Origin of the sequence: Solibacillus palustris (genome assembly GCF_022549215.1) — a bacterium.
Lineage (GTDB): Bacteria > Bacillota > Bacilli > Bacillales_A > Planococcaceae > Solibacillus > Solibacillus daqui.
In genome coordinates this window covers 1-57,671 of the sequence record NZ_JAKZFC010000008.1, presented here as the reverse complement: position 1 = coordinate 57,671, position 57,671 = coordinate 1, and the positions used below count along the sequence as shown (strand labels likewise).

The 57,671-nt window shown below is 37.0% G+C and carries 51 protein-coding genes and 1 riboswitch (1 of these 52 running past the window's edge); of the genes, 11 read left to right on the top strand and 40 right to left on the bottom strand.

Features of this window, described 5'->3' with window-relative positions:
* The 7 genes from LZ480_RS16645 to LZ480_RS16615 form a co-directional block, all read right to left on the bottom strand.
* On the bottom strand, window positions 1–404 hold the 5' end (the start) of the coding sequence (locus LZ480_RS16645; protein ID WP_241370677.1) for a hypothetical protein. It extends 904 nt beyond the left edge of the window; 404 of the gene's 1,308 nt are visible here — the first part of the coding sequence; it begins with the start codon at window positions 402–404; the stop codon falls past the left edge of the window.
* A gap of 18 nt (window positions 405–422) precedes the next feature.
* Window positions 423–1,733: a hypothetical protein gene (locus LZ480_RS16640; protein ID WP_241370676.1), complete on the bottom strand. Its 1,311-nt coding sequence runs from the start codon at window positions 1,731–1,733 to the stop codon at window positions 423–425.
* An 18-nt stretch (window positions 1,734–1,751) separates the two neighbouring features.
* Window positions 1,752–2,543 (bottom strand): ABC transporter ATP-binding protein, encoded by a 792-nt coding sequence (locus tag LZ480_RS16635; RefSeq protein WP_241370675.1) that lies wholly within the window; start codon window positions 2,541–2,543, stop codon window positions 1,752–1,754.
* A complete protein-coding gene (locus LZ480_RS16630; protein WP_241370674.1) occupies window positions 2,536–3,549 on the bottom strand; it encodes a FecCD family ABC transporter permease in 1,014 nt (337 codons plus the stop codon). Before LZ480_RS16630 ends, LZ480_RS16635 begins: the two co-directional genes overlap by 8 nt.
* A gap of 12 nt (window positions 3,550–3,561) precedes the next feature.
* Window positions 3,562–4,677: an ABC transporter substrate-binding protein gene (locus LZ480_RS16625; RefSeq protein WP_241370673.1), complete on the bottom strand. Its 1,116-nt coding sequence runs from the start codon at window positions 4,675–4,677 to the stop codon at window positions 3,562–3,564.
* Between the two features lie 810 nt (window positions 4,678–5,487).
* Window positions 5,488–6,567 (bottom strand): agmatine deiminase family protein, encoded by a 1,080-nt coding sequence (locus tag LZ480_RS16620; RefSeq protein ID WP_241370776.1) that lies wholly within the window; start codon window positions 6,565–6,567, stop codon window positions 5,488–5,490.
* A 95-nt stretch (window positions 6,568–6,662) separates the two neighbouring features.
* Window positions 6,663–7,463, bottom strand: a complete 801-nt coding sequence (locus LZ480_RS16615) for a MerR family transcriptional regulator (RefSeq protein ID WP_241370672.1) — start codon at window positions 7,461–7,463, stop codon at window positions 6,663–6,665.
* A gap of 158 nt (window positions 7,464–7,621) precedes the next feature.
* Window positions 7,622–7,721, top strand: a riboswitch (purine riboswitch).
* A 62-nt stretch (window positions 7,722–7,783) separates the two neighbouring features.
* On the opposite strand from LZ480_RS16615, the gene LZ480_RS16610 reads away from it, so the two are divergent.
* Window positions 7,784–8,980: an MFS transporter gene (locus LZ480_RS16610; protein ID WP_241370671.1), complete on the top strand. Its 1,197-nt coding sequence runs from the start codon at window positions 7,784–7,786 to the stop codon at window positions 8,978–8,980.
* 188 nt (window positions 8,981–9,168) lie between these two features.
* On the opposite strand, the gene LZ480_RS16605 is transcribed toward LZ480_RS16610, so the two are convergent.
* From LZ480_RS16605 to rpsF, 19 genes are all read right to left on the bottom strand, one after another.
* On the bottom strand, window positions 9,169–11,187 hold the full coding sequence (locus LZ480_RS16605) for a GAF domain-containing sensor histidine kinase (protein WP_241370670.1): 2,019 nt from the start codon (window positions 11,185–11,187) through the stop codon (window positions 9,169–9,171).
* 171 nt (window positions 11,188–11,358) lie between these two features.
* Complete coding sequence (locus LZ480_RS16600; RefSeq protein WP_241370669.1) at window positions 11,359–11,565, bottom strand: hypothetical protein; 207 nt, start codon at window positions 11,563–11,565, stop codon at window positions 11,359–11,361.
* Window positions 11,566–11,672: 107 nt separating this feature from the next.
* A complete protein-coding gene (gene rlmH / locus LZ480_RS16595) occupies window positions 11,673–12,152 on the bottom strand; it encodes a 23S rRNA (pseudouridine(1915)-N(3))-methyltransferase RlmH (RefSeq protein ID WP_241370668.1) in 480 nt (159 codons plus the stop codon).
* A gap of 90 nt (window positions 12,153–12,242) precedes the next feature.
* Window positions 12,243–12,407 (bottom strand): CxxH/CxxC protein, encoded by a 165-nt coding sequence (locus LZ480_RS16590; protein WP_241370667.1) that lies wholly within the window; start codon window positions 12,405–12,407, stop codon window positions 12,243–12,245.
* Between the two features lie 166 nt (window positions 12,408–12,573).
* The gene (locus LZ480_RS16585) at window positions 12,574–13,857 is read right to left on the bottom strand and encodes a S1C family serine protease (protein ID WP_241370666.1); all 1,284 of its coding nucleotides are present in this window, start codon (window positions 13,855–13,857) and stop codon (window positions 12,574–12,576) included.
* A gap of 157 nt (window positions 13,858–14,014) precedes the next feature.
* Window positions 14,015–14,803 (bottom strand): MBL fold metallo-hydrolase, encoded by a 789-nt coding sequence (locus LZ480_RS16580; protein WP_241370665.1) that lies wholly within the window; start codon window positions 14,801–14,803, stop codon window positions 14,015–14,017.
* A 15-nt stretch (window positions 14,804–14,818) separates the two neighbouring features.
* Window positions 14,819–15,649, bottom strand: a complete 831-nt coding sequence (locus tag LZ480_RS16575) for a two-component system regulatory protein YycI (protein WP_241370664.1) — start codon at window positions 15,647–15,649, stop codon at window positions 14,819–14,821.
* A complete protein-coding gene (locus LZ480_RS16570) occupies window positions 15,636–16,955 on the bottom strand; it encodes a YycH family regulatory protein (RefSeq protein ID WP_241370663.1) in 1,320 nt (439 codons plus the stop codon). Before LZ480_RS16570 ends, LZ480_RS16575 begins: the two co-directional genes overlap by 14 nt.
* A complete protein-coding gene (gene walK, locus LZ480_RS16565) occupies window positions 16,952–18,787 on the bottom strand; it encodes a cell wall metabolism sensor histidine kinase WalK (protein ID WP_241370662.1) in 1,836 nt (611 codons plus the stop codon). Before walK ends, LZ480_RS16570 begins: the two co-directional genes overlap by 4 nt.
* A gap of 5 nt (window positions 18,788–18,792) precedes the next feature.
* Window positions 18,793–19,503, bottom strand: coding sequence for a response regulator YycF (gene yycF / locus LZ480_RS16560; protein WP_241370661.1), 711 nt, complete (start codon window positions 19,501–19,503; stop codon window positions 18,793–18,795).
* A 237-nt stretch (window positions 19,504–19,740) separates the two neighbouring features.
* Complete coding sequence (locus LZ480_RS16555) at window positions 19,741–21,207, bottom strand: M23 family metallopeptidase (RefSeq protein WP_241370660.1); 1,467 nt, start codon at window positions 21,205–21,207, stop codon at window positions 19,741–19,743.
* A gap of 422 nt (window positions 21,208–21,629) precedes the next feature.
* A complete protein-coding gene (locus LZ480_RS16550; protein WP_241370659.1) occupies window positions 21,630–22,916 on the bottom strand; it encodes an adenylosuccinate synthase in 1,287 nt (428 codons plus the stop codon).
* A 184-nt stretch (window positions 22,917–23,100) separates the two neighbouring features.
* A complete protein-coding gene (gene dnaB, locus LZ480_RS16545; RefSeq protein WP_241370658.1) occupies window positions 23,101–24,453 on the bottom strand; it encodes a replicative DNA helicase in 1,353 nt (450 codons plus the stop codon).
* 12 nt (window positions 24,454–24,465) lie between these two features.
* Entirely contained in the window at window positions 24,466–24,912 is a 447-nt protein-coding gene (gene rplI / locus LZ480_RS16540; protein WP_241370657.1) for a 50S ribosomal protein L9, read from the bottom strand.
* Entirely contained in the window at window positions 24,909–26,882 is a 1,974-nt protein-coding gene (locus LZ480_RS16535; RefSeq protein WP_241370656.1) for a DHH family phosphoesterase, read from the bottom strand. Before LZ480_RS16535 ends, rplI begins: the two co-directional genes overlap by 4 nt.
* 13 nt (window positions 26,883–26,895) lie before the next feature.
* Window positions 26,896–27,843 (bottom strand): YybS family protein, encoded by a 948-nt coding sequence (locus tag LZ480_RS16530; RefSeq protein ID WP_241370655.1) that lies wholly within the window; start codon window positions 27,841–27,843, stop codon window positions 26,896–26,898.
* Between the two features lie 249 nt (window positions 27,844–28,092).
* Window positions 28,093–28,332 carry a 30S ribosomal protein S18 gene (gene rpsR, locus LZ480_RS16525; protein ID WP_188227411.1) on the bottom strand — a complete coding sequence of 80 codons (240 nt, stop codon included), beginning with the start codon at window positions 28,330–28,332 and terminating at the stop codon, window positions 28,093–28,095.
* Between the two features lie 44 nt (window positions 28,333–28,376).
* The gene (ssb, locus tag LZ480_RS16520) at window positions 28,377–28,937 is read right to left on the bottom strand and encodes a single-stranded DNA-binding protein (RefSeq protein WP_241370654.1); all 561 of its coding nucleotides are present in this window, start codon (window positions 28,935–28,937) and stop codon (window positions 28,377–28,379) included.
* A gap of 37 nt (window positions 28,938–28,974) precedes the next feature.
* Window positions 28,975–29,265: a 30S ribosomal protein S6 gene (gene rpsF / locus LZ480_RS16515; RefSeq protein WP_241370653.1), complete on the bottom strand. Its 291-nt coding sequence runs from the start codon at window positions 29,263–29,265 to the stop codon at window positions 28,975–28,977.
* A gap of 176 nt (window positions 29,266–29,441) precedes the next feature.
* Here rpsF and LZ480_RS16510 point away from each other — a divergent pair, with 176 nt between their 5' ends.
* Window positions 29,442–29,981 carry a DUF3267 domain-containing protein gene (locus LZ480_RS16510; RefSeq protein WP_241370652.1) on the top strand — a complete coding sequence of 180 codons (540 nt, stop codon included), beginning with the start codon at window positions 29,442–29,444 and terminating at the stop codon, window positions 29,979–29,981.
* Between the two features lie 412 nt (window positions 29,982–30,393).
* Window positions 30,394–33,186 (top strand): NHL repeat-containing protein, encoded by a 2,793-nt coding sequence (locus tag LZ480_RS16505; RefSeq protein ID WP_241370651.1) that lies wholly within the window; start codon window positions 30,394–30,396, stop codon window positions 33,184–33,186.
* 176 nt (window positions 33,187–33,362) lie between these two features.
* On the opposite strand, the gene ychF is transcribed toward LZ480_RS16505, so the two are convergent.
* From ychF to LZ480_RS16490, 3 genes are all read right to left on the bottom strand, one after another.
* Entirely contained in the window at window positions 33,363–34,463 is a 1,101-nt protein-coding gene (ychF, locus tag LZ480_RS16500; RefSeq protein WP_241370650.1) for a redox-regulated ATPase YchF, read from the bottom strand.
* Window positions 34,464–34,557: 94 nt separating this feature from the next.
* On the bottom strand, window positions 34,558–34,758 hold the full coding sequence (locus LZ480_RS16495; protein WP_241370649.1) for a DUF951 domain-containing protein: 201 nt from the start codon (window positions 34,756–34,758) through the stop codon (window positions 34,558–34,560).
* A gap of 3 nt (window positions 34,759–34,761) precedes the next feature.
* Complete coding sequence (locus LZ480_RS16490) at window positions 34,762–35,652, bottom strand: mechanosensitive ion channel family protein (protein WP_241370648.1); 891 nt, start codon at window positions 35,650–35,652, stop codon at window positions 34,762–34,764.
* A gap of 109 nt (window positions 35,653–35,761) precedes the next feature.
* Between LZ480_RS16490 and yyaC the strand changes: the two genes are divergently transcribed.
* Window positions 35,762–36,385, top strand: a complete 624-nt coding sequence (yyaC, locus tag LZ480_RS16485; protein ID WP_241370647.1) for a spore protease YyaC — start codon at window positions 35,762–35,764, stop codon at window positions 36,383–36,385.
* Here yyaC and LZ480_RS16480 read toward each other — a convergent pair.
* From LZ480_RS16480 to rpmH, 11 genes are all read right to left on the bottom strand, one after another.
* Entirely contained in the window at window positions 36,302–37,009 is a 708-nt protein-coding gene (locus LZ480_RS16480; RefSeq protein ID WP_241370646.1) for a DUF554 domain-containing protein, read from the bottom strand. The two genes, yyaC and LZ480_RS16480, sit on opposite strands and share 84 nt — an antisense overlap.
* Window positions 37,010–37,300: 291 nt before the next feature.
* Window positions 37,301–38,143 carry a ParB/RepB/Spo0J family partition protein gene (locus LZ480_RS16475; RefSeq protein ID WP_241370645.1) on the bottom strand — a complete coding sequence of 281 codons (843 nt, stop codon included), beginning with the start codon at window positions 38,141–38,143 and terminating at the stop codon, window positions 37,301–37,303.
* Window positions 38,136–38,897: a ParA family protein gene (locus LZ480_RS16470; RefSeq protein WP_241370644.1), complete on the bottom strand. Its 762-nt coding sequence runs from the start codon at window positions 38,895–38,897 to the stop codon at window positions 38,136–38,138. The genes LZ480_RS16475 and LZ480_RS16470 overlap by 8 nt, the downstream gene beginning before the upstream one ends.
* A gap of 232 nt (window positions 38,898–39,129) precedes the next feature.
* Window positions 39,130–40,017 carry a nucleoid occlusion protein gene (gene noc, locus LZ480_RS16465; protein ID WP_241370643.1) on the bottom strand — a complete coding sequence of 296 codons (888 nt, stop codon included), beginning with the start codon at window positions 40,015–40,017 and terminating at the stop codon, window positions 39,130–39,132.
* Window positions 40,018–40,197: 180 nt separating this feature from the next.
* Window positions 40,198–40,914, bottom strand: a complete 717-nt coding sequence (gene rsmG, locus LZ480_RS16460; RefSeq protein ID WP_241370642.1) for a 16S rRNA (guanine(527)-N(7))-methyltransferase RsmG — start codon at window positions 40,912–40,914, stop codon at window positions 40,198–40,200.
* A 59-nt stretch (window positions 40,915–40,973) separates the two neighbouring features.
* Entirely contained in the window at window positions 40,974–42,869 is a 1,896-nt protein-coding gene (gene mnmG / locus LZ480_RS16455) for a tRNA uridine-5-carboxymethylaminomethyl(34) synthesis enzyme MnmG (protein WP_241370641.1), read from the bottom strand.
* A 43-nt stretch (window positions 42,870–42,912) separates the two neighbouring features.
* Complete coding sequence (gene mnmE / locus LZ480_RS16450) at window positions 42,913–44,298, bottom strand: tRNA uridine-5-carboxymethylaminomethyl(34) synthesis GTPase MnmE (RefSeq protein ID WP_241370640.1); 1,386 nt, start codon at window positions 44,296–44,298, stop codon at window positions 42,913–42,915.
* 173 nt (window positions 44,299–44,471) lie between these two features.
* Complete coding sequence (gene jag / locus LZ480_RS16445) at window positions 44,472–45,230, bottom strand: RNA-binding cell elongation regulator Jag/EloR (protein ID WP_241370639.1); 759 nt, start codon at window positions 45,228–45,230, stop codon at window positions 44,472–44,474.
* Window positions 45,231–46,007, bottom strand: a complete 777-nt coding sequence (gene yidC / locus LZ480_RS16440) for a membrane protein insertase YidC (protein WP_241370638.1) — start codon at window positions 46,005–46,007, stop codon at window positions 45,231–45,233. It lies immediately after the preceding gene.
* A 203-nt stretch (window positions 46,008–46,210) separates the two neighbouring features.
* Window positions 46,211–46,564: a ribonuclease P protein component gene (rnpA, locus tag LZ480_RS16435; RefSeq protein WP_241370637.1), complete on the bottom strand. Its 354-nt coding sequence runs from the start codon at window positions 46,562–46,564 to the stop codon at window positions 46,211–46,213.
* A 92-nt stretch (window positions 46,565–46,656) separates the two neighbouring features.
* Window positions 46,657–46,791, bottom strand: a complete 135-nt coding sequence (rpmH, locus tag LZ480_RS16430; protein WP_008408389.1) for a 50S ribosomal protein L34 — start codon at window positions 46,789–46,791, stop codon at window positions 46,657–46,659.
* Window positions 46,792–47,393: 602 nt separating this feature from the next.
* Between rpmH and dnaA the strand changes: the two genes are divergently transcribed.
* The 7 genes from dnaA to LZ480_RS16395 all read left to right on the top strand — a co-directional run bounded on the left by dnaA (window position 47,394) and on the right by LZ480_RS16395 (window position 57,409).
* A complete protein-coding gene (gene dnaA / locus LZ480_RS16425) occupies window positions 47,394–48,737 on the top strand; it encodes a chromosomal replication initiator protein DnaA (RefSeq protein WP_241370636.1) in 1,344 nt (447 codons plus the stop codon).
* A gap of 170 nt (window positions 48,738–48,907) precedes the next feature.
* On the top strand, window positions 48,908–50,044 hold the full coding sequence (dnaN, locus tag LZ480_RS16420; RefSeq protein ID WP_241370635.1) for a DNA polymerase III subunit beta: 1,137 nt from the start codon (window positions 48,908–48,910) through the stop codon (window positions 50,042–50,044).
* Between the two features lie 203 nt (window positions 50,045–50,247).
* On the top strand, window positions 50,248–50,484 hold the full coding sequence (gene yaaA, locus LZ480_RS16415; protein WP_305037333.1) for a S4 domain-containing protein YaaA: 237 nt from the start codon (window positions 50,248–50,250) through the stop codon (window positions 50,482–50,484).
* Between the two features lie 3 nt (window positions 50,485–50,487).
* Entirely contained in the window at window positions 50,488–51,603 is a 1,116-nt protein-coding gene (gene recF / locus LZ480_RS16410; protein WP_241370633.1) for a DNA replication/repair protein RecF, read from the top strand.
* Between the two features lie 74 nt (window positions 51,604–51,677).
* The gene (gyrB, locus tag LZ480_RS16405; RefSeq protein WP_241370632.1) at window positions 51,678–53,603 is read left to right on the top strand and encodes a DNA topoisomerase (ATP-hydrolyzing) subunit B; all 1,926 of its coding nucleotides are present in this window, start codon (window positions 51,678–51,680) and stop codon (window positions 53,601–53,603) included.
* A 20-nt stretch (window positions 53,604–53,623) separates the two neighbouring features.
* Complete coding sequence (gene gyrA, locus LZ480_RS16400; protein WP_241370631.1) at window positions 53,624–56,089, top strand: DNA gyrase subunit A; 2,466 nt, start codon at window positions 53,624–53,626, stop codon at window positions 56,087–56,089.
* A 225-nt stretch (window positions 56,090–56,314) separates the two neighbouring features.
* A complete protein-coding gene (locus LZ480_RS16395) occupies window positions 56,315–57,409 on the top strand; it encodes an HD-GYP domain-containing protein (RefSeq protein ID WP_241370630.1) in 1,095 nt (364 codons plus the stop codon).
* Window positions 57,410–57,671: the final 262 nt, after the last annotated feature.

The following is a 57,671-nucleotide window of genomic DNA, read 5'->3' as shown; positions in this document are numbered from 1 at the left end:
CAGTGCCAATGTAAATGCTCAGGTTTCACATATTCAAATAAGGAGTGGTTTTCATGATCGGGAACATATAGTTCTATTTTACGTTCTGGTCTCGTCCACCATAGCCAATCCTTAGTGTTACAATCAACCCACTCTATATCTACAACGTCTAATAGCTGATCAGCTTTATCAAGTGCAAAGATGAGTAGAAATCCGCCATTTCTAACATAATCATTAAGCTGCTTTTTGTGAAGCAGAATGCGGTCACTGTGACTATGACAAGAAATAATGACTGCACCAAATTCTTCTAAATTAAAGTTAGACAGGTCCTCCACATATATGAATTGATCCATATGATGAGCAAAATCCCAATAGCTGATCAGCTGTGCACTTGTTCCGGTTGTAACATAAGCTATTTTTTTCATCTTTGTCTCCTAATAATTTCATTCTTTCACTTGCACCCCAGCAAAAGGTACAACTGCTCTGCGATATTTCATAAGACCTACACAAATATCACGAACAAGGCATTCTTTATGCTCACCGTGATCAGGATATCGCACCATATTATCACCGTTATGCACGAACACCTTTCCACCACTTCCATCTAATGTAGGGTACTGCCATATGTAATCTGCTGAGTTTTTTGCATTTTCAGCCCCTATGGATGTAAGACCTATAGCATTTTCAGGCAATTGCGTAAATCCTCTTGAATACTGCCCTAGTATGCCGCTCCACCCATCAAAGTCATCTGGCATATTCTTAAAAAATTCAAATGGATCATTTTCTATTCTTACCTTGAGATTCGTATAAGGAGTTGGCGGTACCGTTTGGAATGGCTTTAAAAATGGCAGCCAGCATATAGCTACTTCTATATTTAATATGAGTTGTCCACCATTCTTGACATATTCCATCATTCTATCCGAGTATCGCTGCATATAGATATTGTCACCAAGACCAGGGTAATAGATGATATCACAATCCCAAACCTCATCCGGAATAGGACGAACGCCATAGTATTCGATTTGTCCACCTGTGCCTTCAAAGGTTTTCGCTAAATAGGAAGGCTTATTCTCAGAGTCAAACGATGTTGTTTGCAAATAAGCCACTTTAAACGGATTAATCTGATTTCGATCAATACCAAGCTCGTTATGAATCCATGGGTAAAATTCTTGAAGTAGTTTCATTGCTGCTGGCATAAATCGTTGTCCATTATGACTATGAGGGTCTAGCGTTGTGATAAACACTCTACCGCCACCTTCTAAATTGTCAAAATCAACGATAACGGACTCATCAGTATCTTCTATCCCGAGCAATGTAGTACCGTTGTGATTTCCTTTGAATGATCCATGCCAGTGCCAACGTAAATTCTCAGGCTTTACATAATCAAAAAAGGAATGATTAATATTATCTGGAACATATAGCTCTATTTTACCACCTGGCTTAGTCCACCATAACCAATCCTTTATTTTTGAATCGACCCATTCTATATCTACAACATCTAAAAGCTTATCAACATTGTTAAGTGCAAAAATTAAAAGAAAGCCACCATTTCTAACATATTCGTTAAGTTGTTTTTTGTGTGGCAATATGCGGTCACTATGACCATGACAAGAAAGAATGACTGCATCGAATTCTGCTAGATTAAAGTTAGGAAGGTCATCAGCATAAATTAATTGATCCATGTAATGAGCGTAATCCCAATAGCTGATTAACTGCGCACTTGTTCCTGTTGTAACATAAGCGATTTTTTTCATTTTTACACCTTTTCATTGTTAATATTTATGCAAGTCTATTGGCAATATTGTTGAATAGGATTTCTCTGCTTGTTCATACGATAAAATTTCAGAATTAATACCAAAATAATTTCGTAAATTATCGGTATTCACTACTTTTTCAGTTTCATCGAAAATGTACCCTTCTTTACCTAAAAGCAAAGTCGAGTTTGCTATACGAAAGGCATGATGTGGGAAATGGGTATTTATGATAATAGAATATTCCCCTTGCTGATTTAACTCTTCGACAATATTCAATATTTTTAGTTGGTTTCTCAAGTCAAGATGGGATTCTGGTTCATCCATTATGAGTATTTTAGGATTCTTGATAAGGGCTCTTGCAATTAAAACCATTTGTAGCTCACCGCCACTCATCTTATTGCAATTTTGTTCACTTAAATGCTCAATACCAAGCTTTCTTAATTGTTCATAGGCTCTCTCGTAATCCTCTTTTTTAGGAAGCCTGCCCATTCTCACATGAGGAGATAAACCCATAACAGTCATTTCAAGCCCAGTAAATCCAAACGCCGACTTTTTAGATTGTGGCACATAGGCTACAAGTTTCCAATACTCACTTGCAGACATTTGTTTAACAGATTTATCATTAATTAAAATATTTCCTGATTTGTATTCTAAAAATCCTAATAAGCATTTTACAAAGGTTGTCTTTCCAATCCCATTTGCTCCTAAGATGGCTAATGTTTCACCCTTTTTTACGTTAAAGGATAAATCTTTAAATATCTGTCTTTCTGAGTTGGGATATTGAAAGTTAAGATTTTCAACTCTAATCATCCCACACACCTCCTGTTCTTCTAAGAAGATAAATAAAGAATGGTACACCGAGAAGCGAGCTTATAATAGATAATGGAATTTCCGCTGCTGTTAGGGATCTTGCGAGTGTATCTGTAATTAGCATAAATATAGCGCCCATAATCATAGCTGCTGGCACTAAATGCTTATTGTCTGTTCCGACGATCATCCGTGTAAAATGCGGTACAATTAGCCCAACAAAGCTAATAATACCAGCAATAGATACAATTGACGCCACAATGACTGTTGTGAAGAATATGATAATAACACGCATTTTTTTTACATTTACGCCCAACGAAATCGCTTCATCTTCATCTAGTGAAAGAAGATTTAGATGCCATCTGTATTTATAGAGGACAAATAAAGAAATCAAAATACTAGGCATTGTTCTAATAATGGTTTCCTTCGAAGGTCCAGCAAGTGAGCCCATAAGCCAAAAGGTGATAGCAGGAAGTTCATTTTTGGAATCGGCCAAATACTTTAATATGGAGACGCCAGAGTCGAATAATGCGCTAGTAATAATTCCCGAAAGAACGAGCATAAGCACAGTGAGACGCCCACGTCTTTTTGCGATGCTATACGTGAGGTACATCCCTGCAAATGCAAAGAGCACGGCCAAAAACTGCGTACCAAGCGTTGTTCCAATTGTTATTATGCCAAGAGCTGCACCGAAGCTTGCTCCCGATGATACGCCCAAAATATGTTCACTTACGAGCGGATTACCAAAAGTAGCCTGCAAAGCAGCCCCAGCAACAGCAATACCGGCTCCTACAACCACTGCTAACAGTACGCGAGGTATTCTAATTTCGTGTACGACTACTGAAAGCTTCGGGTCTGAAATTGAATCTGGGTTAAAGATTGAATGGAAAACATCTAGCGGGGCGATTGTGTATCTTCCGATACAAATCGCTGCCACCATTAAAATAATTAAGGAAAGAGAGGATAATACGTAAAAGGTCTTAAGCTTCCTCTGTCTTGCTGTTACCATCAAAACCTCTCCTTATTGCATAAAGTTGTCGAAGTATTTGCTGTTTTTGTTTTCTTCAACATTTAGAATTTGATCAATTTCTTCCTCAGTTACATCGATATTGTACAACAGTTTATAATCTTCACGAACCTGTTCGCGCATACTAAAATCCTTGAACTTCTCTGGAGTCGCTAAGAAAGCATAGAAATACCAAGTAATTCCTGGATTATCTAGTTGAGATGCTGTAGGGGCTTTGTACACTCTTTTTTCTTTAACAGCTGTTAGGTTTTTAAGAACAGGATGGTTATAGAAATATTCGGGAGTGATATCTTTTAGGAAATCGCCAATAACGATCATATCAGGATCCCATTCTAGCAGTGTTTCTACATTGATCTCAGCATCTGGTGTATCAAATTTTCCAAGTGTATAGGTAAGGTTATCTACCTTATGTACAGCAGTGTGAGGGAGTTCTGTTCCCCATGTTGTGATTTTATTTTCAGCCACATTGCCTATAAATACATGATTTTGTCGCTCATCTTCTGTTAGGCTTTCAGTTACTTTAAGAACGGCTTGTTTAGATTTCTCTTGGTGTGCAAATACCTCATCTACTCGATCTTGCTTTCCTAGAGCTTCACCGTACAAAGTATATCTTTCAATATCGTCAGCATATGTACCCCAGTTTACAGCTACAACATCAATGCCAGCATTTTCTAGTGGTTTAATTCCTTCTTCTCCAAAATTCCATTGATAAACAACATCAGGGTCCAAATTTAAAATACTTTCAACATTTGGCTTTGACCAATCACCATGCATGATGTCAGAATTCACATCTAGAATTCCCGGATATTTTTTTGCAACGACATCGCCTTTAATATTATTTTCTTGATCTTCTTTTACCATGCCTAAATATGGTTTAGCGGATTGTGTAATGGAAAGCATTTCAGATCCCTCGGCTGGAAACATTACGAAATTTTTGGCATATCCATTCTCAAGAACAACTTCTTTATCTCTACCATCAACGATAGTTACAGGTTCACTGACTTTTGCACTTTCCTTTTCCTTTTGGCTGTTATCTGAGGTTTGGCAGCCAACTAAACCTAATGCCATAATACCTACTGTACTACCCATTAAAAATTTTGATTTAATCATGTTTGTTATTACTCCTAATAGTTTATTGTTCTGCAAAAATAATCCCATACGATCACAACCCTATGGCCGATCCGATAAATCTGATCATAAAAGGGGCCCATAATCTTATTCTGCATTCTTCGGTTACTTCATTTTCTACCCTTTTAAACAAAAAGAATCTTATCACCATTGAGAATGATAGTCAATATCATATATTTTACCAATGAATACCTAGAAGCATCTTTAACTCTATTTTCGCAGCTGGAAATTGGCAAATATGCCCTGATATAGCAAGCTAACTAGCAATCTATTGCATTGATGCCATTGATCACGAACAGTGACATCAAATCGTTCACCGCGTGTTTAGACCGATGTCTATCCACGTCCGAGAATGTCACCGGGTGCCAAATTAGCGAGTACGCGCTTTTCGTCATGTTATTGACGTAGTGTAATACTTTCCATCACGCTCCAAGCTGTTTGGATAATTGATCGAACAATACATCCGTAGCAGGAAGCTTGTAGTTGCCGTTAGGCGTCTGGATGGCCTACTTATTCTCCATCGCTTTTAGCGTATACCCGGTTAGTACTGTATCCACTTTATCTCCACTCGAAGTTACGGAAACGACGAGGGTTTGCTCCTACTGTTAGCGCTACGTTCTTCACGACCGCGCTTGTTGCGCTCGTTCCGTTCACTTGCAACGAGGCTGGGACAAAATAGAAAAAAGTGTTAGATTGACTGATGTCGATCTAACACTTTTTTGCTGTAAGCGTTCGTGAATTTAATTTTTTTAACGGATCTGAAACAACAATGGTATAATTGGTTTGGATTCCCTATTCAACCGGCTGCTGTTGTGTAACACAATGAATCATTCCACCATCTTTATAGAGCTGACGTACATCAATACCAACTACTTTTCGATTTGGATACAATTTTTGAATGATTTCATTAGCTCTTTTATCATTTGAATCATTATAATTTGGCACTAATACAACACTATTTGCAACATAATAGTTCAAATAAGAACCTTTATAACCTAAATTTTGACCATTTTTTAAACGGACATTTTCTTTAGTTAAAGGTAAATATTCATAGTTATATCGTTTATTCTTTGCGTTTTTTACATTTAAAAGTATATCTCGGTCTGATTTCTTCAATCCCCAGTCTATTAAGTCTGCATTCTTTAATGTGATAATAGTTTCATCATCTAAAAAGCGTGCAAATCCATCGATATGAAAATCTGTAATGTCTTCCCCTTTTACCCCATCTAGCCAAATAGGATTTGAAATACCATAAACATCATACAGATAGCCCTCTATTTCTTTTTCAGATAAATGCGAATTTCGATTATCATTTGTGACAGAACTACGTGTTGCCAAGCTTGTCCCACTTCCATCAAATTCAATTGCTCCACCTTCTAAAACGACTTCATTTAAATTGACTAGTTTAAACCCTAAATCTTCGCTTATTCGTTGGGGGATTATATCACTTTTTTTATACGGCTCCTTCTTACCCCAACCATTAAATCCCCAGTCTAAAATAACTAACTCATCTTTTTCATCATAGACAAATATTGGACCATTATCACGAACCCATACGTCGTCAGTTGGATATTGATAAAAATCCACACGCTTCAAGTTTACACCTGCATTTACTAACAACTTTTGAATCGCTTCTTCTTCTTTTTGATTGTATGTTATAATATGGACATTTTCACCCTCTGTAAGAGCTTTTGTCATCTTTACCCAAATGTCTTGAATATTTTCTTTATAGCCTTTTCCATAGGTATAGTTATGTGGCCATTGTAGCCAAGTTCCTTCATGCTTTTCCTCTTCTAATGGCATACTATATTTCCCAACTGGTTCTTGAGAAAGAGCTTGGACTGTTAATCCCCCACCTATTAAACCTGCAATACATAATGAACTAGCGATTCTCTTTTTTAGCTTGCTCACAATAATCCCTCCATTCAATTTTCAACTAAAATATATAGGTTGACATTATGTGAAGGTCAAGGCTTTTTAAGAGCAACCGTAACAAATATTTCTGTTATAAATTCCTCAACATATGAGGTATAGTATCCATCAACTAAATACCTCTCCATAAACTCCCCAATGATTTCATAATCATTTTCTTCTGCATAGCGAAAAAGCTGAATATATGCCCGGCTTATTGTATTATACGTACCATAATGGATCGTACTTATATATATAGCATCAGAAAATGGTAACAACTCAAAATCTGTATGTTCTCCCCTATTTTCAATTGGTTGAAACACGCCTACATCAAGTTCACCTTCATTTATTTGTGACATATCATGAAAAACAACAAAAAATTTCCCACCCAAAGTAAATGGCTGCTTATACATTTTCTCTACTGTATCTTCTAAAAATCGTTCCAAATGAAATTCCTTTATAACAGCTCTTTTAAAGATCGTATCGAATCCTTTTCTGTTTCCGATAAGAACATCATAGTTATTCTTCACTAATTTTGATGGAATATTTTCTTCTTGTAACTCATCAATTAGCTGTTGGTATTCTTCCACTACCCCATTTAACTGATCTAATTTTTCCTTATAAATTCCAGGAGAATGGTAAAGTCCTTTTTCAAAAATGGTTTGTATCTCCGCTATAGAAAAATGGTATTTCCGTAGTCTCTTAATTTTTTCAATCGTATCAATATCTTCCTCTGTGTACTGACGATATCCATTTTCCTCATTAACCGAGGGATTTAATAACCCTTCTTTCTCATAGTGTCGCAGCATTCTAGTAGACACTTTTGTAATTTTTGCGATTTCACCAATTAAATACATTTATATTCCCCCATCCGCCTAGCGTAGTGCCTGTCATCCCTCTCTTGTTTCATAAACATTGGAAGTACAACTTGTTTTTTTGCCAATTGGTAATATTAAAACTAAAATTAAACACTTGATAATTCAAATGAAAGCTAGTAAACTATTCAACGTGCTCGCTTATTACACATAAATATTACTGTATAACCTCAAGAATACGGCTTGAGGGTCTCTACCAGGAACCTTAAAATCCTGATTACAGAAAATGAACTATTCATTTTTTGTAATCAGGATTTTTTTTATTTTCTAATTTTTTCATCAGAGAGGATGTATAGCAGATTATGAATTTCAAAGTTTTTATACTAGCATTATCAACTGTTGCCGTTGGTTTGGTAGAATTGATCGTTGGCGGTATACTTCCAATTATCGCAACAGATATGAATATCTCATTAAGCTCTGCTGGACAGCTGATTACAGTCTTCGCACTTATTTTTGCGATTTCCGGTCCAGTGTTATTAGTTTTAACGAGCAAAATTGAACGAAAAAAGTTATACCTTATTTCCTTGTTTATTTTTTTCATCAGTAATATCATAACTTATTTCAGTCCAGATTTTACCTTTATGATGATTGCCCGGGTTTTAAGTGCTATGAGTACAGCACTTATCGTGGTGCTATCCTTAACAATAGCAGCAAAAGTTGTTTCACCAGACCATCGAGCAAAGGCTCTAGGACTCATTTACATGGGAATTAGTTCATCACTTGTCCTTGGTGTGCCACTAGGTATTCTCATTTCCGAAAATTTTGGTTGGCGGGTAATTTTTCTTGGAATTGCAATTCTATCAGTAGGCTCCTTTATCCTGATTTCCATCTTTTTGGAGCGAATTCCTGGAGAAGTGACAATTCCACTTTCACAACAATTAAAGGCCGTTGCCAGCTTAAAAATCGGGAGTGCACATCTTGCTACCATGTTTATGCTGGCAGGACATTATACGATCTATGCGTATTTCACTCCATTTTTGGAAACGGAACTTCATCTGAATTCTTATTGGATTAGCCTTTGTTATCTTTTATTTGGTATTGCAGCGGTAAGTGGGGGTGCATTTGGGGGAACACTTTCAGATACGATTGGCGCTCCTAAAAGTATCCTTATTGTCATAATCTCATTTGCTATTGTGCTGTTCCTGCTGCCATTCACTACCTTCTCACTCATTGTATTTATACCGGTAATGATGATTTGGGGAGCATTAAGCTGGAGTCTATCTCCACCACAACAAAGCTATCTAATTCAAACAGATTCTGCTACATCGGATATTCAGCAAAGCTTTAACAATTCAGCATTACAAATCGGTATTTCCATGGGATCTGGATTTGGGGGTATTGTTTTAAATCAAACAAATACTATCTCACATGCAGCTTGGTATGGGGGGTGCCTTGTTCTCATTGCCTTAGCATGTGCAGTCTTTTCTTTAACAAGAAAAACGAATGTAAGAGGAGAATATAAAACGACAGCTTCGGATGTTCAACATTCAAATATATGATTTTAAATAGCATCATTCGATTATTATCGAATGATGCTATTTCTATTTTAGAATCCTTATGGGGCGCGAGATATGTGAATAGTATTGAGATTTCCCATGTGTTTTCTCCAATATTGTGTTTTTAATTCGGTCTTTTCAAACACTGCACTTACTTATGATACGGTTCACCACAACTAATCTAAATGCGGTTATTGTTCATTATTTTCATAATTAAATTTAACTAAAAAGATAGTGCCTTCCGATCCTGTTTGAATTTCTATTTTTGCATTATGACGGGCAGCAATGGCATAACATACGCCTAGCCCCAATCCCGTTCCATTATCTTTGGTTGTGTAAAATGGAGTACCCAGTTTCTCTAATACTTCAGGCCTGATACCTTTTCCTTGATCCCGCACTGCAAGTACCACACAATTTTGACCTTCCTTGTAGGTGCTAATGGTTAGAACTTTCCCTGTGCTCATCGCTTCTAAGCCATTACGGTATAGGTTTATTAATAATTGCCGTATCTCATTACGATTTAAAAGTAATTCCGGAATGTCATTTGTATCGATTTGAATATATTTATTTTGATTATACGCATCAATCTTTATTAAAGGAATAATATCGTGGATAATTGAATTTAAATCTAACATCTGCAAATCCGATTTCCTTGTATTACCCGTTGAGAGAAATTCAGTAATAATAGAATTGGCACGGTCAAGTTCTTCAATCATTAAATTAAAGTACATATTATCTTTCTCATAGGTGTTCTCTTCTTTTAATAACTGCAAAAATCCTCGTACTGTTGTCATTGGATTTCTAATCTCATGGCTGATACCTGCTGCCATTTGCCCTATTAAATCTATGTTGGATAACCTTTTCAATTCCTTCTCATATTGCTTTTTTTCCGTTATGTTTTTAAAAATACAACAAATACCATTATCATACGGGTATGCAATAACTTCGTGCCAATATTCATCAGAGGTAGAAAGAAATTCGAAATGAACTGTAGTTCGCTCTGACATTGCACGATGAAATTCCTTATACATAACTGTGTCAACGCTACTCGGGAAAACCCCCCATATATTCTTGCCTAATACATCTTTTGCCGTTTTTCTTTGTGGAAAATATTGATGCTTATTTACGTACGTAAATTCCCATTTATTATTCAAAGTAAAGAATCCATCCGTAATACTTTCAATCACACTTGTAACTTTTTCATTAGCAGCAGCTAGTTCTCTCGTTCGCTCTTCCACCATGCTTTCAAGTTGATCCATATATAACAAGTTTGAAAACGTAGGAGCTGTGGCATCAACGATAGATTTTGCCAGTTGAATTTGGGAATTATCGTAATTGTGAGCTTTTTCCTCTTTGCCAACGACGATTACTCCTAATACTTCTCCCATTGAAACCAATGGAATCATCAGTAGACCCTTACTATCTATATTTTTTGTATGAATAACCTCTTGGATCTTGGCTTCATAGCTTTTCTCCATCCAATCCGCTTCTGTCCAATCACAGTCCTTGCTTAACTTCGTTGTTTTAATCGTTGTTTTGTCTAGCGGGTCTAAAAGGTGGACAGCCATGTTTTTACTCTCTAAAATCTGTCCTAAGTAAAAAAAACATTTATCAAAACTCTCCTGTATCGAGGAACACATTGATAAATCACGGGTAACATTTAGTAACAGTTGCTTCTCGGCAATAAGGTTTTCCTTTTGTGTTAAATTATTTGCGTTTTGAATTGCGACCGCAGCCATATTTACATAAGCTTCAACACTTTGAATTTCTGAATCTGTTAAGTTCATTGGAGCTCCATAATCAAATAAAAAAACCAGACCAAATAACTCTTGCCCAAATGAGATAGGCAGGACTAATAAGGACTTAATTTTGAACGCATCAACTGATCTCGTATCCAGCCGATGATCCTTTGAGGTATCAGGGATATAGATGGTTTTTTTGGTTTCAATAACTTCTTTTGCCAATAAGTCTATTTCAGGATCAATTACCTGGGTATCGAGTGTTACGCCATTTATGGTCTCTGGTTTTCCTGCAAATCCTCTAAATGTTCCATCTTCCTGGGGTAAATAGATTCCAACAGCATTGCATTGAACAATCTCCTCTGATATCGCCATTGTTACACGCTGCAATACTTCACGTAGCTCTAATTTTGTATTTATTATTTTTGTTATATTCGCGAGCCTAGAATATCTCGCCTGATCACTTAACATTCACATAGCCTCCAATTATAGGCATAATAAAATAAACATGATAATATCAGTGAAAATCAAGACCAACCTGCCATTTTCGATTTTCTCCTGTATTCTTTTCTTACCCTTGTTTTACATAGAATACCTCACTTACTTATGATACGGTTCACCACGATGCGGCTAAGTGCGGTTTTAATCTATCTTTAATAATTCTGGTATTTCCAGATCTTCTTCTTCAAAAGAGTCAACAATTTTTTTATAAACCACAGCATCTCTCATAAATAAATTTCTTATTGCATCTTTTAATTTGTACGGATAGTTACTACCTAAAAAAGCATTATCTATCGCCTGTATTAATTGTTTATTAAATTCATTAGTACATTTTATATAAAAAGTCACTAAATTGATATCTATCCTTACTACCAATATAAATTAAATTTAATCATAAAAAAAGATAGCCATATTTTTATTAATTGGCTACCTTTTATAAATTTTATAAACCGCACTTACTTATGGTACGGTTCTCCCTTAATAATCCGAAAACTACGGTAAATCTGCTCCACCAACACAAGCTTCATCAGCTGGTGAGGTAGCGTCATTTTCCCGAAACATAACTTTTCATCCGCACGTTTAAAGACCTCATCATGCAGACCAAGTGAGCCGCCTATGATAAATGCCACCTTGCTCTTCCCATACGTCATGAGCGCATCTAAATCAGTCGCCATTTCTTCACTTGTTTTCATTTTTCCATCAAGTGCTAGGGCAATGACGTATGTGCCCTCACTAATTTTAGCTAAAATGCGCTCGCCTTCTTTTTTCTTTACAAGTTCCATTTCCGCATCACTTAATTGCTCAGGTGCTTTTTCGTCTGGCACTTCGACTAAATCGATTTTCGCATAGCCCCCTAAGCGCTTTACGTATTCATCGATACCCATTTTTAAATACTTTTCTTTTAATTTACCGACAGAAATGATAGTAATATTCACAACTTATCCACCTTTACATTCCATTTACAAACAAATTATCCACAAAAGTTATACACATATCCACAAGCTATATCCATATGTTGTGTAAAGTTATTTACTTGATACAATATATGTTGCTTGCTGTTCACAGTAAGAGCAAGTTGTTGATAACTTTTTATCTTCTGATAAAAATTCCATCACAGGGTATTCTCCCGTTTCTGCAACATGCATATCTAAAGCATGGTCTATATGGGTTTCACAGCTATATTTTGTCATTTTAAAAGCCTTCTTTCTTTTCTGAAATTTCCACAAACTTATTCACAATTTTAAGAATGTTATCCACAACCCATTGTAACAAACAAAAAACGGGTAGAAAAGAAAAGCATTTTTCCCTCTCTACCCGTTGTGATTAAATTGTTAATTGTATTCAGTTATCCACAAATTATAATTGTGCATTTTCTACTAATTCTAATTGCGCTTCTACTAATTTCCCTTGACGGTACACTTTCATTTGTAAGGTGTCCCCAATTTGTTTTTCATTGTATAAATGTTTACGTAACTGAATTGCATTTTCGATTTTTTTGCCATCCATCTCAACAATGACATCATATTGTTGTAAACCAGCTTTTTCAGCCGCCGATTCGCGTACTACTTGAGAAATTACCACACCACCCGTTACTTCTTGCGGTATTTTTAATGTTTGCTGTTGATAGAATGCAGGCACTTCTGCTAAATCAATTAATGAAATACCCATTGTTGGACGCTTTACTTCGCCGCTTCTCTCTAATTGCTCAATGATTGGAATCGCTGAGTTAATCGGAATCGCAAAGCCTAACCCCTCTACTGAAGATTGGGCAATTTTCATTGAGTTAATACCTATTAAATCCCCTGCAATATTAATTAACGCACCACCTGAGTTCCCCGAGTTAATAGCAGCATCTGTTTGTAACACATCTGTTGACCAATCTTCTACACCATCTTCGTTAAAATCAACTGGTACAGAACGGTCTTTACCAGAAATAACACCTGTTGTCACTGACCCATAGAAATCTAATCCAAGTGGATTACCAATTGCTATAACGGTTTCCCCTTGCTTTAATACATCTGAATTACCAAATTGGGCAACCGTTTCAATACCTTTACTTGAAATCGAAATAACCGCTAAGTCTGTCCACATATCACTTCCAACTAATTGTGCTTCTACTTTTGAGCCATCATCTAATGTTACTTCAATTTGTTTTGCACCATCTACTACATGATAATTCGTAACAATAAATGCTCGATTGCCTTCGATTTTATAAATTACACCTGATCCACTTCCTACCTCTTGCGTTACTGAAGTGTTTTGGCTCCAGAAATTCGGTGCTACATCTTGAATATTTGTAATACCGACAACTGCGCTCGATACTTTTTCTACCGCGCTTGTTACATCAGTTGTTACTTCCGTTGCTGTTTGTCCAATCGATGTACCCGTTGAATTATTCACATTCGAAATTTGGCTAGAACCTGGTAGCTGATTTGCTAATGACGGTAACAGTAGCCAAAGTAATAGCACGCCAACAATAACACCACTTAGGCCAGAAACAAAATAGCCCCACTTACTGCCACCTTTTTTATTTTTCTTATTTTGACGTTGTTGACGTTCCTCTTCCTCACGTTTTAACCGTGCTTCAAGTTCCGCAACACGATCTACTTGTTTTTGTTCGTCCTCTGGAAAATAACTCATTACACTCATCCTCTCTTATTGTTTCTTTTCTTACTGTTAGAATACACAGGAAACATTAAAATTAGATGAAAATTATCTAAAACATGCTTAAAAATTAAAAAAAAATGCAAAAGGAGTGTTCAGAATCATTTCTTGAACACTCCCTTCTTTACCCTAATTAAATTGTCACAAGTCTTGTTGGGCTATTGGCATCGGTATCATGCAAATTCAAGTATTCACCGGTAATAATCCCGCATGACTCTAGTGTTTGCGTGACACTCATGCGCGCCAATTCCTTCATATTATTATCTTTACTTAAATGCGCTAAGTAAATTTGTGTTGGTTTTTCCGCAACAACATCGGCCATTGCAACTGCTGCATCTTCATTTGAAACATGCCCAACATCCGATAAAATGCGTCGCTTTATGCTCCATGGATACTTCCCCATTTGTAACATACTCACATCATGATTACTTTCAAATACATAGGCATCTGCTGCTGCTATATAACCTTTCATTCGGTCGCTCACATAACCTGTATCTGTGATAACGACCAATTTACGCCCATCCTGCTGGAATGTATAAAACATGGGGTCTGCTGCATCATGCGACACTGCAAAAGATTGAATATCTAAGCCACCGTATGTTTTAACGGTCTCCATATCAAAATGATAGCGCAGATCGGATGGGATATTACCCACTAAACCGTCCATCGCCCCCCATGTTTTCGCATTCGCAAAAATAGGGACATTATATTTACGTGCCACGACACCTAGCCCTTTAATATGATCACTATGCTCATGCGTCACTAAAATTCCCGATAAATTTTTCATGTCACGGTCAATTTCAGCAAACAACTGCTCCATCTTTTTGCCACTCAAACCAACATCCACTAAAAATGAATGCTCGTCATTTTCTACATATATTGCGTTGCCAGAACTGCCACTAGCTAAAACGCTAAATCGCATTATTAAAACTCCCCACTACTCCAAATCCTCTTCAGGCTCAACAATTTCAGATAAGTCATTTTGAATTTCTACAATCTTGCCATCCACCGCATTTACAAAATGAATTTCCTCTGATTTATCAGCTAAGCGCACACGTACTTCCCAAGTTGGGGCAAATACTTGTGTCTGTGTTAATTGCACAATTGTTGAATAGCCAAGATTTAATTTTACAATTTGAGAATCCGGTTTCAATAAATTTTTACCATATAAAATTTGTAACACTTGAATCGGTGTTAGTAAATTTTGCTGTTTTTCTAGTTTTTCATGTTTTTCTAGCATCGTTTGCTCATACGCTACAACACGTTCATCATCATTCCAATAAATTTTCACGTAACCACGAACATTATAGTAAAGTGTTAAATCATTTACCTTTTGGAAAAAAGTTGCAACTTTATTTTCATTATCAACATTCCACAATACGTAGGAATCCCCTTCATAAACATGACTATGAAGGAATTCTGTAAATTTATCGTGCGCCCCACCTTCCTGTAGCTTCACAGGTTTTTCCATCGTCACGTTAAGTTTATTACCATTTTCGATTTCTGTACGCTGATTTGCAAAATACGGCACTTCAGAAGGTGAAAAGTTTTTGATTTGACCGGAATAATAAGCCGCGCTTTCATTATTATTTGGTAAGGCATTATACGTAATATTATCCTCTTTCAAAAGCGATTCAAATTTTGTCGTCTCACCAAGTACTTCTATTTCTTGCCCTTCATTGTAGCGCTGTAAATATTGCGTGTATAAAAAGATATTTAATATTAAAAATACCCAAATAAAAATTGTCTTCGTTCTATTCCAATCCATTCATTACACCTCCTATTTGTTCAGGTGTAATGCGTGTCCAAACGTTGTCAGATATGATAAACCAGCTTGGATCTAGAATATACGAGTCCGGATTTTGCATTAAATAATAGCCAACAACAATCTCATCCACTTCATCAAATGGATAGTCCTTTGAGTTACGCAAATATTCCACAACCGCTTCACCTGAAGGCAAACTTTGCACCGCGCGCTCATTCGGAATATCTCTTTCAATTGAATAATACGGACGACGATAACGGAATAATCGATTTTCTCCCCAAGTCGTTATAATCCGCGTCGTTGTCATATTGCTATACACTGGATAGCCATGTAAAAATAGCTGGTATTCCATGATGTGCTTTCCAATATTCATCGAAGACAAACGGAAATCAGATGTAAAGCCCCCATGGTCATTCACAAATTCAAAGCTATCTAATAACAATTTTGAGGATGGGATGGGTGCTATGCTTTCTGCAGGTGGGTATACATAATTTAAAATACGATTTTGCGTATCGACCGTCATTAATGATGTACCATCTGTATACCTTACTGATTGCTCGTTTTCTACATTAAGTTGCACAATAGAAGGATCGGGAAAGACAATATTTTTAAAGCTTTCTGGTAAAAATCCATCAATTAAATACGTATATTTTGTAGCCTCAAATGTCCCCTGTGGCACATATAAAGAATGCAGTGAATCACGCTCAACCTCTACATAGCTTGTATAATTTTTCGAAGGCTGGATTACCTGTGTTAAAAAACGTTGACCACTAGCCAAATTGACATAGCCTTGCAGCAATAAACGCTTTTCCGTATTTAAAAATAATAGCTGAAGCTGATCTTGTTCTTCCGCATTCGACCAATCGATAATCAAGCGGTTAAAGCTCATATCCAACTGGTCCTTTTCAACAAACGGTAATACATTCGAAAAAGATTGCATTGGAATTTCTTCATTGAAAAATAAAGTTGCTCGATTATTTTTGTTTATTATTTCATTCATTTTAGGATCTGAAATATTATTATATAATTTTACATCTTGGACTTGCCAAGTAATGAAATTTCTATATAGCTCATTTAATACACCATTTGAAACGGTCCCAGTAAATGCATCATTTTCGCGAAATAATACGCGATACGGCTTGAGCACATCCTGCCATTGCTTTTGGTCTCCGATAAGTACCTCTTCTACTTGTGTTTCTTCAATGAGCTCATAATCTGGCTGGTAATTCCAAATGATGAGTGTTAGGGCAACACTTAAGAACACGAGGAACACTAATAAAAATGATTTTATTTGCTCAACATATTTCATTCCCAATCCCCCGCCTCATCAAGTTCATACGGTAATGTGAAGAAGATTGTTGTTCCTTGCCCTTCCTCACTTTCTGCCCAAATTTTCCCTCCATGTGTTTCGATCATCTCCCGTGCAATTGCAAGACCTAAACCAGTGCCACCCATTGACCGTGCACGTGCACGGTCTACACGATAGAAGCGGTCAAAAATACGACTGACATTTTCTTTCGGAATCCCCATACCATCATCGGAAATCATAACGCGCAGCATATTGTCATGAACCGTAAAGCCAAAGCGAATATTACCGCCATCTGGAGAATATTTCAGGGCATTCGAAATAATATTATCAATTACTTGTGTTAATTTATCGGTATCAATATCGACATAATAACTTTTCTCTGGTAATAGACGTACAAATTCAACATTTTGGGACTTTGACATTTCAAAGCGGTCAATAATACGCGTAAAAAATTTATTAAACTCAACAAATTCAAAATTAAGCTCATACTCTTGACTGTCCATTTTTGATAGCTGTAATAAATCATTTACTAGACGAATCATGCGCTCCGTTTCCGTTTGTGTAACATTTAAAAACGTTGGTGCAATATTTTCGTCACGCCACGCCCCATCAGCTAGTGCTTCTAAATAGCTGCGCATCGTTGTTAGTGGCGTACGTAATTCATGCGATACGTTTGCTACAAATTCACGGCGTTCCATATCGATTTTTTCCTGCTCGGTAATATCATGTAACACGGTAATAAGCCCGTTCACAAAACCCGTTTCCTTTTGAATAACGGAAAAGTTCGCGCGTAAAATATACGGTGTATCACTCATACTAAAGTCAAGATTTACCGGATCTTTCATATGAATCAAATCTTCAAAACTATATTCTTGATCAAGTCTTAATACCGACGCAATTGGACGATTTAACGTTGTTTCACGTGAATCATGCAATAATTCAAGTGCAGGTTCATTAATTAATATAATTTTCCCTTTACGGTCTGTCGCAATTACGCCGTCCGTCATATTACTTAATACACTCGCTAGCTTGCGTCGCTCTGCCTCTGTTGTAGATTGTGCTTCTTGCAAGCGATTCGTTAAATGGTTGAATGCAATAGCTAATTGTCCAATTTCATCGGTACCGTAAACACGTACTTTACGTGAATAGTTCCCTCTTGACATTGCCTGTGCTTGCTTTCGCATATCGGAAATTGGACGCGTAATTGTACGCGCTACTAAAATACCTAAAATAATGGTAATGACTAGCGACATCGCTATTCCTGCAGCAAAAATACGGTTAATCTCATTTAACTGTTCATAAACCTTCTCGATATTTGATTCTACATAAACTGCACCGATTACCTCACCACTCGGGCCAACTGTATCAGTAATAGGGGCAGCGAGCACCCACACACGCTTCCCTGTATCACGATCCAATGAAATGGAATCAAGCAACGTCTCTGCTGAAATCGACTTACGTATAATTTCTTCGTTTGCCCGCTGACCAACTTGTGCTTGATTGTTTGCATCAGACGTTGCTAAAATACGGTTTCGGTTATCGACGACATTGATTTTGTTAATATCCTGGGTCGAAAACTCCTTTAAAATTGTCCCTAAGCTTTCTTCACGCGACGGTAGTGTATCATCACGCTCTTTTAACATTTCCTCACGAATGCTATAGTGCACTAATTCAATGCGCTGACGAATCGAATCTTGGAAATTGGTTTTCAAATTGGTTTCTAGCTGCTTCATGAAGTAAATCCCAATAATTTGAAGAGCAATAATAATCAACAGCATATAAATCAATACAAGCTTTACATGAATTGATTTGAAGAAACTTACTTTTTGCATGTAGTCTACTCCTGTTCAGGATTTCGTAAGTAGTAGCCGACTCCTCGTCTTGTCACAATCCATAAAGGGTGACTTGGACTATCCTCAATTTTTTCACGTAAACGACGAATCGTTACGTCTACTGTTCGTACATCACCAAAATAATCATAGCCCCATACCGTTTGTAATAGGTGTTCACGTGTCATTACTTGTCCGATATGCTTCGCTAAATAATGCAACAATTCAAATTCACGGTGCGTTAATTCAATTGCCTCCTCACGCTTCAACACTAAATATGCATCGGGTTGAATTGTTAGTGAGCCTATGACAATATCATTCGTCTCCACCGGTGCTTCTTCGACTTGCGCTGGTACATTTAAACGACGCATATTCGCCTTCACACGTGCAATTAATTCACGCGTACTAAATGGCTTTGTTACATAATCATCTGCACCCATTTCAAGACCTAATACCTTATCAATTTCCGAACCTTTTGCTGTCAGCATAATAATCGGAAAATCATATTTTTTGCGTATTTCACGGCACACTTCCATGCCATCGCGCTTTGGTAACATAATATCTAATAGCATTAAATCTGGCTGCTCTTCTTCTACTTTTTGTAATGCTTCTTCTCCGTCATACGCGCAAATCACACGATAACCTTCTTTAATTAAGTTAAATTGCAATATATCTGCAATTGGCTTTTCATCGTCAACAACTAAAATCGTTTTATCCATCTTACATTCCTCTTTTCTTTAGAATAGCTCTATTTGGAAAGGATTCTATTATTACTCTATCACGCTTTCGCTTTTGATGCATTATACAGATGTTTTGTACATTATTTTCCGGGAAATATTTCATTATTTTAATAGAATAATTTATTTAAATTCCCATTTACGAATAAATTTAAACATAATTTAACACTTTTAAACAAAAAACAGTCACACAAACATTTGTGGACTGCTTTTAAAAAATTAATTTAAATAAGATAATGGATTTACTTCTTCTCCATTTTTGTGAACTTCAAAGTGTAGGTGTGTTCCTGTTGAACGACCTGTTGAACCCATCACACCAATAGCAGCACCTTGTCCGACAACTTGACCTACTGACACGTCAATCTCTGATAAATGTGCATATAATGTTTCATAACCGTTATTATGATCAATCACTACATAGTTTCCGTAAGTTGAATGACGGCCTGCTGTTTTGACAACACCGTTATCCGATGCTTTAATTGTATATCCTGATGGACGTGCGATATCAATACCATAGTGGTAACGACCCCAACGACTACCCATCTGACTTGAAATATGGCCCCCCTCTGCTGGCCAAGCAAATGTCCCTGTACCTACTGAAGGAATTACTTTTGTTCCGATCACAACAATATTGTCTTTAGGCTCAAGAACAGTGTTTTCGTCTGTTTGAACAATTTCAGTGCGTACGCCATTTTCTTCAATAAGAGTATACTCTGCTTCCTTCTTACCGATAGCACCTTCTTGCTGGACAATTCTTTCACCTTTTAACATTGTTGGATCTTCTTTAACAACTTTTTGATAGTTGATTGCTTCTAATGTTTTCTTTTCATAAACAGCCTTCACTGATACATATGGCTTTTCTACTGTTACGTTTAACTCCTGATCGATTTGTAAAACAGTATCGGCTTTTAACGATGGATTTAAAGCTAACAGTTCCGCCGTTGTTAAGCTATGGGCTTTCGCGATTGAGCCTAAAACATCACCCGACTTTACGGCATAAGTCTCTTTTGCTTCTGCACCTGTTTGTAAAAGTTGTACTGCCTTTTCTACTGTCGTAATTTCAGCTGGACTTACTAAAACTTCTTCGTCCGTGATGTCTTCCGTTAATGTAACATCTATTAAACGTGTTTCATTTTTTTGTAATGAGGGTAAAGTAGAAGCAGTATTATTTTTTAATCCGTCAAGTTGGGTTTGTGTAACATATTGAAGCTTTAATCCGTCAATTACGGCTTCGATATCTTCTTTAGCCTTCAATGTAGCTACCGCTGTATTACCTACTTTTAGCGAGTAGGCTTTTGCCTGTACAGTAATGGCTTGTTGAAGGTCTTTTACTGTTTGTTCCTCATTTGTTTCTACTGTGAATACTTGCTCTGGCACGATCGTAATATCCGATCCTGCATCAAGCTCTATATTTTGATATTGCTGACTTGCTTCCTGCTCTTTTTTCTTAACAATTTGTTCAACAATCGCTTCATCAGCAACTGAACCAACGTAAGCGTCAGCTACATATACGTGATAAATTTTCGCGAATTCTTCTTTATCTGTCTCATTCGCAAAACCTAGATTAAATGTCACTGTTGAAACTAGTAATGCTAATACTGCAGCTATTTTAAGTTTACCATTGTGACGATTAATTAGACTTGGTTTTTTATGATTCAAGTCTAACTGGCTTTCATTCGATTCCATGATAATGCTCCCTTCGAGAATTTTTATTCTATATTTTAAAATTGTATTATTCTAATTACTTATAAAACACACTCTGCTACTGTATCATAATTCTCATTTCAATTGAACTACTTCAAACTTTTTGTAATGAAATTGTATTATTTTCTAAAAATTTGTTACATTCTCATTACTAGCATCGGCAATACTATATCTTTATATTCATTTACTATATTTTTTATTCCCTTTATTCTCCAATATGCACATGCAATATATAGAAAAGAAGCTAGTTCAGAGTATGATTTCTGAACTAGCTTCTTGTAATAAATATGATAAAAATTTATTTTAACTTCCAATAAAACGGTGGATATCAAAGATTTTTATTTTATAAGCACTGCGTTAAAAATACTTTTTTCGCAACGCTTCCTGTCTTTTGAATCTATTTTTTAAGCCCAAATCTCATTTACAATGTTAGTTTGCTCGCGTGCTGGACCGACAGAGAATGTCATCAATTGAATGCCTGTCAGTTCTAATACACGGTGTATATAGTTTTGTGCATTTTGTGGTAAATCTCCAAATTCTCTAACGCCTGTAATATCTTCAAACCAACCTGGTAACTCTTCATAAATTGGTTTGCACTGCTCAATAATTTCTAAACTTGCAGGATATTCTGTAATGACTTCGCCGTTATATTCGTATGCCGTACAAATTTTAACCGTTTCAAGTCCTGATAAAACGTCAATTGAATTTAGTGCTAAATCGGTAATACCTGACACACGACGTGAGTGACGCACAACAACCGAGTCAAACCAACCGACACGACGCGGACGCCCTGTTGTTGTACCATATTCACGGCCTACCTCGCGAATTTGCTGACCAATTTCATCGTGTAGCTCTGTAGGGAATGGACCATCCCCAACACGTGATGTATACGCCTTACATACACCTACAACACGTGATACCGCATTTGGACCAACACCAGAACCAATTGCAATTCCACCTGCCACAGGGTTTGATGAAGTTACGAAAGGATATGTGCCTTGATCAACATCTAGCATAATCCCCTGTGCACCTTCAAATAGCACTTTACCGCCATCATCAATAACGTCATTTAACACTTTTGATGTATCTGTTACATATTGTGCGATTTCTTGTCCGAATGCATAATATTCTTCAAATATATCGTCAAAATTTAAACCCTCTACTTCATAGAACTTTGTAAATAAACGGTTTTTTAATTCTAAATTTGCTCGCAATTTCTTTTCAAAAATTGCTTTATCTAATAAATCCGCCACGCGAATCCCAATGCGTCCTACTTTATCTTGGTAGCATGGACCGATTCCTTTAGCTGTTGTCCCAATTTTCTGATTGCCTCGGCTTTGCTCATCTACAATATCTTGATAAATATGATACGGTAAAATGACATGTGCACGATTTGAAATACGTAAATTTGCCGTATCAATGCCACGTGCTTGTAAACCTTTTAATTCTGTCACAATCGACTTTGGATTAATTACTACTCCGTTACCAATAACCGATAATTTATCGGAATAAAAAATACCAGAAGGAATTAAATGTAGCTTGTACGTTTCCTGACCAATTTTAATTGTATGACCTGCGTTATCGCCACCTGCAAAACGTGCAATGGCATCTGCCTTTTTAGAAAGAAAGTCTGTAATTTTTCCCTTACCTTCGTCTCCCCACTGTGTACCTACTACAACAACTGCTGTCATCTATACGCACCTCCGACGATTGAGCCCCCTAATTGATCTAGGCGTTCAATACTTATTCTTAAAATAGTCTTGCCAAGCTTTTTCATAATAAAGCATGAATATTTTATCAATAAAAATAAAATAAAGTCAACAAAAAACACGAACGTATTTTTAAATTAATAAGAATAACGTTCGTGTTTCACTATTATTCCTCGCGTGGTGGCGGGGTAAATTCTAAGTTTAAGAATTTATTATATTCTTTTCGGAATGCTAAGCTAACTGTGCCTGTAGGACCGTTACGTTGCTTGGCAATAATAATTTCGATAATATCTTTACTTTCCGATTCTTTATCGTAGTAATCATCACGGTAAAGGAACGCTACGATATCGGCATCTTGCTCAATTGAACCCGATTCACGTAAGTCACTCATCATCGGACGCTTATCTTGACGCTGCTCTACACCACGTGAAAGCTGAGACAGTGCAATCACGGGTACTTTTAATTCACGCGCCAGACCTTTTAACGACCTGGAAATTTCCGATACTTCTTGCTGACGGTTTTCTCCAGGTTTACCGCTTCCTAAAATCAGCTGTAAATAATCGATTAAGATCATTCCAAGGCCATTTTCTTTTGCTAAGCGCCGGCATTTGGCACGGATATCGGCCATACGCACACCTGGTGAGTCGTCAATATAAATACCTGAGTTCGATAAACTTCCCATCGCCATCGTCAGCTTGCCCCAGTCTTCCGTTTCCAAGGCTCCGGTACGTAAGCGCTGCGCATCGATATTACCCTCTGCACATAACATACGCATGACAAGTTGATCGGCACCCATCTCCAGAGAGAAAATCGCGACATTTTCACGCGCCTTTACGGCAACACTTTGAGCAACATTTAACGCAAACGCCGTTTTACCAACAGATGGACGTGCTGCTACAATAATTAAATCATTGCGCTGAAACCCTGCAGTCATTTTATCTAAGTCACGGAAACCAGTTGGAATACCTGTCACGTCCCCGTCACGTGCCTGCAGCTGTTCAATATTATCAAATGTTTGAACTAATACATCTTTTACATGCTTAAAGTCGCCCGCATTTTTACGGTTCGATACTTCGAGCATTTTCTTTTCAGCTTCTGCTAAAAGAACTTCTACTTCATCTTCACGCGTATAACCATCATCCGCAATTTTCGAAGCGACACGAATAAGTCGACGTAATATCGCCTTTTCTTCTACGATTTTTGCATAATGTGCAATATTGGCAGCAGTCGGAACCCCATTCGCAAGCTCCGTCATGTACGTTAAACCACCAACATCCTCTAGCTCTTTTTTTGCTGATAATTCTTCTGTAACAGTGACAACATCAATCGCTTTCCCCTGGTCGCTTAAATTCAGCATCGTTTGGAAAATCTTTTGATGCGCAATATGATAAAAATCATCGGCAATAACTATTTCAGATGCTGTAATTAGTGCTTGCGGTTCAAGGAAAATTGCGCCAAGTACCGAGGATTCTGCTTCGGTATTATGGGGCGGAACGCGGTCCATCATGGATTCGCTCATTGTTGTCGCTCCTTATTCTGCAATTACATGTACTTTTAATGTTGCCTTTACATCGTGATGTAACTTGACAGGAACGTTTGTAAAACCTAACGAACGGATTCCATCGTTGCAATCCATTTTTCGTTTATCTACTTTAAAGCCATGTTTCTTTTGTAGTTGATCGGCAATTTGCTTTGTTGAAACCGAACCGAATAATCGGCCACCTTCACCTGATTTTGCTTTAATTTCGACTGTTACTTTTTCTAATTCTACTTTTAAATCTTCCGCTGCTTGTAATTCTGCTGCTGCATTTTTTTCTACAAGGCGTTGTTGCCCTTTTAATTCGCTCATTGCTTGGTTGTTTGCTTCTTTTCCATAACCATTTTTAATTAAAAAGTTACGTGCATAACCTTCTGCAACCTCTTTAATTTCGCCTTTTTTTCCTTTACCTTTAACGTCTTTTAAAAATACTACTTTCATGATTGATTACTCCCTTCGACTATTTCAGTAATTGCTTCATATAGATGCTGTTTCGCTTCATCAATCGAGCTAGCTGCAATTTGTGTTGCGGCATTCGTTAAATGCCCACCACCACCTAGCTGCTCCATTATCAACTGCACATTCACTTCACCTAATGAACGGGCACTAATACCAATTAGGCCATCACTACGATGCGCAATAACAAACGAAGCTCCGATATCTTTCATCGTTAATAAAATATCGGCCGTTTGTGCAATAAGCACCGAATCATACACTTTTGAATTTTCACCATGTGCAACCGCAATTTCCTTATATGGAAACTCTACTGTTTGGATAATTTTCGAACGCGTTACATACGTATCGACATCTTCTTTTAATAGGCGTTGAATCAACACTGTATCGGCACCAAATGTACGTAAATACGAGGCGGCCTCAAAGGTACGGGCACCAGTTCGCAATGTAAAGCTTTTCGTATCAACAATAATACCAGATAACAGCGCCGTTGCCTCTAATGGCACTAACTTTTCATTTTGCGGCTGATATTCTAGTAATTCTGTTACAAGCTCAGCTGTAGACGATGCATATGGCTCCATATAAACTAATGTCGGATTTGTAATAAACTCCTCACCACGACGATGATGGTCAATGACAACAACCTTATCCGTTTTACTTAACAGACGGCTGTCTACTACTAAACTTGGTTTATGTGTATCGACAATAATAACGAGTGATTTTGCAGTTATTTTTGATAGCGCATCATCTGGCGTGATAAAACGATCATAGAAATCCGTTTTAGCTTCTAACTCATTCATTAAGCGATCAACACTGCCATGTACTTCATCAAAGTTAACAATAATATCGCCCTCTATACCATTCATTGCCACCATTTTACGTACACCTACACAGGCACCAATCGAGTCCATGTCTGGATTTTTGTGCCCCATGACAAACACACGATCACTATCTTGAATTAAATCACTTAACGCATGTGAAATGACACGAGCACGTACCCTTGTGCGTTTTTCAACAGGGTTCGTTTTACCACCATAGAAACGGATTTTCCCGTTTGATTGCTTAATCGCTACTTGGTCACCACCGCGTCCTAATACTAAATCCAATCCCGATTGTGCAAGCTGCCCAAGCTCGACTAACGATTGAGAGCCTGCACCCACTCCAATACTTAATGTCAACGATAGATTTTTTTGCGCCGTGCGTTCACGTACAACATCTAAAATCGAAAAACGCTTCTGTTCAAACTCTGCCAAAATTGCATCATTAAATACCGCAATATAACGATCCGATGCAAAACGTTTAACAAAAATATCGTACTGCGCCGCCCATTCATTAATAATCGACGTCACCATTGTATTGGTTAAACTACGTGCTTGATCGTCCATACCTGATGTTAATTCATCATAGTTATCAATAAATATAATGGCAAGCACGGTACGATCCGCTAAATATTGCTTTTCAATTTGTACTTGTTTGGTTACATCAAAGAAATACAGAATTTTTTCTTCTTTTTTGTAATACACATTATATTTACGATCAAATAAAGCAATTGCCATTTCTTCTTTTTTCCCTTGCATCACAAGGGTGTGCAGCGTTTCAGAAATACCGAATAACTCGTGCCCAACTAATGATTCTTGCTGAAGTATACGCTGCATAAACGGATTTGCCCATTCAATTGAAAAATCATCGTTTAAAATAAGTATCCCAAACGGCATCTCCAAAAAGGCCTCTTCGCCAACATTCTTCATACGAAACGATAATTCTTCAATATGCTTTTCCGTCTCTAAATACGTTACGAGCTCTACACGCAACGTATAGTACATCGCTACTGCATAAACTAATACAAAGACAATACCAATCCATACATTCCACATCATAATAAGGGTAGCTGCTACTATACCTAGTAAAAATAATACTAGCAATGGATATCGAATTGGTCGTTTACGAAAAATCCCCATTTCAATCAGCTCCTCATTTTTGACTCTTTTGTACAATAAATTCTCGAGCATTAAACCCTAAATCAATAATACCAATTAGAATTACAAATGAATAAAACGGAATAGCCATTAACGTACTAATAACCTTTAAAAACTTCGGTTGCTTATAACAATTAAGCACATAATGAATAAACGAGATTCCCTGTATTGTTAGTAGTACCCATAAAATCATTGAAACATTTAGCATTACAACACCTAATATTGAATCAACCTCAGGGCGGACAAATAAATTAATTGCTAATACAATAAAGTAATACCAAAGAATCGATCTTGGTAAGCGTAATTTACTAAACTCAGCAAATTCTGGTACATTAACTTTCAAACGTTTTAAAATCGGTAAGTTCACCGAAATAAGTAACAGTGCAAATAACAGCATCGAAAGCGTAATCGCAGCCGGTATCACGGTTTCTAACATATCTAACATATTCTTTAAATTATCCATTGTTTCCTTAGGCATTGCTTGACCTGTAATTTGCTCTGTCATTTTAATTGACTCTAAATACGTCGTTTTCATTAAATCCAGTGACTCTCTAATAAAGTCAACGGCAAATAAACGAACTGCAATTACATATTGAACCGCAAATGTCAGGATTAAAATAACGCTTGTAGATAAAAACATAAATACTTTGCTTTTTTTATTATAAATGGCATCACCAATTGTCATACCTGCTGCTGCAAAGATTAAAGAAGCGGGCATTAGGAACAATCCACCAATAAAAAAAGTAACGATTACGGCTGCAATAGCAACAAATACCGATGATTTTCGGTCATAGTGTGCACTATACCAAATAATTGGTAGTGGTGCTACTACTGCTGCAAGTAAACTCACTATAGGCACATAAAAAACGATGGCCATTAACACTGTAAACAGTGCAATCATCATCGCACCGTGTGCTAACTTCCTTGATTGATTATTTTGCATGGAGAACCTTCCTTATCTAGAGTTCGAAAGACTTTCTAAATCACAAATGCGTATATGTCTTTCCAATGCCGAATAATATAAATAATTAATCGACCCTTTCAACTTTTCTCACCATTCTATTGTACCATTTTTACATGTTCAAACAAACTAACGCCACACACAATACATAAAATTGAAAGACAAAAAACCACCCACATCTAAAATTAGATTGGGTGGTTTTATAATGGTTACCTAATAACCAAATGAGACTTATTTGTCTTCAGCAACGAATGGTAATAATGCCATAATACGTGAAACTTTGATTGCAGATGTAAGTTTACGTTGGTATTTAGCAGAAGTACCTGTTACGCGACGTGGTAAAATTTTACCGCGCTCAGAGATGAATTTCTTTAAAAGATCTACATCTTTGTAGTCGATGTGCGTAATGTTGTTTGAAGTGAAGTAGCAAACTTTACGGCGTTTGCGGCCTCCGCGACGTGGTGCCATTATCGTGTTCCTCCTTTTAATTTTTAAATTTGTAGATGTTGCAGTTCTTAGAACGGTAAATCGTCTTCAGAAACCTCAATCGGTCCTTTACTATTTGCAAATGGATCTTCATCTACACGTGTATAATTTTGCTGATTTTGAGGTGGTTGTTGATAAGAACCATAAGAATCTTGTGGTTGAGCTCCTCCAAATTGTTGGTTTGGCTGATTGTATGATGGTTGTCCACCATAATTCTGCCCACCGCCATTTTGTTGGTTACCTTGCATACCTTGTGATGTACCTGCTCCTCCGCGCGGCTCTAAGAACTGCACAGCATCTGCAACGACATCTGTTGTGTATACACGCTTACCATCTTGTCCTTCATAGCTACCCGTTTGAATACGGCCTTCCACACCAACTAAACTTCCTTTTCGCATGAAGTTCGCTAAGTTTTCAGCTTGTTTTCTCCAGGCAATACAACCTATGAAATCTGCTTCGCGTTCACCCGATTGGCCCGAAAAAGTACGGTTTACAGCAATTGTAAAACGCGCCATTGGAACTCCACTCGGTGTGTAACGAAGCTCTGGATCCTTTGTTAGTCTTCCAACTAATACAACACGGTTAATCATCAATGCACCCTCCTTTTTACAGCATTTTGTTTAAAAATTATTTGTCTCCTTCGCGTACTGCGATGTGACGGATGATGTCTTCGCTGATGTTCGCTAAACGAGTGTATTCGTTGATAGCTTCTGTACCAGCGTTAACTTTCACGATTTGGTAGAAACCTTCGCGGAAGTCGTTGATTTCGTAAGCTAAGCGTTTTTTGCCCCAATCTTTTGCTTCAACGATCTCTGCACCATTTGAAGTTAAGATCTCTTCGAAACGAGCTGTTAAAGCTTTTTTCGCCTCATCTTCAATGTTTGGACGGATGATGTACATTAATTCGTACTTTCTCATTTGTGTTTGCACCTCCTTATGGACTTGGGCTCTCCTGTCTAGCAGGGAGCAAGGAGTAAGTAACTTCTATTACTCACATCAATGAATTGTATCACAATTACAATTTAGGCGCAACCAGATACGCCTCTTAATCTTTATTCAATTTTTGTTATAATCATTGATAACGGAGGTGCTTTATGAACACTAAACAGCCAATTATTATTGAATTAAATATGCAAACAATTGCACGTGACAATATTATATGGACAATTGTTTTAATTATTTTTACTGTTCTACTAAATTCACTCATTCATCAACGATTTACTGCTAATTTTTCATTGTTTGATTTTCTCTATTTGATTCTCGCCTATATTGTACTCATTATTTTACATGAAGTGTTTCATTTAATCGGTTTTATGATCTTTGGCTGTGCATCCTACAAAGAGCTTGATTATGGCGTCAATTTAAAACTGGGCGTAGCGTATGCAACAACAAATAAGCCTCTTTCAAACGCTGCGATGAAAAAAGCATTATTACTACCCTTTTGGACCACTGGTGTTATACCTACCATCGTGGGGCTATCGCTTGATAACTTTTTAATCGTCATTCTTGGTGCAATGCTGATGGCTGGCGCTATAGGTGATTTTTATATGTATAAGGAATTGCGCAAATTTCCAAATAATGCAATTGTAGAAGACGATCCAAAAGAACCGAAGCTATATGTTTATAAAAAGTAAACCTTCAATTAGTGGAGGTTTTCTACATCTCTCATTGATTGTAGCCTTCACCAATCAGGCTTTTATGAGTAGTTAATCTCCCACATACACCTCTCGATTTTCTTAAACTTTAAGATGGTTGTTTTACTGCCCGTTAATGCTAGATAAATACACTTTCTTAAACGCTATTTTACGTTTTTCAATAATAACTTTATTATTTTACTTTCGTTATACACTTTTTACCTATACTACTCGCAAAAATATCTAGTTTTGATTTATTAGCTGTCTCCCATTTCCCCCTACGAATCGCCTCCTTATCCAGTACTATTTAATCAATTATTTACTTAGTCTATTTAAAGACATTAATAAGACCACAGTTGACTGAACTTTTAGATAAAATGACTTTATCACAAGTAAAAGGGGGTATTTTCTATTGATTCAATTTATTAGTAAGATAACAAAAGTTCTAATGGTCTTTACTGTTGTTTTTACTTTTACCTTGATTTCTAGCAATTCAACGCAGGCAAATGATGAAAATGTTATGGCGCAATTAAAAAATCGTGGATTTAAGGAGCCTGTTAATTTAGGCATTGGCGCATCTGAAGTTGTTTTAATCAATGCCGTTTTTGGTCAAGAAGATGGCATTGATGTCGTATACGCAACAGCAAATGGCGGTATTTTCAATATCGTCGATGTCAAAACCAATGAACTATTATTTTCACAACAATTAAGTGGGGTTTCCCAAGTATGGAGTCACTCTATTTCAAAAGATGGTACGGTATATATTGCCGCACTTACAAATACAAATGTTGGTGAAGTTTGGCGCTATTCGCCTCAAACAAAACAAGTAACCAAACTAGGTGCACCAAACTCTGCACACCAGCTTTGGAGTAGCACGACTGATGAGGCTGGAAATCTCTATGTTGGTTCATATGCAGAAAATGATGGACGCATTTTCAAATATGATATTACAACCAATCAATTTGTTGATTTAGGAAAAATTGATCAAGGTAATAGCAGTTATATTCGGTCTTTAGAATATTATGATGGCTATTTATACGCAGGTTTAGGTGTATCAGGGAAAGTTTATCGCATCAGTACAACAACTTTTGAAAAAGAAGATATTACAAAACGTGTACCAGCTCTTATTGGGAAGCCTGTCGATGAAATTAATTTTGCTTATGATATGAGTATCGCTGGTCATTATTTAGTAACACGCTTTGACGAAGGAAAAGAAGGCGCAATCTTATTTTATGATTTACACACACAACAGTGGATAGAAAATTTTAAACTTGCAAAGTTATATGATGGCTCAACAAATGATATTGGAAGTTTTGGATTTATTCAGTTACCTAATAAAGATGATAAAATTTACGTAATCCATAATCGAGAAATAGTAGAAGTCAATATGACAACTCTTGAAACTCGTCGTACTGGAATTAGCTATGCAGCAGGTTTACGCGGTGGCGCAGTTTTAGAATTCGGTACACCTGATTTACCTGGGGCTTCCGTTGTAACGATGTCTAGATTAGGTCAAATCTTCATTGCCAATTTGGAAACAGGCACAACAAAATTACTCCCAGGAACAATGGTTGCATCCCCATTAAAATTACACAATTTAGGAAAAGGTCCAGATGGAAACTTGTATATGACGACATATCCAGGAGGCCCAAAAGGATCGAGATTCAATACAAAAACAAATCAATTTGTTACGTACAGTCAAGGTCAGGCTGAAGGAATTGTAGCAGGAAATAATAAGGACCTGTATTTTGGAATTTACCCTGGGGCAGTTATTCAAAAAATGAATACAGACACTTTAACTAGTGAAACATTATTTGAGCTAAAAAAGGACTATAACCAAGACCGTCCATATGTTATGGAGTTTGAAGATAACAAGCTTTTAATTGGTACGATTCCGAATTATCAAAAATTAGGCGGCTCTTTAACTATTTATGATACGGTATCCAATACTCGCTCAACTTATACAAATTTAGTAAAAGATCAAAGTATCGTTGGTTTAGCGATGCGTAATGGAAAAATTTATGGTTCTACAACAATTCGCGGTGGTTTAGACATCAATCCAACTGCGACAGAAGCGAAGTTGTTTATTTGGGATGTTGCATCTGAACGTGTTGTACAAGAATCCGAATTAGCTATTCCTGAACTTGATGCACCTCCAATGATTAGTGGATTAACATTTGGTCCCGATAATTTATTATGGGGTGCAGTAGATGGCATTATTTTTGCACTAACTCCGGAAAATCTTGCAGTTGTTAAATACAAAAATTTATATCCAGAAATCAAAAATCGCGGCATGTGGCGCCCTGTTCATATTGAATTTGGACAAGATGGATTATTATATACAGATGTTGCTGGAAAGTTATCTGTTGTAGATCCAGAGACGCTTGATTTTGTATCTCTTATTTCGAATGGTCCAGAAATTGATTTTATGGTATTAGGACAAGATTCAGCAGGAAATGAAAATATTTTCTATATTGATGCAACTGCTACCCATCTTTATATGGTTCCTATCATTGATGGCGGCGAAGTGATTACACCAGAGGAACCAGAAATGGAAACGGTTCATGTAGCAATTGAAAATGCTAGCTTTGAAGAACCATTAATTGAGGACAAAATTCCAGGTTGGTCTTCATTATTTGGTACTTTTTCAGCTAATGTAAAATTTGAATTAAGTACATTACGTGCACAAGATGGTTTAACAAGCCTAAAAATTGTAGATAGCGCTCAAAATGAAACGGTTTTTGCTCAATCTAATTTGATTCCAATTGATGCAGGTCAAACTTATACAGCCTCTTCAAAGCTATTTTTAGAGGATGGCAGCGTTAGCTTCTTCTTACGCTACTTCAACGAAAATGGCGTACAAGTAGGAACAGATAAAGATGGCGAAAACATCATTCATGTACGTGGTGGTCATAAAGAATGGCAAACGGTCCAAGCCATCGTAACGGCTCCGGAAGATGCTAAATACGCACGTATTTTTGTTGGTTCGTCTAATTACTTCACAACAAACGGTGCTTACTTTGATGATGCTCAACTAACGTTTGAACGTGAAAAAGTGGTAGAACCGACAACACCAACAAAACCTGGGAAAGGCAATCAACCAAATAGGCCTGGAAAGGGCAATCAGCCTGATAAACCTGGAAAAGGTAATCAACCAAACAAGCCAGGCAAAGGCAACCAACCGAATCCTGAAGATGGAGAATAATTAAAAAAGCAAAGGGTCTGTCCAGAAATCACTTTCCGGATAGACCCTTTGTTCCTGAAGTTAATGTGAGTTTATTCTGACCACCAAAGGAGCACCGCCTTAAGCAGATAAATAATACATAATTAATGAAATGTCCAAAAAGGTACACCTTTTCGGACATTTCCCTCGCATTAATTTTATACGTTAAATAAGAACTCCATTACGTCGCCATCTTGAACGACGTATTCTTTACCTTCAGCACGTACACGACCCGCTTCTTTAGCAGCTGGCTTTGAACCGAACTCTACTAAATCCGTGAAGGCAACAGTTTCTGCACGAATAAAGCCGCGCTCGAAATCCGTGTGGATAATTCCTGCACATTGTGGCGCTTTCATACCTTTACGGAATGTCCAAGCACGAACCTCTTGTACACCAGCTGTGAAGTAAGTAGCTAAACCTAATAAGCTATAAGAAGCTTTAATTAATTGATCTAAGCCAGATTCAGCAATTCCTAATTCCGCTAAAAATTCTTTTTTCTCTTCATCTTCTAATTCAGAGATTTCTTCTTCGATTTTTGCACAAATAGTAATGACTTGAGCGCCTTCAGCTGTAGCGTACTCTTGTACCATTTGTAAGTACTTGTTATCAGTTGGATCTGCTACCTCATCTTCTGAAACATTTGCTACGTAAAGCATTGGTTTAATCGTTAGTAAGTGTAAGCCTTTAATTACCTTTTTCTCGTCATCAGAAAGTTCCGCTGCACGAGCAGGTTTTTCAGCCTCTAACACTTCTTTTAATTTTTGAAGAATTGGTTCTTCTACCATGGCTTCTTTATCTTTTTGCTTCGCCATTTTTGCAACACGTTGGATACGTTTTTCCACTGATTCCATATCCGCTAAAATTAACTCTAAGTTAATAACTTCGATGTCGTCGATTGGGTTAACTGTACCTGCAACATGTGTAATGTTTTCGTCTTCGAAGCAACGAACAACTTGGCAAATTGCATCTACTTCACGGATATGTGCTAAAAATTTGTTTCCTAACCCTTCACCTGTAGAAGCACCTTTTACGATACCCGCGATATCTGTAAATTCGAATGTTGTTGGAACAGTTTTCTTTGGTGTTACTAATTCTGTTAATTTGTCTAAACGCTCGTCTGGAACTGTTACGCTACCTACGTTTGGTTCGATTGTTGCGAACGGATAGTTAGCCGCAAGAGCACCTGCTTTTGTAATTGCGTTGAATAACGTCGATTTCCCTACATTCGGTAAACCAACGATACCTGCTGTTAATGCCATTTGGACACAACCTTTCTATGTTCAGTACATTTTTTCTAAAATTCTATAACCTTGTCTATTATATTGATTCCAACGTTAAAAGTCTAATTTGCTTTTAAGCCTCACTCGACTTAATTAACACCTTTTTCATTTTCTTTTCGAATTCTCGACGTGCGATCATCACACTATGACCACAGCCCTCGCATTTAATACGAATATCTGCCCCAAGACGAATAATTTTCCAAGCGTTTGTTCCACATGGATGCTGCTTTTTCATTTCCACAACATCGTTTAGCTCATATTGTTTTGCTTCCATCCGTTATTCTCCCCCCTTATCATAAAACATCATTTTCGGCACAGCTAATGGAATACCGTTACGCGTTAAAATATCAATGACATCTTTACGAATAACACGGGAGATCGCGAACTGCTGTAATGGTAATGTCTCCACCGTAATTCGAATTGTCGCTTCCGTACTTGTCGTATTCGTAACGCCTAAAAATAGTGGCGCACTCACAAGTTCCTCATGTTGCGAAGGTAATGTATCTAAATAATCTTGAATAATTATTTGTACTTTTTCAATATTAGCATCGAGCGCTACTTGCATATCAATCATCGCTTTTGAGTTATTAATAGAATAGTTAATAACTTCCGCAATGCTTCCATTTGGCAAAATAAATTGCTCTCCATTGGTGCCTTTTAATTTTGTCGTACGTAAACCAATTTCTATAACCGTACCTTCTGCTGCACCAATTCTTACATAATCACCTACACTAAATTGATCTTCTAAAATGATAAAGAATCCGGTGATGATATCCTTCACTAAGTTTTGCGCACCAAATGCAATGGCAACCGATGCAATTCCGGCCCCTGCAATTAACCCTGCAATTTGAATATTTAATGCGGATAAAATCCCCATAATCATTGAGAAGTATACTAAATAACTTAATACACTTTGCAATAATTTTACAATGGTCACTTGGCGACGCTCATTATTTCGAACACGAATCATAAAAACACGCGCAATTACTTTTTTTCCAATGAGCACGACTAAATATGAAATAACCAAAATTGCTGCAATTTTTATGGTCACTTCTAAAATCATATCCCAGAATGCTTGGCTTGTAACATAGTCCCAAAGCTTAGTTGTATAGCGTGCAAGACCTTTAATATCTGTCGTTGCAATGTCTATTGTTAGTTCTTCTTCCAAAATTTTTCACCTCTTGTATAACGCTGTAGCATATTGAATATACTGCATAAATATATCGTATTTTTTCATATTTCTCGAGTAATCTATTTCGAATAAAAGGAGTGTATAAATGACACAAGCCTCTGAAAAGAATTATAGCATTCATTACGAGCAAACAAGTGCCGTATGGGAGCTAAGTGAAATCTTGTTGCAGCTTATTCCATTTGATCATGAAAAATTAATATTTTGCTGTATCGGTACCGACCGTTCTACTGGTGATGCACTCGGTCCAATTATTGGTAGCCAATTACAACAAACATTTTCATTTCCATTCGAAATTGTTGGAACATTACAAGCACCGCTCCATGCACTTAATATTATCGACCGCCAAAAGCAGCTGTACGAACAACAAGAGCCTTATATCGTGGCCATCGATGCTTGTTTAGGCGAATCAACTGCCATTGGTTCCATCTTAGTCCAACCTGGTCCACTCTATCCAGGAAAAGCAGTAAATAAGCAATTGCCTCCAATTGGCGATTTAGCCATTAAAGGCATTGTCAATATCGGCGGATTTATGGAAGCTAAAGTGCTTTCAAATACGCGTTTACATGTTACCTACTCAATGGGGGACAAAATTGCCCGTGCCTTATTACTTGCGTGGCAACGTCATTTATTGAAACGGAAAAATAATGGCTACCATAATAGCTACAACAATAATCGCTGGCAGCAAATTGGCTACACGGATTTTCGTTAGATTCGCTATATTTAAGCCAATCGCTAATATCATTACACCGCCTGTAGCCGTCATCTCTTTAATAAATAAATCTAGTGCGTCAGTTGGAATATATGTACTAATAACACCCGCAAATAACGCTATCGCCCCTTGATATAAAAAGACCGGCACGGCGGATAGCATTACTCCTATTCCTAACGTTGACGCCAAAATAATTGACATAAAGCCGTCAATTATTCCTTTTGTAATGAGTACATCATGCTCATTACGTAAACCACTATCTAATGCGCCAATAATCGCCATCGAACCAATAACAAAAATTAAAGAAGCAGTCACAAATCCTTGTGCAATCGTCCCTTTTTGAGAACGTTTACCAAAAAGAGATTCCACCCACAAACCAAGGCGATTAAATTTACCGTCTAAATCAAGCCATTCACCAATAACCGTACCAACGACAAGACTAATAACAATGACAATAAAATTACTACTTTCCATTCCCATTTGGATTCCTAACAATGCAATAACTAATCCAATAATGACCATAACTGTTTGTTGCATATTTTCAGGGATATTTTTAAATAATCTCCCTAAAAATGCACCAATAACAATAAATAAAGCATTTAATAACGAACCTAGTAATACCATAATGGATGCCTCTTTCTTTTTATAATAGTTTTGATTTTAACATGGGCATACTATAACTTAAATTCCTATTTCAAATTCCCCTTAAATATATTCATAGAAACAATACAGATTTCAAAAAAGAATACGACTGTCCTACGTAATATTCGCCAATTTAATAAGGTGGTCAGAATAAAGAATGATTACTATAAGGTCCCATCGTGTGACAACAAATGCGTGCCCAGCATCACGTTGAAAACCACCCTCAACACAAAAGGCTTGTCCAGATTACTTTCCGGACAAGCCCTTTCACTATTATTCTTCAATATTCAGCATTTCCAAAATACGTTGTAAATCATCTTCTGAATAAAATTCAATTTCTATTTTCCCTTTATTTTTCACCTTTTTTATTTGTACTTGAGTACCAAAATATTCACGTAGTTGTGATTCTGTTGCTTGTGTATGCACATCTTTTTTTTGTTGCTTCGTTTCACGTGAAACAGACTCATTTAAATCCTGAATATATTTTTCAAGCTGGCGTACATTTAATTGATCCTTCATAACCTTGCTCGCGACTTCTGGTATACGACGCTTGTTTTTTAAACCAAGTAATGCGCGGCCGTGGCCCATTGATAAATGCCCTTCATTTACAAGTTCTCGAATCTCTTCAGGCAATTGCAATAAACGAATTAAATTGGCAATATGAGGACGACTTTTCCCTAAGCGCTGTGCCAAATCTTCCTGTGTAAATTTTAGATTAACGATTAAGCTATTGTACGCTTCTGCTTCTTCAATTGGTGTTAAATCTTCACGTTGTAAGTTTTCTAAAATCGCGACTTCCATCATCTGTTGTTCATTAAAATCACGCACGATAACTGGTACATCGGTTAAGCCCGCGAGTTTTGCCGCGCGATAACGACGCTCACCAGCGACAATTTCATATTTTTTTACGTTTTTACGGACAACAATTGGCTGAATAATCCCATGTTCACGTACTGACTGTGCCAGTTCTTCAATGGCTGTCTCATCAAATCGTTTACGTGGTTGAAATGGATTCCTCAAAATCTTGGCAATCGCAATTTGCTGTACCTGATCTTCTTTATGTACCGCTTCCTCACGAAATAATGCGTCAATCCCTTTTCCTAAACCTTTAACCATTTTTAATCACTTCCCTTGCAAACTCTAAATATATTTCTGATCCGCGAGATTTTGCATCGTACAATATTACAGGCTTACCATGACTAGGCGCTTCACTTAAACGTACATTACGGGGAATAATCGAACGATACACTCTATCCCGGAAATAACGTTTTACTTCATCAATCACTTGCAAACCTAAATTTGTACGCGCATCAAGCATTGTTAGTAATACCCCATCAATCACAAGCTCTTTATTTAAATGCTTTTGAACAAGGCGAACCGTCGATAACAGTTGGCTTAATCCTTCTAACGCATAATATTCGCATTGTACTGGAATAATTAATGCATCAGCTGCCGTTAACGCATTGATTGTTAATAACCCTAACGATGGTGGACAATCAATAATAATAAAGTCAAAATTGCTTTTTATTTCTTGCACAGCCTTTTTTAAACGTACTTCACGTGAAATCGTCGATACAAGCTCAATTTCTGCACCTGCAAGTGAAATTGTTGTAGGCACAATATACAAATTCTCCACATCTGTTCGTTGAATGACCTCTTTTATATCTTCATCATTAATCAGAACATCATAAATACAACTTTCTAAATCACCTTTTTTTACCCCAAGGCCACTTGATGCGTTACCTTGAGGGTCGATATCGATTAATAACACTTTCTTTCCTAAATAAGCTAAACATGCACTTAAATTAACGGATGTCGTTGTTTTACCGACACCGCCCTTTTGATTGGCTATTGCAATAATACGTCCCATACTCGCACCTGCTTTCATCACTTCATTTTAGGTATATTAGTGAATCTATCTATCTTTTTACGATGACTTTATTGACGATTTTTCTTATTCTAATCTCATATTATCAAAAAACTATATAAAAAGTTGCATTATAAAAACTTATTTTACCTATCTTTATGGATTTACTAAATAAATTATGCTTTTTACCCACTAAAAAACCTTCTACATACAAAATACATAGAAGGCAACTCGGTTATTTTTTCTTCGGAATTTTTACAGTGATTTGATAGTAATCATCTGTATCTTCTTCCTCTGTTTTTAAATTGATCCCGCTTTTTGTAACCATCGATAATGACTGCTTAATGGTATTAAGGGCAATGCGTACATCTTTACTAATCGCTTTTCGAGCAGGTTTGCGTTTTTTTGCTTCCGGCTCTTCTGGATGAAGAATTTTTTGAATTTGTTCTTCAAGCTGTCTTACATTCCAATCAAACTCTTTCGTTGCTGCGATTAATTGCATTTGTAATTGATCATCTTTAATAGAAATTAATGCACGAGCATGACGCTCCGAGATTTCACGATTTAAAATGGCATCCTGTACAAATTGCGGAAGCTTTAGTAAACGCAATTTATTGGCAACTGTTGATTGGCCCTTACCCAATCGTTGAGCAAGCGCTTCTTGTGTTAGCGAATGTAACTCTAATAATTGTTGGTATGCAAGTGCTTCCTCAATTGCTGTCAATTCTTCACGTTGAAGGTTTTCAATAAGCGCAATTGAAGCCGTTTCACGATCATTTAAATTACGCACAATCGCAGGCACTTCTGTCCACTGCAACGATTTCATAGCACGATAGCGACGTTCACCGGCAATGATTTCATATTTACTTGCATCATCCGTCATTGGTCGAATTACGATTGGTTGAATAACTCCATGTGTATGAATCGTTCTTGCTAATTCTTCAATCTTCTCATCATCAAAAACTGTACGTGGCTGATAACGGTTTGGAATGATTTTATCTATAGGAATTTTAACTACTTCTTCTGAAGCCATTGAGATATTCTCTATTACTTCTACTTCACTGTTTACTTCTGGCTGCTCCTTAGTCCCGCCTCCGAAAAAACGTGAAAAAGTACTTTTCATCCGTGTGGCACCACCTTTAAGAAACTGTCTAGTTCATATACAATATTATTTCTGATTCATTCAAAAATGTACAGTGTCCAATGAACAGTAATTTTGAAAAAATAACATAAATATAATTATGTATGCATCAAAAGACGAAAACATTTCATAATTTATATTTTTCTCTAACTTTTACTAAAATTATTTAATAGGCGTTTTATTTGGAACACCTGGTTTACGTGGGTATTTTTTTGGTGTCACTTTTACTTTATCAAAAACATAAAGTGAACGCTCACTTTCTTCAACTGGTAAAAGGAACGCGAACTCTTCTTTTAATTTCGCACCTAATGTTGTGATCGCTTTTGCGGCATCCTTCATTTCTTCTGCACCAGCTGCTGCTTTTAATGCCACAAAGTAACCCCCCTCTTTTGCAAGTGGGATACATAACTCTGATAAAACTGAAAGACGGGCAACTGCGCGTGCTGTGACAACATCAAACTGTTCGCGGTATTTTTCATTTTGACCAAACTCTTCCGCGCGTGCATGCACGAATGACATATTGTTTAAGTTTAATTCATTCGCTAACTGATTTAAAAACGTAATACGCTTGTTTAAAGAATCCACAATGGTAATTTCCAAATGTGGGAAACAGATTTTAATTGGTATACTTGGGAATCCAGCACCTGCACCAACATCACATACAGTTGTTACTTTTGTGAAGTCAAAGTAAAATGACGCGCTAATTGAATCGTAAAAGTGTTTTAAATAGACACCTTCTAAATCTGTAATGGCTGTTAAGTTCATTTTTTCATTCCACTCAACTAAAAGCTCAAAGTATTTACGGAACTGGGCGACTTGCTCATCTGAAAGCTCGATGCCCTTTTGCTTTAAAGCTTCAATAAATTGCTGCTCGTTCATAATAACGCTCCTTTATTGTATTCATAAATAAGAGCGCCCTATAAAAAGACGCTCCCTCATTAGTTAGTGATTTTTGCAATTTTTCCTTGCTCAATATAGACAAGTAAAATCGAAATATCTGCAGGGTTTACACCTGCAATACGTGATGCCTGTGCGATTGATAGCGGGCGTACTTGCTTTAATTTTTGTAAGGCTTCTGTAGCTAAACTACTAATTGCATCGTAATCAATGTTTTCTGGTATTTTCTTATCTTCAAGTCTTTTCATTTTTTCCACTTGTTGAAGCGCTTTTTGAATATAGCCTTCGTATTTTAAATGAATTTCAACTTGCTCACGTACTTCTACACTTAATGATTCTTCAGTTGGCTCAATTAAACCTGCTACTAAGTCATATGTCATTTCTGTACGTTTGACAAAGTCCGATGCACGAATACCGTCTTTTAACTCTGCGCCACCTACTGAACGAACTGTTTCTTGTGTTTGCGCATTTGGTTTCACGATAATTTCGCGTAAACGTGTGATTTCGTCTTCTACTTGCTGACGTTTTTTCGTAAAGCGTGCATATCGTTCATCTGAAATTAAGCCTACTTTATGTCCAACATCTGTTAAACGTAAATCTGCATTGTCATGACGTAATAGTAAACGATATTCCGCACGCGATGTTAATAGGCGGTAAGGTTCGTTTGTACCTTTTGTTACTAAGTCGTCAATTAACACACCGATATAAGCGTCCGAACGTGAAAGAATAATCTCTTCTTTGCCCTGTACTTTCAGACCTGCATTCATACCAGCCATTAAACCTTGACCTGCTGCTTCCTCATAGCCTGATGTACCATTTAATTGACCTGCTGTGTATAAACCTTGAATCTTTTTTGTTTCAAGCGTTGGCCATAATTGCGTTGGAACTACTGCATCGTACTCAATTGCATAACCTGCACGCATAATTTCTGCATTTTCTAAACCAGGAATGGATGCCACCATTTGACGTTGTACATGCTCTGGTAAAGACGTAGAGAAGCCTTGTACATAAACTTCTTGCGTGTCACGCCCTTCTGGTTCAAGGAAAATTTGGTGACGTGGCTTATCGGCAAAGCGTGTAATTTTATCTTCAATTGACGGACAATAACGCGGACCTGTTCCTTTTATCATTCCCGAGAACATTGGCGAAAGGTGTAGGTTCGCATTTATGATGTCATGCGTATTTTCACTCGTATATGTTAACCAGCAAGGAAGCTGATCTGTAATATATTCTGTTGTTTCATAGCTGAATGCACGTGGTTCTTCATCCCCAGGTTGAATTTCCGTTTTTGAATAATCAATGGTACGGCTATTTACGCGTGGTGGTGTACCTGTTTTGAATCGTACCATATTGAAACCTAAATCTTTTAAGTTATCGGCTAACTTAATGGACGGTTGTTGGTTATTTGGGCCTGATGAATATTTTAAGTCGCCGATGATAATTTCGCCGCGTAAAAATGTACCAGTTGTTAATACAACCGCATCTGCACGATAAATCGCACCAACTTGTGTCACAACCCCTTTTACTTGGTTGTCCTCAATGATTAATTCTTCTACCATTGCTTGACGAATTTGAAGATTTTCTTCTTCCTCTAACAAGCGTTTCATTTCTCGTTGGTATAGTTGTTTGTCCGCTTGTGCGCGTAATGCACGAACTGCGGGACCTTTTGCTGTATTAAGCATACGCATTTGAATATGTGTTTTATCGATTACGCGTCCCATTAAACCGCCTAATGCATCAATTTCACGGACAACAATCCCTTTTGCAGGACCGCCGACTGATGGATTACAAGGCATAAACGCGATTAATTCTAAGTTGATTGTAAGCATTAATGTTTTTGCGCCAGTTTTTGCTGCGGCATAAGCAGCTTCAACTCCGGCATGACCTGAACCAACAACAATTACATCATAGTTACCTGCTTCATATTGTGTTGACATGAATGTTCTTCCTTTCTGAATTTCTGCTTGTTAAGCACTTTTTTTATTTTCCTAAACAGAATTGTGAGAACAGCTGATTAATTAAGCTTTCCTGCACAGTATCTCCAATAATTTCACCAAGAAATTCCCATGTACGTGTTACGTCGATTTGAATCATATCCACCGGTACACCTGATTCAGCTGCTTGTAACGCTTCTTCAATAACCGCCTGCGCTTTGTGTAATAATGCGATATGTCGTGCATTTGATACGTAGGTTAAATCCTGTGACTCCACTTGTCCTTCAAAGAATAATGCAGCAATTGCTTCTTCAAGCTCAATAACGCCTTCTTCTTTCAATAATGAAGTAGTGACAACGCGGTGTTTTCCTGCAAGTTCATGGACACGGTTTAAATCAATTTTACGTTCGATATCGGTTTTATTAACAACAACGATATAATCCATCGCTTGAATCGTTTCAAATAAACGCTCATCTTCTACCGTTAATTCCTCGCCATAATTTAAAACGAGTAAAATTAAGTCCGCATCTTTTAATGCCTCACGTGAACGTTCTACGCCGATACGCTCCACAATATCTTCGGTTTCACGAATCCCTGCTGTATCGACTAAACGTAATGGCACGCCTCGCACGTTTACATATTCTTCAATGATATCACGCGTTGTCCCTGCAATATCAGTAACAATCGCTTTATTTTCTTGTACTAAACTATTTAAAAGTGAAGATTTCCCTACATTTGGGCGACCTAAAATAACAGTCGATAAGCCTTCACGTAAAATTTTACCTTGTGATGATGTTTTCAGAAGTTTAATAATTTCATCACGTACCCAGCCACACTTCTCTTGCAGTACTGGAATCGTCATTTCTTCTACGTCATCATATTCTGGATAATCAATATTAACTTCGACTTGTGCTAGTGTTTCGATTAATGCTTGGCGAAGTGATGTAATTAACCGAGATAATTTCCCGTCCATTTGATTTAATGCCACATTCATCGCACGGTCTGTTTTTGCACGGATTAAGTCCATTACAGCCTCTGCTTGTGATAGGTCAATACGGCCATTTAAAAAGGCTCGCTTCGTAAATTCCCCTGGCTCTGCTAAACGGGCACCTGAACGTAACACAAGCTGTAATACACGATTTACTGACACAATCCCACCGTGACAGTTAATCTCTACAACATCTTCACGCGTAAATGTTTTAGGCCCGCGCATTAATGACAGCATCACTTCTTCAACGACTTCATCTGTTTTTGGATCGACTAAATGTCCGTAGTGAATTGTATGTGTCGGGACTTCTGTTAAGCGTTTATTATTTGGTGACTTAAATATTTTATCTGCAATTGCTACTGCTTCATCGCCACTTAAACGGACAATTGCAATAGCACCTTCTCCCATTGGTGTGGATATTGCAGCAATCGTATCGAATTCCATTTATATCCTCCTATATCAGTGTTATCCACATGTGGATAAATCACATCCGAGCTATACTTTCTAACAATTTAGACTAACATATTTTAAGCAAAATCTAAAGTAATGAAGATTATCTAAACATCTACGAAAAAAACGACCTATCCCAAAAGAATAGGTCGCTATTGTCTACATGTTTATTTTACTGGTTCAATGACTAAATAACGATTCGGTTCAGTACCCTCTGAATGCGTTTCAATATCTAAACGATTCGCTAAAGCATTATGAATGATTTTGCGTTCGTATGATGCCATTGGTTCGAATGCAACAGGTTTTCGTGAACGAATTGCTTTGTCAGCCATACGAGCAGCAAGCTGTTCTAATGCGACTTGACGGCGTTCACGGTAATTTTCGACATCCATTTGTAAAATCATAAACGATTTTGCTGATTTGTTTAAAATAAGCTGCGTTAATTGTTGCAATGCGTTCAATGTTAGACCGCGCTTACCAATTAATAGTGCTGCTTTTTCACTTGATAACTTAAATGACACGTTCTTGCCATCTGAAGTATGCTCAATTGATAAATCTGTAATGCCCATTTCTAAAGCAATGCTCGTCAAATAGCTTTTCGCTTCTTCAATTGGGTCAACCTGGGCATGTTCTTGGTGAATAGGTTGCGCATCTTGTACAAAAATTGGCTCTTCTTCAACAGGTTCACCAATAACAAACTCTTCGACAGATGTCACCTTTTGTAAAACAGCTTCATTCACTTGTTGTTGAACAATGTCTTTTACCGTCACACGAACTTCGGCGTTGCGTGCTCCGAAACCTAAAAATCCCTTTTTACCTTCTTGTAAAACTTCCACATCAACTTGTTCACGACTATGGCCAAGCTTTTGTAACGCTAATGAGATCGCTTCTTCTACTGTTGCGCCTATTTGCGTAGTTTGTTTCACTTATTTCGCCCCTTTGTCAGTAGCATCCGGTTTATTTTTATTCCAAGGTTTATAAATAACAAGGTTTTGACATACAGAAACAATGTTTCCGACTACCCAGTATAATGAAAGTGCTGCCGGTGCAATAACACCGAAACCAACAATCATTAATGGCATGATATACATCATAATTTTCATTTGCGGGTTATCTACTGCTGGACCCGTCATTAATACAACATATTGAATTAGACCTGCAATAACAGCAAATACTATACTTGGTTCTCCTAATGGAACTGTTAAGAATGAACCTAACTCATATGCTGAAGTTGCGTTCATACGGCTAATCGCATGATAGAAACCAATTAAAATCGGCATTTGAATAAAGATTGGTAAACATCCAGCTAATGGGTTAACCCCAGAAGTTTGCATTAACTGCATCATTTCTTGCTGGTATTTTTGTTGTGTAGCCGCGTCTTTCGAGCTATATTTAGCTTGTAACTCTTTTAACTTCGGTTGCATTTCTTGCATTTTTTTCGAGCTTTTCACTTGCTTAACTGTTAAAGGTAAAATAATTAAACGAATGATAATTGTTACGATAATAATCGCAAATGCATATTGCGCTACATTGCCTTCAAACATATCAGCAAAGAGCTTGATGAATGATACTAGTGGCCAAACGATATATTCATTCCAAAAGCCTTCGCTATCTTCAGAAATCGGTTGGTCAAACTCTGAACAACCTGATAACAGTAATACAACTGACACAAGCGACAGCATTATCCAAAGATTTTTCTTCAATCTTCTTCCTCCTAAAGCAAACCTATTCAGTTAATATGACAACAGTTTATCATGTGTGTACGCTTGTACACTACTAATTGTTTCAATAATTTATAAAATTAATCCCAACTCTATTTCAAACTATTGAACAGTCCGTTTAAATAAATATAGCCAATTAGAAAAACAGATTCCGCGCCATACAGCGTGAAATCTTGTTTTTTTCTTTATCGGTTTGTTGAGCTTTTGTAAACTCTTGCAACCTTTAAAACATGCTGCAAGCTTTTTTTCGTTTCATGAAAATCTAACATGGCCGCCTGCGTTCTGGCGATAATAACATAATCGAAATCTTGATTTACTTCGTCTTTCATTTCCAGAAAAGCTTGGCGAATATAACGCTTCACTTGAACTCGTGTGACTGCGTTTCCTACTTTCTTGCTCACTGATAAGCCAATACGAAACGCCTGTTGATCTTGTTGCTTTAAGCAATACACGACAAATTGGCGATTCGCAAATGACTTACCTTTCTTAAACACCTTTTGAAAATCTTCATTTTTCTTAATACGTTGGCGTTTATTCATTATCCATTCACCTGCTCCATCTAATCATTGGTACTTTTTTTGCTTCGTACAATATAAAAGAAAAAAAAGACCACTGATGTGGCTCAGTGGACTTATGCTGATAATACTTTTCTTCCTTTTTTACGACGACGAGCTAATACGTTACGGCCGTTTTTTGTGCTCATACGAGCGCGGAAACCGTGAACTTTGCTGTGCTTACGTTTTTTAGGTTGGTACGTACGTTTCATTTATATACACCTCCTGAATCTGAGTGTTACTATATCTATTTCTACATACAGACCATGACATTATATAAATAAAACTAGCTCTTTGTCAATGGCCCAATTTATTTTTTCTATTTTTATTAGCAATACCTCACGCAACGCCCCCTCTTATTCCTTTAAATCAGTTATCCACAAAAATTTCCGGTGTTCAAATAAATGCTGTGAGTAATTATTTTTCGTTAAAATTTTATCCACAAGTGTTATCTACAACTTTTTCACATAAATTATGCCTGTGGACAACTCGTACGTGGATAGTTTATGATTATGTGGATAAAGTCGTTTAAGTATTGAAATAGCCCACTTTATTTGATACGATAATTGTGTTTTACTTTGTGGAATTCTTTTCTGGGAAATATTTTATCCACAATTGTTGATAATCTGTGGACAAAGATTTCCACCTATTTCGAATAACGTTTATCCACAACATGTGGTTATGTGTATGACATGCATTTTTACCTAAAAATGCATCATAAAATAACTCTGTTTTCTACTAATTATTTCTCTTAACAGAGCCTTTATTTATATACAAATCAATATTGAACTGACTTATGAAAGGAAGAACGAGCTTGGAACATTTAGAAACTCTATGGAACGCAGTACTTTCCCAAGCTGAACAAAAAATTTCAAAACCGAGCTTCGATACGTGGCTAAAATCGACGAAATTACTGGCGCATAACGGCACAAATGTAACGATTTCAGCACCTAACTCTTTTGCCCGTGATTGGCTTGAGCAATACTATATTCATATGATTACAGGAATTTTAAACGAGTTAACTGGGGAAGATTTGGTCATTAAATTTGTCGTTCAGAAGGATCAAATCGCAGATGATTTCGAACTACCACCACCAATTACACAAGTAAAACCAAATGAACATGCAGATAATTCACCGGGCATGCTTAACCCAAAATATACATTTGACACATTTGTTATTGGTTCAGGAAATCGCTTTGCACACGCTGCCAGCTTGGCTGTAGCAGAAGCACCTGCAAAAGCATATAATCCCTTCTTCATCTATGGAGGAGTTGGATTAGGGAAAACACACTTAATGCACGCAATTGGTCACTATGTAAAAGAACATAATCCTAACGCTAATGTCGTGTATCTATCATCTGAAAAATTTACAAATGAGTTCATTAACTCGATTCGTGACAATAAAGCAATCGACTTCCGCAACAAGTACCGCAACGTCGATGTTTTATTAATTGATGACATTCAATTTTTAGCTGGGAAAGAATCGACGCAAGAGGAATTTTTCCATACCTTTAATACATTGCATGAAGAATCAAAACAAATTGTCATTTCAAGTGACCGTCCACCCAAAGAAATCCCAACATTAGAGGATCGTTTACGTTCACGCTTTGAATGGGGTTTAATTACAGATATTGCACCACCTGATTTGGAAACGCGTATTGCAATTTTACGCAAAAAAGCGAAAGCTGACGGTCTAGATATTCCAAATGAAGTAATGCTATATATCGCAAATCAAGTTGATACAAACATTCGTGAATTAGAGGGCGCATTGATTCGTGTAGTAGCTTATTCATCTTTAGTAAATAGAGATGTATCACCAGAGCTTGCAGCAGAAGCATTAAAAGATATCATGCCAAACTCAAAACCGCGCATGATTTCAATTTTAGATATTCAAACAGCAACCGGCGAACACTTCAATATTCGTTTAGAAGACTTTTCTGCAAAACGCCGTACAAAGTCAATTGCATTTCCACGCCAAGTGGCTATGTACTTATCGCGCGACCTAACTGACTTCTCTTTACCTAAAATTGGTGAAGAATTCGGTGGCCGTGATCATACTACGGTTATTCATGCACATGAAAAAATTTCTTCATTACTTAAAACAGATCAACAATTACAGCAGGATATTAAACAAATCCGTAGTATGTTAGGTAAATAATGCTGTGTATAAGGTTCCTAGTTTTTCACACGATTACTCACAACTTATTAACATGTGAATAATCGTGTTTTAAAGCTCCGAACCATAGTTATCCACAAATCCACAGCCCCTACTACTATATCTATATATATCTTTTAATAAATAATTAATTATATAAGAGAGGTAAAACAATGAAATTTGATATTTTACGTGATCGTTTATTAGACGGTTTAAACGATGTTATGAAAGCAGTAAGTTCAAAAACTACAATTCCAATTTTAACGGGGATCAAAATTGATGTAACAAACGAAGGTATAAGCTTAACGGGTAGTGATGCAGACATTACCATTCAAACATTTATTCATGCAGAAGAAGATGGTCAACAAATCATTAACATTACACAAACAGGCTCAATCGTTTTACAAGCACGTATGTTCAATGAAATTATTCGTAAATTGCCAACAAACGAAGTAGAAATTGAAATTACAAATGGTTTTGCTACAATTATTCGCTCTGGTAAATCTGAGTTTAATTTAATTGGTTTAGACTCAACAGAATATCCACAGCTACCAGAAGTAGCAGCAGATAAACAATTTGCAATACCTGCAGATCTTTTAAAATCAATTATTCGTGAAACGGTTTTTGCAGTAGCTACTTCAGAAAGTCGTCCAGTATTGACAGGTGTAAACTGGAAAGTAGAAGGTAATGAATTAATATGCGTTGCAACGGATAGTCACCGTTTAGCTCGTCGAAAAGTAAATCTTGATAATTTACCAACTGATATTACTTCAGTAGTTATTCCAGGGAAAAGCTTAAACGAACTAAACAAAATTTTAGAAGATACAAACAACCCAGTTCAAATTGTATTAACAAACCAGCAAGTATTATTTAAAACGGATGATGTGTTATTCTTCTCACGATTGCTAGAAGGCAATTATCCTGATACGTCTCGTTTAATTCCTGATGAATTCAAAACAACGATTACAATCAACGGTAAATCTTTATTACAGGCCATCGACCGTGCTTCACTTTTAGCGCGTGAAGATCGCAATAACGTTGTTCGTTTTGAAACATTAGAAAACCAAACAATTGAAGTTTCATCAAATTCACCTGAAATTGGTAAAGTAGAAGAACAAATCCAAGTAGAGAATCTTGAAGGTGAAACACTTAAAATTTCCTTCAGTGCGAAATACATGATGGAAGCTTTAAAAGCTATCGATAGTCAAGATGTTGTCATTGAATTTACTGGTGCTATGCGCCCATTCATCTTACGATCTGCTTTAGACGATTCAATTTTACAATTAATTTTACCTGTACGTACGTACTAATTTGGTACAAAAATAAATTAAGTGCTGTGTAAAAAAACTTTTGCATAGTGCGCGCTTCTGCAGTGGGCAGAATAAATTCCCACCATCCTTGGCGCAAAGGGAGTGTCCCAGAATTATTTCTCGGACACTCCCTTTTTTACTTATGGACAATTTTTAGGTATGATAGAATGATAAGACTTTATTTAAGTGGAGGTAGGATTACGTTGAATGAATTAGTAATTGATACAGAATTTATTACGCTTGGTCAAGCTTTAAAAATGACAGATGCCATTAGTTCTGGTGGTATGGCAAAGTGGTTTTTAAGTGAACATGAAGTATTTGTTAATGGTGAAGTAGAAGATCGCCGTGGAAAAAAATTACGTCATGGCGATGTCGTTAATATTCCAGGGGTTGGCCGATTTAAAATTGTTGATGCATTTATTGCAAATGGAGAAATGTAATTCATGAATATCGAGCGCTTACAGCTAATGAATTACCGTAATTATGAATCGCTTACTTTAGATTTTTCAGACAAGATTAATGTTTTTATTGGGGAAAATGCCCAAGGAAAAACAAATGTTATGGAATCGATTTATGTATTGGCGATGGCAAAATCCCACCGCACTGCAAACGATAAAGAATTAATACGTTGGGAAGCGGATTATGGTAAAATAGAAGGTGTAATTAATAAGCGTTACGGTAGTGTCCCGATTGAATTAACGATTTCCAAGAAGGGCAAAAAAGGCAAGATTAATCATCTCGAGCAAACAAAGTTAAGTAACTATATTGGTCAAATGAACGTTGTCATGTTTGCACCTGAAGATTTAAATATCGTCAAAGGAAGTCCACAAATTCGCCGTCGATTTATCGATATGGAAATTGGGCAAATTTCGCCTGTTTACTTACATGATTTATTAACATTTCAAAAAATATTAAAACAACGTAATCATTTATTAAAAAGTAACCAAGGAAAAGCATCACTCACTAATGACGTGATGTTTGATATTTATACGGAGCAATATATAGGGGCTGCTGTGCAAATTATTCGTAAACGATTTCAATTTATGGAGCTATTACAAGCTTGGGCAGAGCCGATTCATGAAGGCATTTCGCGCGGGTTAGAAAGGCTTGTCATCAAATACCGTCCTGTTTCGGGAATGGAAGCAAGCTGGAGCGCAGAACAGATGAGTGCCTATTTAAAGCAAAAGCTAGATGAAATTAAGCAACGTGAAATTGACCGTGGTGTGACGTTAATTGGGCCGCACCGAGATGATTTGCAGTTTCTTGTAAATGACTATGATGTGCAAGTGTATGGTTCGCAAGGCCAGCAGCGCACAACAGCACTGTCATTAAAATTAGCAGAAATAGAGCTCATCAAACAGGAAACAAAAGAAACACCGATATTATTATTAGACGACGTATTGTCAGAGTTGGATGATTATCGTCAATCGCATTTATTGAATACGATTCAAGGTGAAGTACAGACATTTGTTACGACTACAAGCGTTGAGGGCATTCATCATGATACAATTCAACATGCGAAACTATTCCGTGTAAGACAAGGTACAATTGAACAATAATAGCGCATTTTTAATGCATGAAAATAAACAAAAAAGAAGCATACTAATCGTTATGAAAGAGTAGGTGAACTATAGTGACTTTAGAAGATAGTAAAGTCCAGCAATCTTATGATGCCGAACAAATACAAGTACTGGAAGGTTTAGAAGCTGTTCGTAAACGTCCAGGTATGTATATCGGTTCTACAAGCTCAAAAGGGTTGCACCATTTAGTATGGGAAATCGTTGATAACAGTATTGATGAAGCATTAGCTGGTTTTTGTACAGATATTAAAGTAACAATCGAACAAGATAATTGGATTCGTGTAGAAGATAATGGCCGTGGAATCCCTGTAGATACGCAAGAAAAAATGGGTATGCCTGCTGTTGAAGTAATTATGACCGTATTACACGCTGGTGGTAAATTTGGCGGTGGAGGCTACAAAGTTTCTGGTGGTCTTCACGGAGTAGGTGCTTCTGTAGTTAACGCATTATCAATTGAGACAATCGTTCAAGTACACCGTGATGAAAAAGTACATGAAATTAAATTCGAACGTGGTCATACAAAGCAAAAGTTAACAGTAATCGGTGAAACAAGCCGTACAGGTACGACAACACGTTTTAAAGCCGATGCTGAAATCTTCAAAGAAACACTAGTGTACGAATATGACATTTTAGCAACACGTATTCGTGAATTAGCCTACTTAAATCGTGGCATTCGTATTTCGATTGCTGATGAGCGTGAAGGTCAAGAGCGCGAAGAAGCATTCCACTTCGAAGGTGGTATTCGTGAATATGTTGAACACATTAACGAAAATAAAGAGCCAATTCATGCACCAATTGATGTATTCGGCGAAAAAGAAGGTATTTCAGTTGAAATTGCAATGCAATACAATGCAGGCTTCAATTCAACTATTATGTCATTTGCTAACAACATCAATACCTATGAGGGTGGTACTCACGAATCAGGTTTTAAAACTGCATTAACACGTGTTATTAATGACTACGCACGAAAAGCAAATATAATTAAAGAAGCGGATACCAACCTTACTGGAGAAGACGTTCGTGAAGGATTAATCGCAATTGTGTCGGTGAAACACCCAGACCCACAATTCGAAGGTCAAACAAAAACAAAACTTGGTAACTCAGAAGTTAGCCAGATTACGAACTCATTATTTTCAGATGGCTTTGAGCGTTTCTTATTAGAAAACCCAAGTGTGGCACGTCAAATTGTTGAAAAAGGAACAATGGCAGCGCGTGCGCGTGTTGCTGCGAAAAAAGCGCGTGAATTTACACGTCGTAAATCAGCGCTAGAAGTATCCAATTTACCAGGTAAATTAGCAGACTGTTCATCAACAAACCCTGCTGAATCAGAAATATACATCGTAGAGGGTGACTCTGCCGGTGGTTCTGCAAAATCTGGTCGTGATCGTCACTTCCAAGCAATCTTGCCACTACGCGGTAAAATTTTAAATGTTGAAAAAGCACGTTTAGATCGTATTTTATCAAATGCTGAAATCCGTGCGATGATTACAGCGTTCGGTACAGGTATAGGTGAAGACTTTAACTTAGAAAAAGCCCGCTATCACAAGATCATCATCATGACTGATGCCGATGTCGATGGTGCACACATTCGTGTATTATTATTAACATTTTTCTTCCGCTTCATGCGTCCATTAATCGAGGCAGGATATGTATATGCAGCTAAGCCACCGCTTTACCAAGTGAAACAAGGGAAGCATTCGGAATACTGCTATTCTGATGCAGAATTAGATGAAATTTTAGAACGCCTGCCTAAATTACCAAAGCCAAATGTACAGCGTTACAAAGGGTTAGGAGAAATGAATGCAGAGCAATTATGGGATACAACAATGGATCCGGAGCACCGTACATTAATTCGAGTAGAATTAGATGATGCCATTGAAGCCGATAAAATATTTGACCACTTAATGGGTGATGAAGTAGGACCACGTCGTGACTTTATCGAGGAAAATGCAGTTTACGTGCAAGACTTGGATGTTTAAATTGGAAGGGGGTCCTTATTTTGTCTGACATTCAACATGGACATATTGAATCTAGAAATATTACATCCGAAATCAAAACATCCTTTTTAAGTTATGCGATGAGTGTTATTGTTTCACGTGCATTACCAGATGTACGTGACGGGCTTAAGCCTGTACACCGTCGTATTTTATATGGGATGCAGGAACTAGGAAACACTTCGGATAAACCATATAAAAAGAGTGCGCGTATCGTCGGGGACGTAATGGGTAAATACCACCCGCACGGTGACTCTTCAATTTATGAAGCGATGGTACGTATGGCGCAAAACTTCAGTTACCGCTATATGCTTGTCGATGGACACGGTAACTTTGGTTCTGTCGATGGCGATGGCGCAGCTGCGATGCGTTATACAGAATCGCGTATGTCAAAAATCGCAATGGAAATGTTGCGAGATATTAACAAAGATACAATTGATTTCGAACCAAACTATGATGGTAGCGAAAACGAGCCAAAAGTGTTACCAGCACGTTATCCGAACCTTTTAGTGAATGGAGCATCAGGAATTGCCGTTGGTATGGCGACGAATATTCCACCACATCAGCTTGGTGAAACAATCGATGGCGTACTAGCATTAGCAGATAACCCAAGTATTACAACTGAGGAGCTAATGGAAATTATCCCAGGACCAGATTTCCCAACAGGTGGTTTAATTTTAGGGCGCTCAGGAATCCGTCGTGCCTATGAAACAGGGCGCGGCTCATTAACTATTCGTGCAAAAGTAGAAATTGAGCAAGCTTCTAATGGGAAAGAAACGATTTTAGTTCACGAATTACCATACCAAGTAAACAAAGCAAAATTAATCGAAAAAATTGCCGAATTAGTACGCGACAAAAAAATTGATGGCATTACAAAACTTCAAGATGAATCAGACCGTAATGGGATGCGTATCGTTATTGAAGTTCGTCGTGATGCCAATGCCAATGTTGTGTTAAATAACTTATATAAGCAAACAACTATGCAATCAAGCTTCGGTGTGAACATGCTTGCATTAGTAGATGGTCAACCGAAAGTATTAAGCTTAAAAGAAGTGCTATATCATTACTTAGAACACCAAAAAGTAGTTATTAAACGACGTACTGCATTCGAGCTTCGAAAAGCAGAAGATCGTGCACATATTTTAGAAGGCTTACGTATTGCACTTGATCATATCGATGAAATTATTTCAATTATCCGTAGCTCTCGTAGCGGAGAAGAAGCAAAGCCGCAATTAATGGAGCGCTTCAATTTATCGGAACGCCAAGCACAAGCGATTTTAGATATGCGTCTTGTTCGTTTAAGTGGTTTAGAGCGTGAAAAAATTGAAAATGAATACAATGAGTTGCTAGTGTTAATTGCCGAGTTAAAAGCAATTTTAGCTGATGAAGCTAAAGTAGTAGAAATCATTCGTACAGAAATGACAGAAATTAAAGATCGCTTTAATGACGCACGTCGTACAGAAATTACTGCTGGTGGCTTAGAAATGATCGAAGATGAAGATTTAATTCCTCGTGAAAACTCAGTGCTAACATTAACGCATAATGGGTACATTAAGCGTTTAGCAGCGAACACATACCGCTCACAAAAACGTGGAGGGCGCGGTGTACAAGGTATGGGTACGAATGAAGATGACTTCGTAGAACATTTATTGTTCACATCAACGCATGATACAATCCTATTCTTTACATCAAAAGGGAAAGTGTTCCGTGCGAAGGGGTATGAAATTCCAGAGTTTGGACGCCAAGCAAAAGGGCTACCAATCGTTAACTTATTAAATATTGATAAGGGCGAAAAAGTAACAGCGATGATCCGCGTTTCTGAATTTAAAGAAGATGCTTACTTCATCTTCACAACGAAAACGGGTGTAACAAAGCGTACTCCTGTTGATCAATTCGCCAATATCCGTACAAATGGGTTAATTGCCATTACTTTACGTGAAGATGATGATCTAATTTCTGTACATTTAACAGATGGCACGAAGGAAATTATTATTGGTACACGCGAAGGGATGCTTGTTCGTTTCAAAGAGGATGATATTCGTTCGATGGGACGTTCGGCTGCTGGTGTGCGCGGAATTAAATTACGCGAAGGCGACCATGTTGTTGGGATGGAAATTATCGAACCAGGTCAGGAAATTTTAGTTGTAACAGAAAAAGGTTACGGTAAACGTACACCTGAAGCAGAGTACCGCTTACAAAGTCGTGGTGGTCTAGGTCTAAAAACAATGCAAATTACTGATAAGAACGGTAAGATGTGCGCTATGAAGGCTGTAGATGGCACAGAGGATATTATGTTAATCACGATTAATGGTATGTTAATTCGTATGGATATAAATGATATCTCTATAATTGGTCGTAGCACACAAGGTGTTCGTTTAATCCGTCTTTCAGAAGATGAGTCAGTAGCAACAGTTGCACGTGTGAAAAAAGACGAAGATACAGAAGATGAAGAAATACAAGAAACTGAATAAATAGAGTAATAATTTTCAAAAGTAGCCTAGGTTGATTTAACTACCTAGGCTACTTTTTTATATTTGTATTTTAGAGTGTATTCGTTATAATAGTATAAAAGACATTTGCATTAGGTTTAAATAACTATATTTATTGAAATATGTAGTCATTCGGGTGATTTTCTCCCCATTAATTGAAATTTTCGATACAATTATATTAATTCATTTATGCAAGGGGTTGTGAAGTTGGAAGCAATAAATATGAAGGTCGAAGAATTACGTTTAGGTAAAGTCATCGCAGAAGACATTTTTGCCAATACACAATATCCAATTATTTATAAGGATACAAAAATTAAGCCAGAGCATTTACGTGTATTTGAATTATTTAATTTAAATACAGTTTCAGTTTATAACGATGCAAGTATAGAAAACCTAATAGAAGACAACCCAGAAATTCAAGCAAAATCAGTACCTTTACCAAAATACATTTCATTTGAAAAGCATTATAATGATGCAATTGTTCAATTGAAAAAGGAATTTATAAATTGGGAGGCTGGAGGCAAGATTGATATTACGAAAGTTCGTGGTATGATCATCCCGTTAATCGAGATAATCTTAGAGGATCGCTCCTATATATTTGATTTAAACAGCTACTCCAACCCGAAAGATTACTTGTATCACCATTGTATTGCAACAGGTTTAATCGCTTCTATTATGGCTAAGAAATTAGGCTTCGAGCGTGGTATTATAATACAATTAGCAATTGCAGGGATGTTAGCAGATAGTGGAATGGCGCGCATTTCACCTCGTATCCGTGATAAAAAAAGTGCATTATTAAAAGAAGAATTTGATGAAGTAAAAAAGCATCCTTATCACAGTTATATGCTTGTAAAAAATGTACCTGCTATTAAAGAAGTGATGAAAGAGGCAATCTATCAACACCATGAGCGTTTAGATGGCAGCGGTTATCCTAAAGGGGAACGCATTGGGTCCATTTCGAATTTCGCTCAAATTATAGCAGTCGCTGATGTATTCCATGCTATGACAAGTGAACGTTTATATCGTACAAAACAATCACCATTCAAAGTAATCGAAATGATTAAAGAAGAAGAGTTCGGTAAGTTTGATATAAAAGTTGTTCAAGCTTTAATGGATATTGTTGTTGATTTACCGATTGGTACGAAAATTGAAATATCCAATTTCGAATTAGGTGAAGTTATGTTCATTAATAAATATTCTCCTACTCGTCCGCTTGTTAAATTAATAAAATCAGGTGAAATTATTGATCTTTCATCAAAACGAAGCTTTTATATATCTCGGGTTATTACAAAAAATAATTAGTTTATAATTGAAATGATTTTTAGTTGATTAGTTATCAATTAAAGGTCATTTATTTTTTTAACTTTTTCTTTAAAAAAGTATTGACGATGTGGGGATTACTTGTTATTATATTAAATGTCCTTAAGAGAAGTGAGTTAAATCAAATACAAATAAATAAATTTGAATTTCGAATTAAAGGATGTTATAATTTATTGACTGTCATTTCAAATCGAGAACGAAAAACTTTTTCAAATAAAGTATTGACGTCGAGGGTTTAAAGTGA

Bases quoted from the DNA above. Each gene is read 5' to 3' on its own strand.
- LZ480_RS16640 (WP_241370676.1), bottom strand. From the start codon at position 1,733: ATGAAAAAAATCGCTTATGTTACAACAGGAACAAGTGCGCAGTTAATC.
- LZ480_RS16635 (WP_241370675.1), bottom strand. From the start codon at position 2,543: ATGATTAGAGTTGAAAATCTTAACTTTCAATATCCCAACTCAGAAAGA.
- LZ480_RS16630 (WP_241370674.1), bottom strand. From the start codon at position 3,549: ATGGTAACAGCAAGACAGAGGAAGCTTAAGACCTTTTACGTATTATCC.
- LZ480_RS16625 (WP_241370673.1), bottom strand. From the start codon at position 4,677: ATGATTAAATCAAAATTTTTAATGGGTAGTACAGTAGGTATTATGGCA.
- LZ480_RS16615 (WP_241370672.1), bottom strand. From the start codon at position 7,463: ATGTATTTAATTGGTGAAATCGCAAAAATTACAAAAGTGTCTACTAGA.
- LZ480_RS16610 (WP_241370671.1), top strand. From the start codon at position 7,784: ATGAATTTCAAAGTTTTTATACTAGCATTATCAACTGTTGCCGTTGGT.
- LZ480_RS16605 (WP_241370670.1), bottom strand. From the start codon at position 11,187: ATGTTAAGTGATCAGGCGAGATATTCTAGGCTCGCGAATATAACAAAA.
- LZ480_RS16590 (WP_241370667.1), bottom strand. From the start codon at position 12,407: ATGACAAAATATAGCTGTGAAACCCATATAGACCATGCTTTAGATATG.
- LZ480_RS16585 (WP_241370666.1), bottom strand. From the start codon at position 13,857: ATGAGTTATTTTCCAGAGGACGAACAAAAACAAGTAGATCGTGTTGCG.
- LZ480_RS16580 (WP_241370665.1), bottom strand. From the start codon at position 14,803: ATGCGATTTAGCGTTTTAGCTAGTGGCAGTTCTGGCAACGCAATATAT.
- LZ480_RS16575 (WP_241370664.1), bottom strand. From the start codon at position 15,649: ATGGATTGGAATAGAACGAAGACAATTTTTATTTGGGTATTTTTAATA.
- LZ480_RS16570 (WP_241370663.1), bottom strand. From the start codon at position 16,955: ATGAAATATGTTGAGCAAATAAAATCATTTTTATTAGTGTTCCTCGTG.
- walK (WP_241370662.1), bottom strand. From the start codon at position 18,787: ATGCAAAAAGTAAGTTTCTTCAAATCAATTCATGTAAAGCTTGTATTG.
- yycF (WP_241370661.1), bottom strand. From the start codon at position 19,503: ATGGATAAAACGATTTTAGTTGTTGACGATGAAAAGCCAATTGCAGAT.
- LZ480_RS16555 (WP_241370660.1), bottom strand. From the start codon at position 21,207: ATGGAATCGAATGAAAGCCAGTTAGACTTGAATCATAAAAAACCAAGT.
- LZ480_RS16550 (WP_241370659.1), bottom strand. From the start codon at position 22,916: ATGACAGCAGTTGTTGTAGTAGGTACACAGTGGGGAGACGAAGGTAAG.
- dnaB (WP_241370658.1), bottom strand. From the start codon at position 24,453: ATGAGCGAATCCATGATGGACCGCGTTCCGCCCCATAATACCGAAGCA.
- rplI (WP_241370657.1), bottom strand. From the start codon at position 24,912: ATGAAAGTAGTATTTTTAAAAGACGTTAAAGGTAAAGGAAAAAAAGGC.
- LZ480_RS16535 (WP_241370656.1), bottom strand. From the start codon at position 26,882: ATGGGGATTTTTCGTAAACGACCAATTCGATATCCATTGCTAGTATTA.
- LZ480_RS16530 (WP_241370655.1), bottom strand. From the start codon at position 27,843: ATGCAAAATAATCAATCAAGGAAGTTAGCACACGGTGCGATGATGATT.
- ssb (WP_241370654.1), bottom strand. From the start codon at position 28,937: ATGATTAACCGTGTTGTATTAGTTGGAAGACTAACAAAGGATCCAGAG.
- rpsF (WP_241370653.1), bottom strand. From the start codon at position 29,265: ATGAGAAAGTACGAATTAATGTACATCATCCGTCCAAACATTGAAGAT.
- LZ480_RS16510 (WP_241370652.1), top strand. From the start codon at position 29,442: ATGAACACTAAACAGCCAATTATTATTGAATTAAATATGCAAACAATT.
- ychF (WP_241370650.1), bottom strand. From the start codon at position 34,463: ATGGCATTAACAGCAGGTATCGTTGGTTTACCGAATGTAGGGAAATCG.
- LZ480_RS16495 (WP_241370649.1), bottom strand. From the start codon at position 34,758: ATGGAAGCAAAACAATATGAGCTAAACGATGTTGTGGAAATGAAAAAG.
- yyaC (WP_241370647.1), top strand. From the start codon at position 35,762: ATGACACAAGCCTCTGAAAAGAATTATAGCATTCATTACGAGCAAACA.
- LZ480_RS16480 (WP_241370646.1), bottom strand. From the start codon at position 37,009: ATGGTATTACTAGGTTCGTTATTAAATGCTTTATTTATTGTTATTGGT.
- LZ480_RS16475 (WP_241370645.1), bottom strand. From the start codon at position 38,143: ATGGTTAAAGGTTTAGGAAAAGGGATTGACGCATTATTTCGTGAGGAA.
- LZ480_RS16470 (WP_241370644.1), bottom strand. From the start codon at position 38,897: ATGGGACGTATTATTGCAATAGCCAATCAAAAGGGCGGTGTCGGTAAA.
- noc (WP_241370643.1), bottom strand. From the start codon at position 40,017: ATGAAAAGTACTTTTTCACGTTTTTTCGGAGGCGGGACTAAGGAGCAG.
- rsmG (WP_241370642.1), bottom strand. From the start codon at position 40,914: ATGAACGAGCAGCAATTTATTGAAGCTTTAAAGCAAAAGGGCATCGAG.
- mnmG (WP_241370641.1), bottom strand. From the start codon at position 42,869: ATGTCAACACAATATGAAGCAGGTAACTATGATGTAATTGTTGTTGGT.
- mnmE (WP_241370640.1), bottom strand. From the start codon at position 44,298: ATGGAATTCGATACGATTGCTGCAATATCCACACCAATGGGAGAAGGT.
- rnpA (WP_241370637.1), bottom strand. From the start codon at position 46,564: ATGAATAAACGCCAACGTATTAAGAAAAATGAAGATTTTCAAAAGGTG.
- rpmH (WP_008408389.1), bottom strand. From the start codon at position 46,791: ATGAAACGTACGTACCAACCTAAAAAACGTAAGCACAGCAAAGTTCAC.
- dnaN (WP_241370635.1), top strand. From the start codon at position 48,908: ATGAAATTTGATATTTTACGTGATCGTTTATTAGACGGTTTAAACGAT.
- recF (WP_241370633.1), top strand. From the start codon at position 50,488: ATGAATATCGAGCGCTTACAGCTAATGAATTACCGTAATTATGAATCG.